The 57,671-nt window shown below is 47.1% G+C and carries 50 protein-coding genes and 1 pseudogene; 9 read left to right on the top strand and 42 right to left on the bottom strand.

Annotation, left to right across the window (positions count from 1 at the left end; translation table 11 throughout):
• Positions 1-22: 22 nt before the first annotated feature.
• The 4 genes from Q0218_RS11495 to nifJ all read right to left on the bottom strand — a co-directional run bounded on the left by Q0218_RS11495 (position 23) and on the right by nifJ (position 6,830).
• Positions 23-712, bottom strand: a complete 690-nt coding sequence (locus Q0218_RS11495) for an aspartate/glutamate racemase family protein (protein WP_297969723.1) — start codon at positions 710-712, stop codon at positions 23-25.
• Between the two features lie 694 nt (positions 713-1,406).
• A complete protein-coding gene (locus Q0218_RS11490) occupies positions 1,407-2,480 on the bottom strand; it encodes a toxin-antitoxin system YwqK family antitoxin (protein ID WP_297969721.1) in 1,074 nt (357 codons plus the stop codon).
• A 107-nt stretch (positions 2,481-2,587) separates the two neighbouring features.
• On the bottom strand, positions 2,588-3,094 hold the full coding sequence (locus Q0218_RS11485; protein WP_297969719.1) for a DNA-deoxyinosine glycosylase: 507 nt from the start codon (positions 3,092-3,094) through the stop codon (positions 2,588-2,590).
• 133 nt (positions 3,095-3,227) lie between these two features.
• Positions 3,228-6,830 (bottom strand): pyruvate:ferredoxin (flavodoxin) oxidoreductase, encoded by a 3,603-nt coding sequence (gene nifJ, locus Q0218_RS11480; RefSeq protein ID WP_297969717.1) that lies wholly within the window; start codon positions 6,828-6,830, stop codon positions 3,228-3,230.
• A gap of 235 nt (positions 6,831-7,065) precedes the next feature.
• On the opposite strand from nifJ, the gene Q0218_RS11475 reads away from it, so the two are divergent.
• Positions 7,066-7,191 (top strand): hypothetical protein, encoded by a 126-nt coding sequence (locus Q0218_RS11475; protein WP_297969716.1) that lies wholly within the window; start codon positions 7,066-7,068, stop codon positions 7,189-7,191.
• 343 nt (positions 7,192-7,534) lie between these two features.
• Here Q0218_RS11475 and Q0218_RS11470 read toward each other — a convergent pair whose 3' ends face one another.
• The 25 genes from Q0218_RS11470 to Q0218_RS11350 all read right to left on the bottom strand — a co-directional run bounded on the left by Q0218_RS11470 (position 7,535) and on the right by Q0218_RS11350 (position 31,779).
• On the bottom strand, positions 7,535-8,179 hold the full coding sequence (locus Q0218_RS11470) for an HAD family hydrolase (protein ID WP_297969714.1): 645 nt from the start codon (positions 8,177-8,179) through the stop codon (positions 7,535-7,537).
• 400 nt (positions 8,180-8,579) lie between these two features.
• The gene (locus Q0218_RS11465; protein ID WP_297969712.1) at positions 8,580-9,314 is read right to left on the bottom strand and encodes a mechanosensitive ion channel domain-containing protein; all 735 of its coding nucleotides are present in this window, start codon (positions 9,312-9,314) and stop codon (positions 8,580-8,582) included.
• A 98-nt stretch (positions 9,315-9,412) separates the two neighbouring features.
• A complete protein-coding gene (locus Q0218_RS11460; RefSeq protein ID WP_297969710.1) occupies positions 9,413-10,414 on the bottom strand; it encodes an OmpA family protein in 1,002 nt (333 codons plus the stop codon).
• Between the two features lie 164 nt (positions 10,415-10,578).
• Complete coding sequence (gene rpsI / locus Q0218_RS11455; protein ID WP_297969708.1) at positions 10,579-10,968, bottom strand: 30S ribosomal protein S9; 390 nt, start codon at positions 10,966-10,968, stop codon at positions 10,579-10,581.
• Positions 10,969-10,970: 2 nt separating this feature from the next.
• The gene (rplM, locus tag Q0218_RS11450; RefSeq protein ID WP_002949135.1) at positions 10,971-11,399 is read right to left on the bottom strand and encodes a 50S ribosomal protein L13; all 429 of its coding nucleotides are present in this window, start codon (positions 11,397-11,399) and stop codon (positions 10,971-10,973) included.
• A 75-nt stretch (positions 11,400-11,474) separates the two neighbouring features.
• Positions 11,475-14,270 (bottom strand): RecB-like helicase, encoded by a 2,796-nt coding sequence (locus tag Q0218_RS11445; RefSeq protein ID WP_297969706.1) that lies wholly within the window; start codon positions 14,268-14,270, stop codon positions 11,475-11,477.
• Entirely contained in the window at positions 14,267-16,840 is a 2,574-nt protein-coding gene (locus tag Q0218_RS11440; RefSeq protein WP_297969704.1) for a PD-(D/E)XK nuclease family protein, read from the bottom strand. The genes Q0218_RS11445 and Q0218_RS11440 overlap by 4 nt, the downstream gene beginning before the upstream one ends.
• A gap of 58 nt (positions 16,841-16,898) precedes the next feature.
• Positions 16,899-17,369 carry a FixH family protein gene (locus Q0218_RS11435; protein WP_297969702.1) on the bottom strand — a complete coding sequence of 157 codons (471 nt, stop codon included), beginning with the start codon at positions 17,367-17,369 and terminating at the stop codon, positions 16,899-16,901.
• Positions 17,362-18,036 carry a hypothetical protein gene (locus tag Q0218_RS11430; protein ID WP_297969700.1) on the bottom strand — a complete coding sequence of 225 codons (675 nt, stop codon included), beginning with the start codon at positions 18,034-18,036 and terminating at the stop codon, positions 17,362-17,364. The genes Q0218_RS11435 and Q0218_RS11430 overlap by 8 nt, the downstream gene beginning before the upstream one ends.
• A gap of 106 nt (positions 18,037-18,142) precedes the next feature.
• Positions 18,143-18,244, bottom strand: a complete 102-nt coding sequence (locus Q0218_RS11425; RefSeq protein WP_231679342.1) for a hypothetical protein — start codon at positions 18,242-18,244, stop codon at positions 18,143-18,145.
• Positions 18,245-18,246: 2 nt separating this feature from the next.
• Positions 18,247-18,456, bottom strand: coding sequence for a DUF4006 family protein (locus tag Q0218_RS11420; protein WP_295143959.1), 210 nt, complete (start codon positions 18,454-18,456; stop codon positions 18,247-18,249).
• Positions 18,457-19,317, bottom strand: a complete 861-nt coding sequence (locus Q0218_RS11415; protein ID WP_297969698.1) for a c-type cytochrome — start codon at positions 19,315-19,317, stop codon at positions 18,457-18,459.
• Positions 19,317-19,538: a cytochrome c oxidase, cbb3-type, CcoQ subunit gene (locus Q0218_RS11410; RefSeq protein ID WP_297969696.1), complete on the bottom strand. Its 222-nt coding sequence runs from the start codon at positions 19,536-19,538 to the stop codon at positions 19,317-19,319. The genes Q0218_RS11415 and Q0218_RS11410 overlap by 1 nt, the downstream gene beginning before the upstream one ends.
• An 8-nt stretch (positions 19,539-19,546) precedes the next feature.
• Entirely contained in the window at positions 19,547-20,212 is a 666-nt protein-coding gene (gene ccoO / locus Q0218_RS11405) for a cytochrome-c oxidase, cbb3-type subunit II (RefSeq protein WP_122873280.1), read from the bottom strand.
• Positions 20,205-21,686 carry a cytochrome-c oxidase, cbb3-type subunit I gene (ccoN, locus tag Q0218_RS11400; protein ID WP_297969694.1) on the bottom strand — a complete coding sequence of 494 codons (1,482 nt, stop codon included), beginning with the start codon at positions 21,684-21,686 and terminating at the stop codon, positions 20,205-20,207. Before ccoN ends, ccoO begins: the two co-directional genes overlap by 8 nt.
• Positions 21,687-21,781: 95 nt before the next feature.
• Positions 21,782-22,459 (bottom strand): response regulator transcription factor, encoded by a 678-nt coding sequence (locus Q0218_RS11395; RefSeq protein ID WP_297969692.1) that lies wholly within the window; start codon positions 22,457-22,459, stop codon positions 21,782-21,784.
• Positions 22,456-23,673 carry a PAS domain S-box protein gene (locus Q0218_RS11390; protein ID WP_297969690.1) on the bottom strand — a complete coding sequence of 406 codons (1,218 nt, stop codon included), beginning with the start codon at positions 23,671-23,673 and terminating at the stop codon, positions 22,456-22,458. The genes Q0218_RS11395 and Q0218_RS11390 overlap by 4 nt, the downstream gene beginning before the upstream one ends.
• Positions 23,666-24,337 (bottom strand): sulfite exporter TauE/SafE family protein, encoded by a 672-nt coding sequence (locus tag Q0218_RS11385; RefSeq protein ID WP_297969688.1) that lies wholly within the window; start codon positions 24,335-24,337, stop codon positions 23,666-23,668. The genes Q0218_RS11390 and Q0218_RS11385 overlap by 8 nt, the downstream gene beginning before the upstream one ends.
• Positions 24,338-24,443: 106 nt before the next feature.
• Positions 24,444-25,562 (bottom strand): glutamine-hydrolyzing carbamoyl-phosphate synthase small subunit, encoded by a 1,119-nt coding sequence (gene carA, locus Q0218_RS11380; protein ID WP_297969686.1) that lies wholly within the window; start codon positions 25,560-25,562, stop codon positions 24,444-24,446.
• Positions 25,559-26,110 (bottom strand): DUF507 family protein, encoded by a 552-nt coding sequence (locus Q0218_RS11375; RefSeq protein ID WP_297969684.1) that lies wholly within the window; start codon positions 26,108-26,110, stop codon positions 25,559-25,561. The genes carA and Q0218_RS11375 overlap by 4 nt, the downstream gene beginning before the upstream one ends.
• A 260-nt stretch (positions 26,111-26,370) precedes the next feature.
• Entirely contained in the window at positions 26,371-27,000 is a 630-nt protein-coding gene (locus tag Q0218_RS11370; RefSeq protein ID WP_297969682.1) for a MotE family protein, read from the bottom strand.
• Positions 26,997-27,425 (bottom strand): flagellar export protein FliJ, encoded by a 429-nt coding sequence (locus tag Q0218_RS11365; protein WP_297969680.1) that lies wholly within the window; start codon positions 27,423-27,425, stop codon positions 26,997-26,999. The genes Q0218_RS11370 and Q0218_RS11365 overlap by 4 nt, the downstream gene beginning before the upstream one ends.
• Before the next feature lies 1 nt (position 27,426).
• Positions 27,427-28,677, bottom strand: coding sequence for an adenylosuccinate synthase (locus Q0218_RS11360; protein WP_297969678.1), 1,251 nt, complete (start codon positions 28,675-28,677; stop codon positions 27,427-27,429).
• Entirely contained in the window at positions 28,674-29,543 is an 870-nt protein-coding gene (locus Q0218_RS11355; RefSeq protein WP_297969676.1) for an ATP phosphoribosyltransferase regulatory subunit, read from the bottom strand. The genes Q0218_RS11360 and Q0218_RS11355 overlap by 4 nt, the downstream gene beginning before the upstream one ends.
• Entirely contained in the window at positions 29,530-31,779 is a 2,250-nt protein-coding gene (locus Q0218_RS11350; RefSeq protein ID WP_297969674.1) for a PAS domain S-box protein, read from the bottom strand. Before Q0218_RS11350 ends, Q0218_RS11355 begins: the two co-directional genes overlap by 14 nt.
• Positions 31,780-32,051: 272 nt before the next feature.
• Here Q0218_RS11350 and Q0218_RS11345 point away from each other — a divergent pair, with 272 nt between their 5' ends.
• A complete protein-coding gene (locus Q0218_RS11345; protein ID WP_297969672.1) occupies positions 32,052-32,663 on the top strand; it encodes a BON domain-containing protein in 612 nt (203 codons plus the stop codon).
• A gap of 850 nt (positions 32,664-33,513) precedes the next feature.
• On the opposite strand, the gene Q0218_RS11340 is transcribed toward Q0218_RS11345, so the two are convergent.
• From Q0218_RS11340 to Q0218_RS11290, 11 genes are all read right to left on the bottom strand, one after another.
• Complete coding sequence (locus tag Q0218_RS11340) at positions 33,514-34,377, bottom strand: formate/nitrite transporter family protein (protein WP_297969670.1); 864 nt, start codon at positions 34,375-34,377, stop codon at positions 33,514-33,516.
• Between the two features lie 9 nt (positions 34,378-34,386).
• The gene (locus tag Q0218_RS11335) at positions 34,387-34,830 is read right to left on the bottom strand and encodes a hydrogenase 3 maturation endopeptidase HyCI (protein WP_297969668.1); all 444 of its coding nucleotides are present in this window, start codon (positions 34,828-34,830) and stop codon (positions 34,387-34,389) included.
• 111 nt (positions 34,831-34,941) lie between these two features.
• Positions 34,942-35,286 (bottom strand): formate hydrogenlyase maturation HycH family protein, encoded by a 345-nt coding sequence (locus Q0218_RS11330; RefSeq protein WP_297969666.1) that lies wholly within the window; start codon positions 35,284-35,286, stop codon positions 34,942-34,944.
• Positions 35,283-36,113 (bottom strand): NADH-quinone oxidoreductase subunit B family protein, encoded by an 831-nt coding sequence (locus tag Q0218_RS11325; RefSeq protein WP_297969664.1) that lies wholly within the window; start codon positions 36,111-36,113, stop codon positions 35,283-35,285. The genes Q0218_RS11330 and Q0218_RS11325 overlap by 4 nt, the downstream gene beginning before the upstream one ends.
• Positions 36,110-36,649 (bottom strand): formate hydrogenlyase complex iron-sulfur subunit, encoded by a 540-nt coding sequence (locus tag Q0218_RS11320; protein ID WP_295145296.1) that lies wholly within the window; start codon positions 36,647-36,649, stop codon positions 36,110-36,112. Before Q0218_RS11320 ends, Q0218_RS11325 begins: the two co-directional genes overlap by 4 nt.
• Positions 36,646-38,382, bottom strand: a complete 1,737-nt coding sequence (locus tag Q0218_RS11315) for an NADH-quinone oxidoreductase subunit C (protein ID WP_297969662.1) — start codon at positions 38,380-38,382, stop codon at positions 36,646-36,648. The genes Q0218_RS11320 and Q0218_RS11315 overlap by 4 nt, the downstream gene beginning before the upstream one ends.
• A complete protein-coding gene (locus tag Q0218_RS11310) occupies positions 38,379-39,860 on the bottom strand; it encodes a hydrogenase 4 subunit F (protein WP_295145300.1) in 1,482 nt (493 codons plus the stop codon). The genes Q0218_RS11315 and Q0218_RS11310 overlap by 4 nt, the downstream gene beginning before the upstream one ends.
• A 2-nt stretch (positions 39,861-39,862) precedes the next feature.
• Entirely contained in the window at positions 39,863-40,507 is a 645-nt protein-coding gene (gene hyfE / locus Q0218_RS11305; RefSeq protein WP_297969660.1) for a hydrogenase 4 membrane subunit, read from the bottom strand.
• 1 nt (position 40,508) lies between these two features.
• Positions 40,509-41,438, bottom strand: coding sequence for an NADH-quinone oxidoreductase subunit H (locus tag Q0218_RS11300; RefSeq protein WP_295145304.1), 930 nt, complete (start codon positions 41,436-41,438; stop codon positions 40,509-40,511).
• Positions 41,439-41,449: 11 nt separating this feature from the next.
• Positions 41,450-43,417 carry a proton-conducting transporter membrane subunit gene (locus tag Q0218_RS11295; RefSeq protein WP_297969659.1) on the bottom strand — a complete coding sequence of 656 codons (1,968 nt, stop codon included), beginning with the start codon at positions 43,415-43,417 and terminating at the stop codon, positions 41,450-41,452.
• Positions 43,411-44,157, bottom strand: a complete 747-nt coding sequence (locus tag Q0218_RS11290; protein WP_297969657.1) for a 4Fe-4S dicluster domain-containing protein — start codon at positions 44,155-44,157, stop codon at positions 43,411-43,413. Before Q0218_RS11290 ends, Q0218_RS11295 begins: the two co-directional genes overlap by 7 nt.
• A 501-nt stretch (positions 44,158-44,658) precedes the next feature.
• On the opposite strand from Q0218_RS11290, the gene mnmG reads away from it, so the two are divergent.
• On the top strand, positions 44,659-46,527 hold the full coding sequence (gene mnmG, locus Q0218_RS11285; protein WP_295144618.1) for a tRNA uridine-5-carboxymethylaminomethyl(34) synthesis enzyme MnmG: 1,869 nt from the start codon (positions 44,659-44,661) through the stop codon (positions 46,525-46,527).
• Positions 46,528-46,627: 100 nt separating this feature from the next.
• On the opposite strand, the gene Q0218_RS11280 is transcribed toward mnmG, so the two are convergent.
• Positions 46,628-47,008, bottom strand: coding sequence for a VOC family protein (locus Q0218_RS11280; protein ID WP_297969655.1), 381 nt, complete (start codon positions 47,006-47,008; stop codon positions 46,628-46,630).
• Between the two features lie 342 nt (positions 47,009-47,350).
• Between Q0218_RS11280 and Q0218_RS11275 the strand changes: the two genes are divergently transcribed.
• The 6 genes from Q0218_RS11275 (at position 47,351) to Q0218_RS11250 (ending at position 54,704) form a co-directional block, all read left to right on the top strand.
• Positions 47,351-47,854 (top strand): Rieske 2Fe-2S domain-containing protein, encoded by a 504-nt coding sequence (locus tag Q0218_RS11275; protein ID WP_295144623.1) that lies wholly within the window; start codon positions 47,351-47,353, stop codon positions 47,852-47,854.
• A 10-nt stretch (positions 47,855-47,864) separates the two neighbouring features.
• Complete coding sequence (locus Q0218_RS11270; RefSeq protein WP_297969653.1) at positions 47,865-49,127, top strand: cytochrome bc complex cytochrome b subunit; 1,263 nt, start codon at positions 47,865-47,867, stop codon at positions 49,125-49,127.
• Positions 49,124-50,152 (top strand): c-type cytochrome, encoded by a 1,029-nt coding sequence (locus Q0218_RS11265; protein ID WP_297969651.1) that lies wholly within the window; start codon positions 49,124-49,126, stop codon positions 50,150-50,152. Before Q0218_RS11270 ends, Q0218_RS11265 begins: the two co-directional genes overlap by 4 nt.
• 217 nt (positions 50,153-50,369) lie before the next feature.
• Entirely contained in the window at positions 50,370-51,332 is a 963-nt protein-coding gene (locus Q0218_RS11260) for a hypothetical protein (protein ID WP_297969649.1), read from the top strand.
• 340 nt (positions 51,333-51,672) lie between these two features.
• A complete protein-coding gene (locus Q0218_RS11255) occupies positions 51,673-53,130 on the top strand; it encodes a hypothetical protein (protein ID WP_297969647.1) in 1,458 nt (485 codons plus the stop codon).
• An 83-nt stretch (positions 53,131-53,213) separates the two neighbouring features.
• Positions 53,214-54,704 carry a hypothetical protein gene (locus Q0218_RS11250; protein ID WP_297969645.1) on the top strand — a complete coding sequence of 497 codons (1,491 nt, stop codon included), beginning with the start codon at positions 53,214-53,216 and terminating at the stop codon, positions 54,702-54,704.
• 2,569 nt (positions 54,705-57,273) lie between these two features.
• Here Q0218_RS11250 and Q0218_RS11245 read toward each other — a convergent pair.
• Positions 57,274-57,504: pseudogene (locus Q0218_RS11245) on the bottom strand (helix-hairpin-helix domain-containing protein); the annotation flags it as partial.
• Positions 57,505-57,671 lie beyond the last annotated feature (167 nt).

Raw genomic sequence — 57,671 nt, 5'->3', positions numbered from 1 at the left:
TTACGCCCTTTGCATCTAAAAACTACGACAGCGCCGCCTCAACCGCCGCGTCAATGTGTATCTGCGTCGTATCAAAAAGCCGCAAGTCCGTATCCGTCTGCGATACCAGCATGCCTATCTCGGTGCAGCCAAGTATCGCTCCTTGCGCGCCGCGCGACCTAAAATCCTCGATGATACGCAAGAAATTCGCCTTTGAGCTAGGCGCGATTTTGCCGTAGCAAAGCTCCTCAAAGATGACGCGATTTATTTCCGCCATATCCCCCGCGCTTGGCAAAAGCACCTCCGCGCCGCCCTCTATCAACCGACTCTTGTAAAAATCCTGCGTCATCGTATAAACGGTGCCGAGCAGCCCTACCTTGGCGACGCCTGCATTTTTTAGCGCTTTTAGCGTGGCATCCGCGATGTGCGCTACGGGCACGCTAACGGCGCCTTGCACGGCGTCAAAGCACCTGTGCATCGTGTTTGTACAGATGAGGATAAAATCCGCCCCACCGCCTTGTAAAATCCTCGCGTGCCGAGCCAAAATTTCGCCCGCGTCCTCCCATCTGTTTTCGCGCTGGCAGGCCTCGATCTCCTCGAAATTTACGCTACTTAGCAGTATCTCCGCGCTGCTTAGCCCGCCTAAGCGCTCGTTTATTTTGCGGTTTATTTGCTCGTAATACGTTATCGTAGACTCAAAACTCATCCCGCCGATTAGGCCGATTTTTTTCATTTTTTCTCCTTAAATTTCGGCGATTTTACGGTTTTAAATTAAATTTGCTCTAAATTTAAATTTGGCCCGCCGCGTTAAATTTGGCAGTAATCGCCTAAAATAACGAGCATAAATTAACCGCATAAATTTTTTAGCCTGCGACGAAAATGTGGTCAAATTTTAGCGCGCTAGCGACCTAAATTGCGTGTAAATTTTATCGGCTAAAAGCGGCATTTTAATTACTTCGCGCGGGCGGATTAAATTTACGGCTTTTCGGTTTGGCAAAGTTTTATTTTTTGCAAGGTAAAATTGCCTGCAAATTTTACCCGTTTGTGCCCGCGTTTTTGGTGAGCTTCGGCGTCTTTTAAATGCTAGCTTGACGCCCAAGCCGCCTCTATTTTACGCCAGCAAATGCCTAAAACCCGCGTTTTGGCGTCAAATTTCGCCTAGAATCCGCTCCTTGCCGCGCAGACATCGCCGCTTTACGTTTTAGCGCTTTAATCTCGCGCCGTGAAATTTAAGCACCGTTTGCGCGTAGCCGTTTTGCGCGGCAAAATTTCTAAATTTTCGCAGATTTTGTTTGACTTTTTATCGCTTCGCCGCTTTTTTGAGCTTTGTGCACTAGATTTTCCCGCCGAAGCGGTATAAATACCGAAAATTAAGGCTTTAACGCTAAATTAAGCGGCGCAAATTAGCCCCGCGAATTTAGCTAAATTTACTCCCTCGGCAGTCCGTTTTTATCAGACTTATCGCTGATTAGCTTGCCCGCTTCGTCGTATTTTTTGGCGCGGATGAGCCTGCCGCGCTCAAACTCGCCCTGGGCTTCGAGTTTACCATTTGCGTAGTAGTGGCGCGCCTCGCCGACCTCCAGCCCGTCCTCAAACATCACTCTGGCTTTTAGCTTGCCGTTTTCGTGATACTCCTCGTACAGTCCGTGATAGCGCCCGTTTTTAAACATCACTTTCGCCGCTAGCGCCCCGCTCTCGTAGTAGTCCAACCCCGCGCCCGTTTGGCGGCCATCTTTGTACTCGTATTCGCCTCGTAGCTTACCGCTCGGGTAATATTCGCGCGCGACGCCGTCCTTCTCGCCGTCTTTGTAATTTTCTACCACGCGCGTTTCGCCGCTTTCGTAGTACCACGTCTCCGCGCCTTCTCGCTTGTCATTTTTGTAGGTTCGCTTGCCGCGGATTTTGCCGCTTTTGTAGTAGTCGACGTCCTCGCCGTTTCGAAGCCCGCCGACGTACGGACTGCGTGCGCTAACCTCGCCGCTAATGTAATAGTCCGTGAAAATGCCCTCTCGCTTGTCCGCCTTGAAAAAGCCCTCCTGCTTTAACGCGCCGCCTTCGTCAAAGTAGTAGCGGCGGTAGCGCCCGTCGCGGACGTCATTTTTGTATTCGCTCTCGCCCATCAGAGCGCCGCTATCTGCGTGGTAGTGCTTAGCCGTGCCCTCGCGAACGCCGTTTTTTAGGGGATATTCGTTTGAGGGTTTGTCCCTGCCGTCAAAATAGTCCCTGTATCGCACCGCCGTGCCGCCCTGCACGTCTATCTCGCGTATGAGCGTGGGCGGCAGAGGCTTTAGCCTCGGATAGACAATGCCCATCGCATTTACGTCATATAGGTCCTCGACGCTGTATCGAAGCATCTTTAGCGTGCCGTCGTAGAGCTTGCCTTTTACGTAGTAAAGGCCGTTTTTTAGGCTCGCTTCGGGCTTCATTACGATTTTTGGCTCTAGAGCTTGCGCACCGATGACTAGAAACGGAAGCAAAAATAGAAATTTTAGGATTTTCACGGTTTTTCCTGCTTTATTTGGTTTTGGTAATTTTAAAATTTGAAATTAAATTTAAGGTGAAGGCGCGATTATTTCGGATGAGTTAAATTTTAGAATTCGCGTCAAATTTAGCCGTCTTTTAGCGCCTCTGCGACGACTGCCCAATCTTGCACGAGCCTTTCAAAGCTAAAATTTGCGTTTGCGGAGCTAGTCGAGGGTAGTTTGACGGGCGGTTTGCCAGTTGCGTTTAAAATTTGATTTTTTAGGTATTTTTCGCAGATTTCATGCGCCTTACCGCCGTTTGCGAATACCTGCGCTATGTACGTGCCGCTAAAGATCGGCTCTAAATTTGCAGGCGCGACGGCGGTCATTTTAGCATCGCTCGAGCCCTTTATCTCGCACGAGATCGCAGCGTCGTAGATAGCGATGCGGTAAGCGAGCAGGAAATTTATCTTTTCATCCGTGCTTGTAGGCAGCGGAGCGTTTAAAATCCCGGCCAGCACCCGCCAAAAGCGATTTTGCGGATTTGCGTAGTAAAAGCCCAGCTTGCGAGAAACGACGGAAGGGAAGGAGCCGAGGATTAAAATTTTAGAATTTTTATTAAAAATTGGTTTAAAAGGATGGGTTTGGCTCATTTTGCGCCTTTTAAATTTGCCGCGTTAAATTTAAAATTTCAAATTTGAAAGCAAATTTAACCGCCCGAACGAGCGGCTAAATTTACAGATATTTTCCATCGCCCGTCAAATTTAGGCGAGAGAAATTTGCGCCCTACTCAGCTGCGGTATCGGCAGAGGCATCCTCGGCGCTTTCAGGCGCGCTAGACTCGACCTCATCGCTAAAATCAGCCAAGCTTAGCCGTTTTAGCTGGCGGTAGCGTCTTTGCGCGTCGGCCTTGTTTTTAGCCAGCAGCTCGTCGGCGTGCTCAGGGTTGGTTTTCTTAAGCGAATTGTAGCGAACCTCGTTTAGCAAAAACTCCTCGTAAAGCGACCAGTCGGGCTCTTTTGAGGTCATTTTTAGCGGATTTTTGCCCTCTTTGATTAGGCGCGGATCGTAGATGTAGGTCGGCCAGTAGCCGCATTTGGTCGCTAGCTCGCCTTGACCTCCGGAGTAGGCCATGCCGCCTTTTATACCGTGCGCGATGCACGGCGAATACGCGATCACGAGGCTAGGTCCGTCGTAGGCTTCGGCTGCAGCGATGGCTTTTATCGTGTTTGCTTGGCTCGCGTTTGAGTTGATTTGAGCTACGAAGATATTTCCGTATGTCATCGCGATGTAGCCCAGATCTTTTTTTTGCATCGGCTTGCCGCTAGCGGTAAACTGCGCTATCGAGCCCGCGCGGCTTGATTTTGAGCTTTGACCGCCGGTGTTTGAGTAGACCTCGGTGTCAAGCACGAGCACGTTTACGTTCTCGCCGCTAGCTAGTACGTGGTCAAGCCCGCCAAAGCCGATATCGTAGGCCCAGCCGTCGCCGCCGATGATCCACTGGGATTTTTTGACGAGATATCTTTTTAGCTCTAAAATTTCTTTCACGCCCTCTACGTCTAAATTTTGCTCCAAAATCGGCGTTAAAATTTTAGCGATTTGCGTCGTTTTCTCGCCGTCGTTTTTATGCGCGATCCAGTCGGAGTATAGCGCGGCTAGGGCATTTGGCGCGTCGTCTTTGGTGCGTAGCATTACGTCTTCGATGCGGTGGCGCAGCGTCTCTACCGCGACGTTCATGCCCATGCCAAACTCCGCGTTATCCTCGAACAGCGAATTCGCCCACGCTACGCCCTTGCCCTCTTTGTTCGTCGTATAAGGCGTCGAAGGCGCGCTGCCGCCGTAGATCGAGCTACAACCGGTGGCGTTTGCCACGATCATGCGGTCGCCGAATAGTCTCGTGACAAGCCCGATATAAGGCGTCTCGCCGCATCCGGGGCATGCGCCGTGAAACTCAAATAGCGGTTGCGCAAAACCCACGCCCTTGACGCTATCTTTGCTCATTAGATCGTCTTTGTAGGTTACCTTTTTAAACAAATAATCGGCGTTTTCCTGCTCGTTTTTCTCCATCTCCTCGCCCAAAGGCACCATGACGAGCGATTTTTCCTTGCTCGGGCAAATTTGAGCGCACAGCTCGCAGCCCGTGCAGTCAAGCGGGCTAACTTGGATTTTGTATTTTAGCCCTTTTACCTCTTTGCCTTTGGCGTCTAGGACGTGATCTTGCACCGTTTGCGGCGCGGCGGCGAGCTCGTTTTCGTCGATGAGGAACGGCCTGATGACCGCGTGCGGGCAGACGAAGGCGCACTGGTTGCACTGGATGCAGTTGCCCTCGATCCACTTCGGCACCATCACGCCGATGCCGCGTTTTTCGTAGGCCGTGGTGCCTGATTTAAAGTGTCCGTCCTCAAAGCCAACAAAGGCCGAAACTGGCAAGCTATCGCCCCTGGCGGCGTTGATAGGCTTGACGATTTTTTCTATAAATTCGTCGCCGACGTATTTTTCCTCCGCGCTCGCGTCATCCGTCAAATTTGCCCAAGACGGATCAACCGCGACCTTAACCAGCCCGTCCGCTCCCATGTCGATGGCCTTGTAGTTCATCTCCACGATCGCTTCGCCCTTTTTGGCGTAGGCTTTGTGCGCGTACTCTTTCATGTATTTTTGCGCGTCGGCAAACGGGATGATGTCGGCTAGCTTAAAAAACGCCGACTGCATGATGGTATTCGTGCGGTTTTTTAGCCCGATCTCGCGAGCTAGCTTGGTGGCGTTGATGATGTAGAAATTTACCTTTTTAGCGGCCAAAATTTTCTTTACTTTATTCGGCAGTTTAGCAACCGTCTGCTCGGCGTCCCAGATCGAGTTTAGCAGGAACGTCCCGCCCTCGCGGATACCGTCTATGACATCGTAAATTTCAAGATACGCCGCGACCGAGCAGGCTACGAAGTGCGGATTTGAGACAAGGTAAGTCGAGCGGATCGGGTTTTTACCGAAACGCAGGTGCGAGCGCGTGTAGCCGCCGGATTTTTTGCTGTCGTATGCAAAATACGCCTGCGCGTAAAGCTCGGTTTTGTCGCCGATGATTTTGATGGAGTTTTTATTCGCCCCAACGGTACCATCCGCGCCAAGTCCGTAAAATAGGCACTCTTTCACGCTTGCGTCGCTTAGCGAAATTTTATCGCCGACTTTTAGCGAGGTGAAGGTCACGTCGTCTTCGATACCGACGGTAAAGCCGTTTTTTGGCTCACTTAAATTTAGATTTTCAAAGACGGCTAGCATTTGCGCAGGATCGACGTCCTTTGAGCTTAGACCGTAGCGGCCGCCCACGATCACGGGCTGATTTTTTCGTCCGTAAAACGCCGTCTTGACGTCCAGATATAGTGGCTCGCCGAGGCTTCCGGGCTCTTTGGTGCGGTCTAACACGGCGATCTTTTCTACCGTTTCAGGCATCACGTCAAAGAGGTATTTTAGGCTAAACGGACGATATAGATGCACCTTTAGCACGCCTACTTTTTCGCCCTTTGCGCGTAGGTGATCGACGACTTCTTCTAGAGTTTGCGTGACAGAGCCCATCGCGACCACAACGCGCGTAGCGTGCGGATCGCCGTAATAATTAAACGGACGATAATCGCGTCCCGTGATATTTGAAATTTCTTTTAGATACTCGGCCACGATATCAGGCACGGCGTCGTAGTAGCGGTTAGCTAGCTCACGCGTTTGGAAGTAGATGTCGTCGTTTTGCGCCGTACCGCGAGTTTTCGGGTTTTCGGGGCTTAGCGCCTCGTCTCTAAATTTTTGTAGCGCTTCGCGGTCAAGAAGCCTATCAAAGTGCGCGTAGTCAAGCACCTCGACCTTTTGTATCTCGTGGCTCGTGCGAAATCCGTCGAAAAAGTGCAAAAACGGCACGCGACCCTTGATCGCCGCTAGATGCGCGACGCCCGCGATATCCATGACTTCCTGCACGGAGCAGCTTGCCAGCATCGCAAAGCCCGTTTGGCGACAGGCATAAATGTCCTGATGGTCGCCAAAGATAGAAAGCGCCTGAGCCGCGATAGAGCGCGCGCTCACGTGGATGACGCCTGGTAGTAGCTGGCCTGCGATTTTGTACATATTCGGGATTTTTAGCAAAAGTCCTTGCGAAGCCGTGTACGTCGTAGTTAGCGCGCCTACTTGCAGCGAGCCGTGTACGGTGCCCGCAGCCCCGCCCTCGCTTTGCATTTCGACTACCTTAACCGGCATGCCGAATAAATTTTTCTTGCCCTGAGCCGCCCACATATCGGTGTAGTCTGCCATCGGCGAGCTAGGAGTGATCGGGTAGATGCCCGCAACCTCCGTAAATGCGTAAGCCGCGTGCGCCGCAGCCTCGTTTCCGTCCATGGTTTTCATTATTTTAGCCATTTTTCCGCCTTCAATTTTCTTACGATTTTTAAAAATCTTTTATTATAGAGCTAGTTTCCAAAATATCTAATTAATCAGCTAAGTTACATTTTCAAAAAAGCCTAAATTTAATAATCTAAAGCCCTAAATTTGACCTGGTGGCCGATTTTAAAAGCCGTTCGAATTTAAAAAAACTATGCGTAAATTTTATCTGCGTTAGCCGTGATTTTCGTCTTATGCCTTTACGCCGCAGCGAATGAAAATCGTAAACAAAGCAAAATTTGAGATAGCTAGCGCAAGAGGGCGGCCGCCTATCATCGCCGTCTCGCGACGCGGTTTCATAGTCATCGCCCGAAACAGACTTAAACTCGGCAGAAAATGAGCCACCGTACATACGGGTAATCTTGGTCACGGACGCCAAGTTGCTGTTTTACGGCTACCTGAGCGATGAGTCGCATAAAAAGATCTTGGGTATGGATTTTGACGGCGTTTATCTTAATGCAAACAATGCACTTGAGTCCTAGAAGAAAAGGGAAGCGCATCGGTAAGTCAAATTTGCCTCTTTGCCCTGGCTCTTGCAACAAATTTGATTTAAATTTGGCTTGTCGTACTTATCGCTACGCTTTATAGACGGTTAAATTTGCCAACTCAATCAAACGCTAAAAATAGCCGTTTATCAAGCTAACTACAAGTTTTTGATCGCTGCTAAAATCTAAATTTATTCTCTACGCTATAAATTTAACCGCCTCAAATGCGTTTTTAAAGATCAAATTTGAATGCTCGCGCAAATCAGCCTCCTTGCCGTAGCCGCAAGCCAGCCCGACGCCGGCGATGCCCGCACGCTTCGCCGCCTCCAGATCCATCGTCGTATCGCCGATCATGAAGGCGCTCGCCCTATCTTGCGCGCTTGTCTTGCCTAGGCGCTCAAGAGCCCTGTTTATGGGCTCAGGGTCAGGCTTTGGATTTACGACGTCGTCTCTGCCGATCACGGTTTTGATAAATTTCATAACGCCCAAGTGCTCAAGCAAGATGACCGAAAATTTCGATGTTTTCGTCGTCACGACACCCACGTCCGCAACCTCGCTAGCAAGCGCCAACGCGCCCGCCGCACCCTCAAGCAGCGATGTTTGCTCCAAAAAAATCTGCTCATAACGCGCCTTATACGCGGCGATATAGTCAGGCACGAGCTGCATCGACGCGCCAAGTCCGGCAAACATGACGTCAAGCGGATGGCCGACTAGAGCCTTGATTGCCTCTGGCTTTGGAGCAGGCTCGCCGTGAGCGCGAAACGCCGCGCCAAATCCATCAAGGATCGCGGGCGTCGAGTCGATAAGTGTACCGTCTAGGTCAAAAAGTATGGTTTTTTTCATTTTGCTTCTTTCTTTTTTGATTGCGCTGCCGCAAATTTGATGACATTTTCGCGTCAAATTTACGTTTTAATAGATTTTGATTTTACTTTTTGTATTTTAAAATTTGCCTTAAGTCGGCTTTTTAAAATTTCAAATTTTCATCGTTTTGGGTTTTGATTTAAATTTTATGCTATCGCGGTATAGGCATTAAAATTACGGTTTTCTTAAAATACCATTACGTCAAATTTTACTTTCAAATTAGAATTAAAATTTAAAATATTGCAGGCAAAATTTCTCGCGCTTGCGCATTTTTATGCAAATTTAGTAAGGTCAGCTTGCGGATCAAATTTAACCCATCATAACCATACAAGCAAATAAGTATAAAATATGCAAGAAAACCGAGTGATTAAATTTGCTCGTCTTATCTTTTGTCTTGATATCGGATGCTAAGCTGCGGCGACGGTATAGAGATACCTTTGGCGTCAAATGCGAGCTTGACGCTCTCTAACATAGCAAACTGCACATCCGAAAAATCATCGCTCGCACACCAAAATCTAGCGGTCAAATTTACGCTATTTTCACCCAAACTTCCGACGCCGACGAATGGCTTTGGCTCTTTTAGTATCTTTTTATTTTCGGCAGCTAGGTTTAAAATAATCTCTTTTGCAAGCTTTAAATCGTCTTTATAATCTATGGAAAATATGAGCTCGACGCGCCTGGTGCCTTCTTTTGAGAAGTTTATTATATTGCTACTTATGATACGTCCGTTTGGGATAATGATAGTTTTGTGATCGGTCGTTCGCAAAACGGTACTAAACATATTGATCTCTTTGACCGCGCCTTGCACGCCTGCGACTTCTATGTGGTCTTTGAGTTTAAACGGTCTAAAAAATATTATCAAAAACCCTGCGCCGATGTTTGAAAAAGTATCCTTAAATGCCATACCGATAGCAAGACCGATAGCGCCTAGCGCAGCAACAAACATAGACGTCTCTACGCCCAAATTTGCGATCGCAGCTATAATCACAAAAGCCATAAGAAGCGTTTTTATGATATTTAGTAAAAAATTTGAAAGGGTTTCGTCAAGTCTAGAGGAAGTGACTAATTTTGATATAAAATTTGAGACTTTAGCTACTAGCCATTTGCCTATAAACAAGATGGCGATAGAGCCTAAGATTTTTAAGGAATAGGACGAGATTAATGACCAAATAAGTTCAAATTTAATCTCATCCATGCATTATTAAGCTAGGCTAATTATTTGTTAAATCTAGCTTCAACGCGTCTATTCTCAGCGCGTCCTTCTTTTGTTTTATTTGAAGCGACAGGTTTAAGCTCGCCGTATCCTACGGTAGTGATCTTATCTGCGCTTACGCCAAGTTCTTCAAGAGCTTTAGCAACTGCATTTGCTCTTTTTTCAGATAGTTTTTGGTTATAAGCTTCAGCGCCAATGCTGTCTGTATGTCCGCTTAGAACTACACGGTAGCCTGGATTTTCACCCATGAAGTTAGCTACTTTTTTGATCTCTTCAAGATATTTTGGAGTTATTTTGTAGCTATCAAATGCGAAGTTTACGCCAATATCTCTAAGAACGATAACCTTCTCGCATCCAGTCTCGTCAACTACTACGCCTGCCGGTGTATTTGGGCATTGATCGACATCGTTTAAAACACCGTCGTTATCATCATCAAGGCTTACAGGAGCTGAAACAGGCTCAGCTTTTGGCGCCTCTGCAACTACAGGAGCATTTTTAGCACCGAAGCCAACTGCAAAACCTAGCGTATAGAATAGGTTGTGATCTGCATGCTCAAATTTAATAGCATCTACCGCTTCAGCGCGTAGAGCAAAGTTATCGGTAATTTGATATCTCAAACCAAGGCCGTATTGACCAAAGCCGCCGTCATCGTTTTTGACGAATTTTTTTGAGACATCCTCATATCCAGCGCCAAGCAAGCCGTAAAGAGATAGTTTTTCAGTTAGACCAAAATCTTTAATAGCATTAACGAAATATCTAGTAGCCTTTCCGTCCACGCCATACTCTCTTATCTTGTTAGTGTGGCTAAGACCGAGTTCTACGTGGTCTATAAAGAAATTCTCAAGGTTTCTTCCGATTCTTAAACCTATAGCCGATTGTTCATTTGTTCCCAAATTTCCTTCAGGATGAACGCCGCCTATTGTCGGAGTTAGTTCGTAATTGTAAGCTGAATCAGCGGCAAAAAGCGCAGTAGCAGCAACTAAAGCAAGAGCAATCTTTTTCATAAGTTATCCTTTCTTTTGTCCCGTTTTTTCACAAGACTATTTTTTGATTTTATCACTAATTTATAAATCTAAATTTAACATACAACTTGAGGCATATCAGTCTTTCCAAACTATATACCTCATCTCCAAAATCTAAAAGCCGACGAAACGGCTTTAACAAACTATTAGCGTTTAGAGAATTGCGGGCTTCTTCTAGCTTTTCTTCTACCGAATTTCTTACGCTCGACGACGCGTGAGTCGCGAGTTAGTAGGCCTTTTGGTTTTAGAGTCGCTCTAAAGTCGGCGTCAAATAGAGCCAATGCTCTTGATATACCGTGTCTTAGCGCCTCAGCCTGAGCAGAGTATCCGCCGCCTAGAGTCGTTGCAGTTACGTCTACAGAGCTCTCTTGTTTTGTTAAAAGCAGAGGTTGAACCACTTTTAGTTTGATAGCCTCGTGTCCGCCGAGCCAAGTGTTTAGATCAAGTCCGTTTACTAAAATTTTACCGCTGCCAGATTTTATCCAGACTTTTGCTACGGCAGTTTTTCTTTTACCGGTTGCATAAACTTTCGCCATGATTATTTTCCTTCTTTTTTAGCTATTTGAGCCGTGTGCGGATGCTCGCTGCCGGCGTAAACTTTTAGTTTTTTTATCATCTCTCTACCGAGTTTTGTTTTTGGAAGCATTCCGCGAACGGCTAGCTTGAACAGTTTTTCAGGTTTGTCAGCTAAAAGCTCGCCGAATTTCTCGCTCTTCGTGCTACCAAAATATCCCGAATGGCGGTGATAAAGCTTTTGCTCGGCTTTATTGTTGCCTGTAAATTCGGCTTTAGAAGCGTTGATTATGATAACGTAATCGCCGCAATCGACATTCGGAGTGAAATTTGGTTTATGCTTACCGCGAAGCAGCGTAGCTACCTCGGTTAGCAATCTACCAAAACGCTTGCCTGCCGCGTCAAGCACGATCCACTCGCGCTCCACCTCGTTTGGTTTTGTTATTTTAGTCATTTCTTACCCTTTAGATAATTTTAAGTCGTGATTGTATTCAAATGCACCTTATAAATAGCTTAATTTAAGCTATATTTAAATATCAATGCTTCGAATTTCGTCCCGCAAAGCGTAAAATATCGCCGCCCTCACGCTCAAATTCGGATAAATTTGAGCTAGTATTTTTTTGTACTCCTCAACCTGCGCGATATTTTCATCTATACTTTTATCGCTCGTTTTATAGTCGATCACGCAGATTTCATTTTCGTCCAAGCAGAGCAGATCAAGCTGCTTTAGTGCGCCCTCAAAGCGCAACGGCTGTTCTTTCAATATCCTTTTTGCTTGCGTCATTTGCTTAAATTTAGGCTCGTTTATCAAATTTAGCCCGCGTGCGTAAATTTCATCCAGCTCGCCCTCGTCCAAAAATTTATGAAAAGCGTTTCGCATCGAAATTTGCGCCGTTTTTAGCGAGCTCTCGTCGAATTTTTCTGCCATTTCAAGCAGATAGTGCAGCGCCAAACCAAAATAAATCGCCTTTTGATTTTTGCCCTCGGTTTTTGGCGTTTCATCTACGATTTGCTTTGAAATTTGAACTAGCTCTATAGGCTCAAATTTGCCCGGCGCCGTCAAATTTCGCGCCTTGCTAGGCGTAGGCTCGCCGAAGCTAAAATCAACCAAATCAAGATACTCTATAACCTCGCCGCTACTCTCGTACGCCCCAAAAAAGCTCGGGTTTCTGCCGTTTACGCCCGTTTTTTTAACGATGATTAGCCCCCCAATCGCCCGAGTTAGCGCGACGTAGAGCTTGTTCATATCCTCTTCGCGCTCGAGCCGCGCCGCCTTTTCTTTTAGTTTTGCAAAATCCTCGTCGATGCACTGTTTTTTGACGTTGTGTCGCACCTGCCAGGAGCCCGTACCCGCGTCATATTCCGCGATGAAATTTGACCCGTCGTGCCGTCCGGCGCCCATTTTATCGCACACGATCACGTTTTCAAACTCCAGCCCCTTTGACTTGTGCACGGTCATTATTTTCACGCCCTCGCCGCTTTTTGCGCTCGCTTTAGCTTCAAATCTATCAAGATTATAGACAAACTCGGTCAAATTTGAATACGGCTGCGCTAGCTCAAGTAGTCGCAAAACGTCCGCATCGCTCATATCTACGCCGAGCCTGACCGCTAGATAGTGCAAGCTTTCAAGCGCCGATTTTTGCGGATTTATGCTTAGTTTTACGGCGTTTACGTCCAGGATCGCTTCGGTATTTAGCTTGTAAATTCGCTCGCCGAATAGACAAAATTTAGCGTATTCCGCTACCGCGCGCGCGTTTTTGCTCGCCAATAGCGCCGTCACGCCCTCGCTCACGCTTTTTACGCCCGCCTCGCTCAGCAAATTTGAGATTTTATTTATATCGTCGTTTTTCCAGCAAAGCACGGTGATATCGTCCTCGCAGACCCCTTTTTCAAGCAGAAATTTAACCTGTTGCGCCGCTTCTGCCGCTACGTCATCGCCGCTGCTTACCCGCACGAATCCAACATCGTCCGCCTCCGCCTCAAAATACGGCATCTGCCCTACCAAATTTACCCGTTCGCCCTCTTTTTGTGGCGTTCTTTGCGGTTTAAAATTTTCGATCTTGCCCGCAAATACGGCGTTCGTAAATCTAACCAGCGCCTTTTTACTACGGTAATTTACCTCCAAATTTTGCGCTTTGATCTGCGGGAAATCTCGCATCAGCTTGGCGAAAAGCTCCTTTTTGCCGCCGCGAAAACGGTAAATGCTCTGCTTTACGTCGCCGACGTAAAAAAAGCTGCCAAGCCCGTTTTGTCCGTATCCGGCGACGATTTCTTCGATGAGCGGACGCATGATCTCGTACTGCGCGACGTTGGTGTCTTGAAACTCGTCTATTAACAGGTGATTTATACGTCCGTCGAGCCTAAAATAAAGCATCTGCGCGTCCGTTTCGCCGCCCCTTAAAAGCTCGTAAACCAGGCGCGTCACGTCGCTAAAAGCGAGCGAATTTAGCCTTTTGTTTAGAGAGATTTTGCACTCTTTGTAGATTTTTAAAAATCTAGCCAGCTCGGCGATTTTATACTCCTCCAGCGCGTCAAAATAGCGTTTTAACCGCGCTTTTAACTCAAAAAACATCTCGTCAAGCTCCGGCGTATAAATTTTAGAAAACGTACGATAATCAAGGCTCGCGCGCGACATAAAAGAGCGAGACAAAATTTCGCCGGGGCTGCCCTCTTTTACGGCGCTTTGCGCGTCTTTGCCGCCGCCTCTAGCTAGGACGTATTCGCGCATATTTTTTAGCGCTTCCGCAACGCCGCTTTCGTTTGGAAACGCCGCATTTTCGCTGCTTTTTAGCTCGCCGAAATTTTCGTAAAACATCTCCAAACTCTCAAAAAAGCTACTCTGGCTGCGCTCAGCCGTCGCTATCAAATTCGCAAGCGATTTTAATAGCCGAATATCCTTGCTTACGCTCGCGACGAACTCGCCCCGCTGCAGCTCGTTTAAATTTTCGCTCACTTCAAAATCCGCGCTTAGTCCCAAATTTAAGCAAAAGCTGCGCAAGATGCCGACGAAAAACGAGTCAAACGTGCCGATTTTTAGATCGCTTTCTAAAAAATGCGTCGCCCGAGCGTCGCGCATAGCTAAAATTTCATCCCTGCCCGCGCCCAAAATTTGTTCCAGCTCGGCTAGTTCGGCACCCTTTTCCTCGAGCTGCAAAAAGGTCTGCACGATGCGCTCTTTCATCTCATTAGCGGCCTTTTTAGTAAAGGTCAGCGCCGTGATCTCGCGCGCGTCGGCGCCCGATAGCAAAATCGCGATAAAACGCACGCTAAGCGCAAAAGTCTTGCCGCTGCCCGCACTCGCCTCGAGGGCCAAAAACGGCTTCATAGCTCGCCTTTCACTAAAATTTTATAGTCTTCGTATTCGCTCATCGCGCCCTTCGCCTCCCCGAAATTTATCGGCGTATTATTGATGGATTTTAGCTGCTCGATCGCCTCTGCAAGCGCGTCCGTGCTAGCCTCTCCGGCTACCAAATTCATATTATCTTTTAGATCGTAAAAATACCCCTCGCAAGGCCTACCCACTAGCGCCTCGTAAAAGGGCAGTTGCAAGGATTTGGCGTCAAATTTTCCGCTTTTATAGTCAATCACCGCCAGCTCGCCGCCGCGCCAGTCTATGCGGTCGATTTTACCCGTTATGCGTACGCCTGCAAACACGCTATCAAGCTCTTTTTCAAGTCCCTGCACGCGCCATCCCGCCTCATATCTCGCGTCCTCTACGGCCTTAAATTTTTCCATCTTTATCATCGTTATCTCGCGCTCTAGCGGCGGCGTGTTTAGCTCTCTTAACACCGTTTCAAATTTAGCGAGGTCAAACCTCTCAAATTTAGAATAATACTCAAAAAGCGCCCTGTGCAGCGAGTTGCCAAAGTCCGCCGCGGACGCCGTTTGCGGCATAACGGGCGGCTTTACGTTCAAAATATATCTGTAATAATACCGCCGCGGGCACTGCAAATAGGTGTTTAGCCTGCTAAAAGAGAGCGGGATAGCGAAAAAATCGTGCTTGACGATGATGTCTTGCTCGAAAATTTTAGGCTTTGCAGGCGTTTTTCGCGTAAATTTTATAAAATTTAGCGCTTGCGGATTTTGGCTCGACGTTTCGTTTTGCGCGGCGTTTTCGTCAAATTTACCGACTAAATTTGCGTCCGAATCTAGCTCGCTCTCCGCGCCAAATTCAAACAAACTCCGCTCCTTGGCGGTTTTTGTTTGCTTAGGCTTAGCCTCGTTCTTTTCGTCAAGATGCGGGTTGATCTCGGCCTCAAATTTCTGCTCGTCCGCAAATTCGCCGTTAAACAGCGCCGCATAGCTCTCGTCGCTAAATCTCGCGTCCTCCACGGCGTTAAATTCGCCGAGAAATCTCGACGCGATTTTCTCCTCGTTTGCCGCGTAGCATATCGCCGCTTTTTTCGCGCCGCCGATTAGGCTCTCGTAGTAAAATCTCTGCAAATTTTCGCGGTCTACGTAACCGATGAGGCCCGCTTTTTGACGCACGCGCGAGCTTAAAAACATCTCGTTTACGCTGCGCTTTGGCACCAAATCGTCGTTAAAATCAAGCACTATGACGCCCTCAAATTTAAGTCCGCGACTCTCCAAAACGCCCATGACACCAATCTTGCCGCCGCCTACGTGGTCAAGCCTAAGCCTGGCTAGCTTTATCAAAAATATCTCGCAAATTTGACGCAGCGTAAAGCTAAAATACCTAGCCAAACTTTGCGCGTAAAATAGCTCCTCGCGCGCTTTTTGCGCGGCGGCCGGGTCGCTCTCAAGCGCCAAAATCTCCTCCATAAGCGCCCTAAAATCCTCAAACGAGCAAGGCGCCTCAAAGCTGTTTTTAAATTTAGCAAACAGCTCGGAGCCGGCGCCAAGCTCGTGCAGATTAAACTCGAATTCGTTAAAACTCGCGTAGTTATCCTCGCTCAAATTTATGCGGATTTTGTCGTTTATCGCGGTTACTATGCACTTTAAAATTTGAAAAAACCGAGTTCGCGTGAAGCTCTCACCCATCGCAAAGTTAAACATCTTGCCGCGGTCGTGCAAGCGCAAGATCTCGGCAAAGCTCTCATCGGGCAGGATAACGGCGATATTTTCGGGCTTGATGCCCCCTGCGACGAACTCGCTAGCCTTTGCCATCGCGTAGGCCGCTTGCAAGCTTCTAGCGCTAAAGCTTCTTTTTAAAACGAGCGGATTTTTGCGCACGGCGCCCGTTTTTTTTAGCTCGCGCGAGCTCAAATTTAGCTCAAATTCGCCGTATAGGCTAAACTCGCTAGCGTCAATGCCCGAAATTTCGGCTAGTTTTAGGATCAGTTTTTTGTTAAATTTACTGGTTTGAAAGATAATTTTTAGCGTCGTTAGCTTTGCGATCTCGCTAAACAGCTCCCACTCAAATTCGCTCAAAAAGCCGTCCACCTCAAGATAAATCTCGCGAAATTCTCTGACGAACCCGCCGTTTAGCCGGCAAATTTCAGGTAGCGCGATGCCGTCGTATAGATTTTCGGCCGCGAGCAGCTCCTTATATCGCGCAAGCACCGCCTCAAGGATACCCAGATGCTCCTCGTAATCGGCGTAAATATCGCTAAATTTCAGATCCGCCACGCTCTTTTTACTGATGGCGAGCTCCTTAAAAAAGCTAAAAAGATAGTCGTTGTTTTTCAAAAACGCAAAAAACTCGGACGGGATACGCAGCCGCTCGGAGGCCTCTCTCACGCTCGCGCAGGCTCGCTGCATCAGCACCAGCGCGTACGCCTCGTCTGCCTCAAAGCGCCCCGGCATCAGCACGGCCTTTTGCTCAAACTGCGCTATCGTCATGGCCTTTGGCACGAGTTCGTTTTGAAATTTCGCGTTAAATTCGCGGATCTTTCGCGAGTTGGTAAAGATATAAAGTTTGTCTAAATTTTGCATAGAGGCTCTTTGTTTTTTGGCGAAATGATAGCCCAGAGCGGCTGAAAATCAAAGAAAACTAGTGCGCTTCGAAGCTAAATTTATAAAAGCCCGTGTCGTTTGCGTCGGAGATTTTTAGCAAAATTTGCCATTTGCCTTTTTTGGGGAGCGTTACGGGCTGCGTTTTTAAAATTTGCCCGTCAAATTTGGCGTTTAAATTTTGATTTTGCTCGTTCGTCGCGGGTCTGGTTAGTAAAATCTCATGCGTAAAATTCGGCACTACCGAGCCGTTTTTTGGCTCGACGGCAATCTTAAAGTATCCGTTTACCCCGTCAAATTCGGGCTCAAATTTAAGAGCGTATTTGGCGTCAAATCTGCGCTGGCTAGCCTCGATCTCGTTTATATTTTCATCGACGTTTTGGTAGCGCTCGAAGTAAAACTCGTCCATCTCCACGGGGTTTTTGACGGCCAGAATGATGGTCGCTACGCAGGAGGCGACTATCAAAATAAGCGAGATAACGATAGCGTGAGGCCAGTAGTTTTTAGCCATTTTTCCTCCTAAATTTTCTAAACGCGGCGACGCAAACGACAAGCGCGATAGAGCCGTAGATAAAAATCCTAAACGCATCAAGCGTCAGGCGGTTTTGGCTACCGATAGCGTTTTGCAAGCTCACGCCTTTACTAGCGGCGATCTGTTCGGCAAGATCCGCGTAGCCGTTTAAAAGGGCGGCATTAAAGATATCTTTGCCGTTTTTGGACGCTAGTATCGGCAAAATAGAGCCCGAGCTTGGATACGGGCTTAAAATTTTCTCTTTATCAAAAAGCTTTAGCGTCTGGGCGTCGGCGAAAATTTCCACCTTATGCTCCGTTTTAGCAAGCATCAAAAGCGCGTAAGGCGGGGTCAAATTTAGCTGCGCGGCCGCTTCTTTTAGCGTTTTGCCCTCCAAGCTCTCATAAACCGCAACCCCCGCAAATACGCCGCTTTTGCCAGCTAACTCCTCGCCTAAAACCGCGATTTTCTCGCTCACAGCGGGGCTTAAGATGTTTTGATTTACCAAGACTATCTCGCGAGGTAAATTTGAACCCTGCAAAATCGCCGCGCCGTAAAAAACAAAAAGCAAAAAGATAAAAAAGACGCGGATCAAATTCGCAAATTTGAGCGCGAGAAAGCAAAAAAGGATAGTTAAATTTGAGCGAGTAAAATTTATAAATCTCATCGGCCAAGTCGCGTATTTTCGCGCAAAAAGTAAAGCGAGCCGCTAGGATTTAAGCGTAAAATTTGAAAAAGAGCGGCAGAGTCTGCGCTCTTTGATTTATCAAATTTCATCCGACGAAAAGGTGATTTGGCGTTAGCACCGCCCACGCCGTAAATGCCGCCGCCGCGATGAGTCCCGCGACGATAAATTTCTCCAAAATCGCTTGCATATTTACTCCTTTACGCGCACTTGTTTGGCGTTATCCGCGCTTTTCATCTTTAGCTCGGAGGCGTTTAGCGAGTAGGGTTTTTGTGCGACTTCTTGCTGCAGCTTGATCGCGTAGTACGTGAGCGCCGCTAGGATCGCTAGCAGCAGCCCGGTCGCAATGAGCAGCCCGGTCACTCCGTGGAGGCCGAAAACGTTTCGATTCGTGTTTTCCATTTATTCTCCTTTAGAAAGCGAGATAACGTACTCGCCGACGGCTTTTTGCTGCAAGGCGTTTAGTCTGCCGTCGCTAAATTTAGGCATCGTACCGATAGCACCTTTTTTACCGTGTTGTAATACGTCCTCGATAAATGACGCCGTGCCGTATTTAGATAGATCAGGAGAGTTGCCCTCCATGCCTTTGCCGTCCTCGCCGTGGCACGCCGCGCAGGTCGCAAAAAGTTCCTTGCCGCTAGCTACCAAATTTTCGTTTTTGGTCTTTTTTATACCGGAAATTTCTTTAGCGATGTAGGCCGCGATCGCCTTTGCGCCCTCCTCGTCCGCCATACCCGCAGGCATCTCTCCCATCGGATACTCAAGGCCTTTTGAGCCGTTTATTATCGTATCATATATCCCCTCTTCGCTGCCCCATTTGGAAAGGTCTGCGGCCTTGCCGTTTATACCGTCGCCGGTTATACCGTGGCAGGAGGAACACTGCACTAAAAAAAGGCTTTCGCCCATGGCGTGAAGCGTCTTGGCGTCCACGTTTGCGAAGCGTTTTTCAAATTTAGCGTTTGCGGCGGCAACTTCTTCGTTGTATTCGCCGATTTGCGAGTAGGAGTTTACCGGATAGCCGGCGATCATATACCACAAGGCCCAGACGATACATATCGCATAAACTATCGCCCAGCCCAGCGGTACGGGATTTTTGTACTCGCCTATGCCGTCCCAGCTATGCTCGCTAAGCTCGGCCTTAGGTTTTGCTACCTTCATCTGCCCGACCAAGCGACTTACGACGAAAGCCGTGGCCAAAACGATAGCAATAGCTCCGATAAGCCCCAGTAAATTTACGTTATCTTCTAAATTAAACCATTGCATTATTTTTCCTTTTTAGTGTTTTGCTCTATAGACGTAGACTCTAAAATTTCCTCGTCGATACCGTCTTTTAGGGCGAGGTCGGAGTATCTTTCGTAGTTTCGCCTGCCGCTCTTTTCGGATCTATAAAGATGAAAATAGTATCCGTAAAGAAGCGCGGCGCACACGGCTAGAAAGATAAAAGCTCCGTATCCTTGGATATCTCTTAGAGTCTGCGCGTCCATAAATTCGCCTATTTTAAGCTATTTAGATAGGCGATGAGCGCCACTATCTCGCGGATCTCTCCGCGCTCAAAGGCCTTTTTGACCTCTTCGTCCTTCATCTCTTCAACTATAGCGGCGGCTTCTTCTTTGGCGGCTGCCTGCGCCTCCTCGTAGGTGCCTAGTCTTGGCATACCCTCTACGTCGTACGGTACGCCAAATACCTTTTTCGTCGTTACCGCCTCGCCGTATGCCGTCTCGATATCGGCGTTGTTGCTAAAGTGATGCTTGTAAGCAGGCATTATAGAACCGGGCACCACGGAGGTCGGCTCTTTCATGTGATTTTCGTGCCAGTCGGTGGTACGGTAGTTACCCACGCGCCAAAGGTCGGGGCCGGTCCTCTTTGAACCCCAAAGATGCGGGCGGTCAAACGCATACTCGCCGCTAAGCGAATACATGCCGTATCTATCGGTCTCGGCCTTAAAAGGGCGAATTTGCTGCGTATGGCAGGCGTTACAGCTATCTTTCATATATACGTGTTTGCCAGCAAGCTGTAAAACAGTCGGCGGCTTGGTTCCCTCAAGCGGCCTAGCCCTGTTGGCAAAATCAGGCAAGATCTCGATCACGCCCGCATAGGCGATAAATATAAAAACCATAACCGCGAAAAAGAAGGGATTTTTCTCTAACCAACTAAACATTAGCAACCTCCTTTACGCCCGCAGGACTCGCGCTTAACGGCTCTTTTTCGAGCGATTTGGCGCCAAAACTCTTGTAGATATTATAAACAAAGATAAAAAATCCAAGCAGATAAAGCAGTCCGCCCACGGCTCTGATCCAGTAGTACGGCACGATATTTATCACCGTATCGATAAACGAGTAGGCTAAATTTCCGTATTCGTCCGTCGCGCGCCACATCATACCCTGAGTGATGCCCGCGATCCACATCGACGAAAAGTAAAGCACTATGCCGATAGTCTGTATCCAAAACTGAGTTTCCATCAAGGATTTCGAGTAAATTTCGCGTTTAAACACGCGCGGCGTCATGTGATAAAGCGCCGCCATCGTCATAAATCCGACCCAGCCTAGCGTACCGTCGTGCACGTGGCCTGGCACCCAGTCGGTAAAGTGCGCGAGGGCATTTACGGACTTGATCGCTAAAATCGGCCCCTCAAGAGTCGAAAACATATAAAACGTCGAGCCCAAAATCATAAATTTGATAAGAGGATTTTCTCTAAGTTGCTGCCACTCGCCGCGCATCGTTAGAAGCATATTTATAGCCGAACCCCAAGACGGCAGTATCAAAACGACAGAAAACACCGAGCCCATCGTCTGCATCCAGTCAGGCACTGCAGAGTAGATCAGATGGTGTCCGCCAGCCCAAAGATAAAGGAACATCAGGCTCCAAAACGAGAAAATCGAAAGTTTGTAAGAAAATATCGGCTGACCGCTCTCTTTAGGAAGAAAGTAGTAAATTTGAGCGATTATCGGCACAGTAAACACAAACGCCACGGCGTTGTGCCCGTACCACCACTGCACTAGCGCGTCGTTGGCTCCGGCGTACATCGAGACCGAGTGCCACCAGTTGCCATATCCCGAAACCAGCTTGGTCGGTACGGCCATATTGTTAAACAAATAAAGCATCGCGATACCTAAAAACGTCGCGATAAAATACCAAACCGAGATATAAAGCGTCCTCTCACGGCGGATACCGATGAGGCCGAATATACTAACGCCCCAAAGCACCCAAAGCACGACCACGCCGATATCTAACGGCCACTCTAGCTCGGCGTACTCTTTTGACGTACTAACGCCGGCAAGTAGGCTAAACACGCCGCCGGCCATCACCAGCATATATATCCAAAAGTGCAGCTTGCCCACCGTCATCAAAAACGGCGACTCGCTCATCGAGACCTTTAAAACCCTCTGTCCGATATAGTACCATGTCGCAAATACGCCCGAAAGCATAAATCCAAATATCACGCCTGCCGTGTGTAGCGGTCTTAGGCGGCTAAAGGTGCCGTATTCGCCCGCGAGATAGTTTAGATCGGGATACGCCATCTGAAACGCTATAAAAACGCCGACGCTCATACCGACTATCCCAAACAGTATCGTCGCGAACATAAAATACTTGGCGACCGTGTAGTCGTAGCTTAGCGCCCTGTCTAGTCGCATCGATATCCTCCTTTGTTTATTTTGTTATTAGATTGTTATTTTATTAGATTTTTAGTGTAAAATCGCTTAACCGACCTAAATTTGCGTTTCAAATTTTACTTTTTCAGCTCGATTTTATAGCCAAGACCCGGCGAGTTTTTGATGAGACCGGCGCCTACTTTATCGCGTATTCGCTTGATAAAGGTTCTAACGGCGGGATCGTTTACCTTTTCGCCAAACCACACCACGTTTCTAATCTCCTCGGTTAAAACGAGCGTACCTATGCGTTTAACTAAAAGCGAGATAAAGGCCAGTTCTTTTTTGGTTAGCGCGATCTCGACGCCGTTTTTTACGAGCACTTTTTTGGTTTGATTAAACGAATATCCGCCCGAAATCTCGATGATATCGGCGCCTATGATTTTGGTTTTTACGATCTGTTCTAGCAGGGCGAAAAGCTCGTCCATATCGATAGGCTTGATCACGTATTTATCGATGCCCACATCGATAGCTTTTAGCAGTTTTTCCTTTTCGCTATACGCGCTTAGGATTACTACGGGCGTGTTTTTTGAGAACTCTTTTATCTGCCTTGACATCTCAAGTCCGTCCATGATAGGCATCATGATATCGGCTATCACGATATCGGGGCTAAATTTTTTAAATTTCTTAAGACCTTCGTCGCCGTTTGAGGCCGAGATAACCTTTTGAAATACGCCTGCGAAAACCTCTTGCATAGACTCCCTTATGCTATCCTCGTCCTCGACTAGCAGTAGCGTTAGCTCTTTAAAATTTTTCATTTTTCATCCTTTAGCGGCAGTTTTATCTCAAATTCCGCTCCAAATTTTACGTTTTTAGCGCCGGCGCTTCCGCCGTGATTTTTGACTATGCTTTTTAGCATATATAGGCCGATACCGGTGCCTAAGCTTGGGTGCTTGGTGGTAAAATAAGGCTCAAAAATCTTGTCCATTATCTCCTCTTTTATGCCGCCTGCATTATCCGTTACTCTTATGATAACGAATTTATCCTTTGTTTCTAAGCTTAGCGTTACTTTTTTATCGTTTTTTTTATTTGCCAGTGCATCTTTGGCGTTAGAAAGCAGGATAATCACGGCCTGACAAAGCTGCGACTCAAATCCGTAAATTTGACCCTCGCTTTTTAGCTCCAAATTTACGTCTATACCCTCTTTTTCGTAGGTTCCTTGCACCATCTTTAGCGCGTTTTCTACCGCAGCCGATGGCAAAAAAACCTCCTTCTCGCGCTCGACGCTAAAAAAGTTTCTAAAATCCTCGATCGTCTGCGACATACCCTTTATCACGCGCTTTGCGTGTTCGTAGCCGGCCTCGAATTTCTCGTTTGCTTTAACGCCCTCTTTTAGCTTAAAAAGCGTGATGCTAAGCTCGTTTAAAGGCTGTCGCCACTGGTGAGCGATGTTTGCGATCATCTCGCCCATCGAGGCTAGACGCAACTGTAAAAAGAGCATTTTGGTCTTTTCCTCGTTTTTCTTAATCTCGGCTTTTACCAAATTTTCTAGATTTTGGTTTAAATTTACGAGCTTGACCGTCTGCTCGGCGACTCTGTTTTCGAGATTTTCGTTTAAATTTAGCAGCTCTTTTTTCGTCTTTTCAAGCTCGTTGTTTAAATTTATCACGTCCGTCACGTCGTATCTGATCGCAAGAAACTCCTCGATCTGCCCGCTTAAATTTAAAATCGGTATAATGGTCGTGTTTAGATAGACGTCACGGCCGTCTTTGGTGCGGTTTCTTATCGTGCCTTTGTGCACTTTTTTGGCCAAAATCGTCTCCCAAAGCCGCGCGTAAACATCCTTTGGCACCTCGGGATGGCGCACGATGTTGTGATTTGCGCCGATTAGCTCCTCGCGCGTAAAGCCCGACATCTTACAAAACTCGTCGTTTACGAAGGTGATAGTGCCGTTGGTGTCGGTCTTTGAAACGATGTTACTAGCCTCGATAGCCTCTTGATACTGTCTAAATCGCTCTTTGATGTTATCCATTGCTCGCCGTAAATCCTATAAAAGCCAGGTAAATTCCGTAAATTATTATCGCCGCGCCGCTTAAATTTAGCGCGTATTTTTTAAATTTTTCGCTCAAAGCCTTTAAGACCAGCGCGTAAAAGCTCATCGCAAAAAAGCTAACCGCGCCGAAAGTCGCTGCGATGGCTGCGCCATTTGCCCCGCTGCCGCTAGCTACGGCCAAAGCTAAAAAATAATAAACCACCCCGCACGGCAGCAGTCCGTTTAAAAACCCGAGCGCTAAAAACCCAAGCACGCTATTTTTCGCGATCGCGGCTTTCATTTTTTCGTTTAAAATTTTGGATAAAAATGCGTTTTTCTCGATAAAATTAAGTAGCGCTCCGCGCCTAATGAGCGCCACGCCCAAAACCGCCATAAAAACGCCGACGGCAAAAAACAAGTAGCCTCGCGCCGCAAGAGATAGCGTAAATACGCCGCCAAACGACCCGAAAATAAAGCCAAGTAGCATATAAGCGCAAATTCTAGCTAGATTATATCCCGCTATCATCGCCGCGCTAAAAATTTTACCTTTACCGCTCAAAAACCGCGCGAGCAAGATAGCAAAACCGCCGCACATACCCGCGCAGTGGCCCACCGAGCTAAGCGCCGCGACGCTCAAAATCGAAACAAACTCCGCACCGCTCATCAAATTTGACCGTAAAATTTCATTTGCGAATTTTAGCCGCGCTGGGGCTAAATTCGGCTCGCAAATTTAACCCTAAATTTTGCTCAAATTTGACCGCGACTAGCAACTATAAAATTTCTAAAAATTGTTTAAAGATATATTTGCTCTCGCTCGGCCCGCCGCTAGCCTCAGGGTGATGCTGCACCGAAAATACCGGATAATCCTTGTATTTTACGCCCTCGATCGTGCCGTCAAAAAGATTTCTGTGCGTGATCTCGGCGACCTGTGAGATCTGCTCGGGAACGTTGTAGTTGTGGTTTTGCGCCGTTATCTCGACTGCTTTGGTTTGTAAATTTAAAACCGGGTGATTTGCGCCGTGCTGACCGAATTTTAGCTTGTATGTCTCAAAGCCGAATGCATTGCTAAGCAGCTGATGTCCGAGGCAAATACCGAAAATCGGCACCCTAGCCTCGATCAGCTTTTTTATCTGCGCGATCTCGTTTTTTAGGGCTTTTGGTTCGCCGGGACCGTTTGAGAGAAACACGCCGTTTATCTCGCCTTTGTTAAATTTAGCGATGAGCTCGTCTGCTTGTACGTCGTGCGGATAAATTTGCGTCTCAAGGCCGGTTTCGCAAAGCTCGTTTAGGATGTTTCGCTTCACGCCGTAGTCGATGACGGCGATCTTTTTGCCGTTTGGTTTTAGCGCGGAGTAGGCTTTGCTCGCGTGATCCCAGGCGCCCTTTTCGTGAGCGTAAATTTGCTCGGTGCTTACCTTTGCGACGTAGTTTATTTCTGAGATTCTAGGCGAGTTTTCGAGTAGTTTTTTTAGCTCTTTTTCGTCTGAAATTTCAGTTGAGATCACAGCGTGAAGCGCACCGTTATCGCGTAGCATCTTGGTTAAAAATCTCGTGTCGATATCGTAAACGCCGAATTTGCCTTGCTCTTTGAAAAATTCTTCCAAGCTTTTTTGCGAGCGGAAATTTGACGGCGTAGAGTTAAAATCCCTCATCAAAACGCCGCTAGCGTGGATTTTGGCGCTCTCCATATCGTCTTCGTTTACGCCTACTATGCCGATTTCGGGCATCGTAAAGACGATAAACTGACCCGCGTAGCTAGGATCGCTCATGATCTCCTGATAGCCGGTTAGACTCGTGTTAAAGACCATTTCGCCACTAGCCGTACCGCCCGCGCCAAAGACCTTCGCCTGCAAAAAAACGCCGTTTTCAAGGTAGATATAAGCTCTCACAGCATGCCTCGTTTTCTTAGCTCGTCCTCGTAGAGCCGCTCAAATACGATATCGTACTCCTCGGTGCCGGGGATCAGTTTGCGCTTGTAGCCGTCGATCTTGTCGATAACTACGTCTTGTAAAATTTCATACGTTTTTAGATACTCTTCGATCGAGCCGTAGATGATGTTTTTGATACGGTTTTCGGAGACCGAGTAGTCGATGAGTCCCTTTTTCCAAGCGTTTTGTAGCACGAGATGAGCGACGTTGCTAAAGCGGTCTTCGTAAGAAAGGATGACGCCGTACTCTTTGGCGAGCTTCTTTTTCACGAGCCAAAACATATTTTTTCTATCGACTTGCATGCTCTCCATATCGTCTTCGTTTTGGGCTAGTACCTCGTTTACGCGCTCTTCAAGCGCTTTTTCTTTTTGCAAATCTTCATCTAAAACTTCTTTCGCGCATGCCGCTACCGGCTCCACTCCGCGCGTTAAATTTACGAATCCGGACTTTAATAAATCAATAGCGATTTTGTGCGCGATGTAGGGTGTGTGTGGGAGTTTTATACGCATTTTTACCTCTCTTTTTGGGCTTGATTTTAACCAAAATTTGGTAAGAAATACCTAAAATCTCACGGCGTTTTTGTTTTGGCGGGCGTTTGTTTTTAGTAAAATTCAAATCTAAATTTGACGTGCGGATAAAAGTATTTTTGGCGTTTTTAAGACTGGATATTAGTTAAATTTAGGCTTTAGCGTTAAATTTGACCGCGGCGAATTTGAGGTCAAATTTAGACGCAAACCGAGATAAATTTAGAGCGGCCGTGGCTCTAAATTTACAAATTTAGCAGATTTCCAGCAGGGCCGTCGGGCGAGGTCGGAGAGACTTCTTGCGTTACGTTTTTTTCAGCCTTTATAAACGGCGGGCCTTGCTTGATTAAAAGCGTGATTTCAGACGCCGCGACAGGCTCCATTTTAGCCATTATCGCAGAGATTTTTTTAGGGCTTAGCGAGTACATGATGCTAGCCGCGTCCGCCCTATCCATCGCGCTTAGTACGTCGGCGGCGGCTTGGTCTTTCATCTTGCCGTAGGTCTCGCCGACCTTGTCGCTAGTCATCGCTTTTAGCTCTTTTAGGATTTCGTCGTTTTTCTTTAGCAGCTGCTCGGTCTGCTTTTTTTCCTCTTGCGCACGGGTTAGAGTCGCGTTTATCTCGGCCTCTTTGGCGGCTAGTTTGGCATTTCTCTCCTCAAAAAGCGCCGCCGAACTCGCACGAAAAGCCTCCAAAGCCTGCCTTGCTTCGTCTATTTTAGCTAGCTCTCTTTTTAGTTCGTCTTTTCTGGTTTCAAAGATCGAAACGCAGTCCACCGGGATCTTAAAGCCGCTTTGTGCCGGGTTTTGAACATTTGCGCCGTTTGCGCCCCAAACGCATAAATTTAAAGTTAGTAAAATCGAAAATTTTTTCAAGCCTTCGCCTCTTTTTGCCTAGTAAAATTCATCGTCGCAAACTCGTCCAGAGCCGCCGCTTCGGCCTTTTTTATCTTTTCTATTTGCGCGCTAAAGTCCTGCGTTTGCAGGTATTTCATCTTTTCGTACTCCAAATTTGCCGCCTTGTACTGCCGCTCGAGGTGCGCGATGTTTTTTTTCATTAGCTCTAGCCGCTCGGTTAGCAGATTTTTCTCTTGCCGCATAGCGCCCAGAAGCTCCAGCGAACCGCGCAGATCGGCCGCAGAGCCGCTTGATGGCATTTCAAATTTTGAAATTTGCTCGGCAGCCTGCGCTATGAAGCCCTCTATCATCGCCGCTTCGTTTCTGGTTCTTGCTAAATTTAGCTCGATTTTGTCTAAATTTCGCTTTTTTATATTTACGATTTGCGTAAATTTGCTTTTCATTTTATCGAACTATCGTGTCTTCGCGCTCCGGGCTAGTAGATACGATGCCGACCTTTACGCCCGTGATCTCCTCGATGCGTTTGATAAAGGCCTTTGCATTTGCGGGTAGATCGTCAAATTTACGCGCTCCAGCTACTTTATCCCAGCCCTCAAGCTCCTCGTAGACCGGTTTTACGCCCTCTAGGTCGCTTGGGAAATACTCGATTATCTTGCCGTTTTTCTCGTAGGCTTTGCAGATTTTTACCTTTTTAAAGCCGTCTAAAACGTCAAGTTTCATCAACGCAAATTTATCCACGCCGTCAAGCCTAGCGGCATATCTCACGCCGACCGCGTCAAACCAACCAGTGCGGCGCGGTCTGCCAGTCGTAGCGCCGTATTCGCGGCCGATATCGCGTATCTTTTCGCCGTCTTCGCCCATGTCCTCGGTCGGGAAGGCGCCGTTGCCGACTCTAGTCGTATAGGCTTTGATGATGCCGATTACCTCGCCGACGTTTTTAGGGCTTAGTCCGATACCGCTGCAGCTACCTGCTGTTACGGTGTTTGAGCTAGTTACGAAAGGATACGTGCCGTGATCGATGTCTAGCAGCGTGCCTTGCGCTCCTTCGAGTAAGATTTTCTTATCCGCGTCTATAGCTTCCCACACCATGTGCGTGGTATCTACGATAAATTTACCCAGCGCAGCCTCGTAGCTCTTTAGCTCGCCCAAAAGCTCCTCGCGCGCGGGCGCTTTTACGCCTAAAACGTCTAAGAACGCTTTATTTGCCGCAAAATCGGCCAAAATCGCGTCGCAAAGCTTTTCGGGATTTTTTAGCTCCCCTACGCGGTGCCCGCTACGGCTGATTTTGTCGCTATACGCAGGCCCTATGCCCTTGCCCGTCGTGCCGATAGCGTGTGCGCCTTTGGCCTTTTCTTTGGCTTGGTCTATTTGCGCGTGATAGGGCAAATTTAAATGCGCCTTGTCGCTGATAAATAGCCGCCCCGAGACGTCTCCAAACTGCTTTAGCTCTTCGATTATCTCGGCCGGGCAGAGCACGACGCCGTTGCCGATGATGTTGATTATATTTTTATGAAGTATGCCTGAGGGAACCTGATGCAGCGCGATTTTCTTGCCCTCTACGACGATCGTGTGGCCCGCGTTGTGCCCGCCTTGACACCTGCACACCATATCGTAGCCGCCGCTTAGCAGATCTACGATCTTGCCCTTGCCTTCGTCTCCCCACTGCACGCCCACTATCACGTCAGCCTTGCTCATACTCTCTCCTTTTGATCTAAATTTTCGATTAACGCGTCGGTATATACGCCAAATCCACTGCTTTTGATGCCCTCTATCTCGTAGTTGCCACCGCCGCTTAGCACGGCGTTGCCGCCTAAAAATCTAAAAAACAGCTTATCGTAATACCTCATCTTTGAATAATATAACGGAACAATTCTTAAATTTTCATATTTTACCGCTTGGGCTAGCTCTTTTATCTCAAGCAGCGCGGTTTTTATCTCGTTCGGTACTATCGGCAAAATCTCGTCAATGTCACCCACCGTATTTACGAAGGCTAGCCTTTTTAGCCACTCCTCGTTTTGATTTAGGATTTTTTCGATCTCGCCGTGCTCAAATATCGAAATAGGCAAATTTAGCAGCCTGCACACGATCTGCGGGATCGCGATGTGGCTGATTTGCAGCACGGGTGCTAGATCAAACGACTCAAAAAGCTCCTTTGCGATCTTGACGCTAGTAGCCAGATCGCTCTCGCCGATTAGCTCGGCGCCGATTTGATAAATTTCGGCGCTGGGGTACTTAAAAACGGGCTGGATGTAAAACCAGCGTTTAGGCTCGGTGTCTTTTAGACGTCTAAGTACGATTCGCACGACGTCCACGGTGCTATCGGCGCGCAGGCTGATTTGGTGATTTTCGTGATCGCTAAAGCGCACCAGAGCCGTTGGCTGCACGCTTAGATGCTGATGATACGAGAAAAAAGGCGTCACGATCTCGTGAAATCCGTTTTTTTCCAAAATTTCGCTCGCCGCGCGCTCGATCTTTCTTTTTAGTTTCGCGCTTTGCCCGAAATACAGCCTCGTGCCGCTTGGTATCTCGTGCTCGTAAACGTTTGCGTCAAATTCGCTCACTCTTGCTCCTTTGCTTTTGATTCGTTTCGGTCGCTCCAGGCTCTCTCCACGGCAGCTCGTGAAACGCCGCGACGAAATACGCGGGCTTGCCGCTCTCAAAAATCGTAACGATACTAAGCTGCTCTAAATAAATTTCGCCGTTTTTGCGCTTGTTATAAACTTCGCCGCTATAAAAGCCGTTTTTTAGCAGACTTTGCCACATATTTTCATAAAATTTAGCGTCGTGTACGCCGGATTTTAATAAATTCGACGGCTTGCCGACGGCCTCGCTCTTCTCGTATCCGGATACTTTGCAAAAAGCGTCGTTTACGCCGGCAAAAGTCCCGTCTAGCAAGACCGTAGCAACGCCCTCGCTAGAGTTTGCCAAAAGGCGCAAAATCGCCTCGCCGCGCAAGCCTTGTCCGCTTGATAAACTAGACGCCGCGCCTTGTAGCGAGATTAGATTTCGCGACAAATCGCATTCGATAAAATATCCGATCGCCTCGTCGATATTTTTGCCGTCTTGAGAGATAAATTTAACGAAAATATCGCATTTTACGCTCTCTAAATTTTTCCTCATCAGCCTGCAAGGCTGCAAGCTCTCAAACTCCTTTTTACGCAAATTTGCGCCGTAGAGTCTAAATTTGATATTAAATTCGTTTAAAAATTTATCCAAATCATCCGGATGAATAATGTTTTTAAAGTCAAAATCCGCAGCAAGCATCTCTGCGGGTTTATAGCCCAAAACGCGTTTGACGCTATGCGAGACGCCCGATACCGCGCCTACTAGCCCGCCTTTCCACGCGACGCTAAATGCCGGCGAATGCTCGCTCATCAAATCTTCCTTCGCCGCGTTTTTCTTTAAAGCATCGCTTTGCGTGATATCTTCTATCACGCAAAAGCCGATCTTTTCGCCACAGCTAAGCTCGTAGTTTTGTTTGCGGATGCGTATTTGTCTAGTTTGGCCGTCCGCCGCGATACGGCTCGTTTCGTAAATCTGCGCGCCGTCCTCTTGCAAAATTTTGATTTGAGCTAAATCCGGCGCGTTTAGCAGGGTTAAATTTTTGCCCTTTATCTCCTCCGCGCTAAGTCCGTAAAATTCGCAAGCCTTCGCGCTAGCCTCCAGTATCTCGCCGCTTTTTGCGTCGATTAAAAGCAAGATAAAAGGCCCTTTTTCAAACAAAAATCCAAATTTACTCGAGTATCTCTCAAGAGCCGTTTTGCTCGCCTCGCGCTCGTCAAAAAGGCTCTTTACGTCGCTTGCTATTTGCTCAAAATCGTCTATCTCGCCGAATTTTAAATACCCGTTTATCTCCTCGCCGCGCCTTGCTTTTCGCGTTAAATTTTTGATAACGTAGATGGGCTTTACGACGTTTTGTTTCATAAATTTAGCGTAAAATAGCGTAAAGAGCGAACCCGCGCCCAAAAACACGCCGCAAACTAGCAGAAAAATTAAATTTTCGCGCACGAGCTTGCTTAACGGATAATAAGACACGGCCGCAACGCCTTCGTTAGGCACTTTTGCCGCGAGATAAACGTCTTTTTGCGGCGAATTTAGCGCAAATTTTATCCCTCCGTCCAGGTAATCAGCAGGCGCGCCATATACGTCAAATATCTTTTTACGCTCCAAAACCAGCTCAGTATCACCGTGAAAAAGTATCTCGCCGTCGTCTGAGACGACGAAGGATTTCGCGCCGCCAAAGCCGCGGTTGTTGGTTAATTCATCATAAATGAAAGAATAATTTATCAGTACTGCTAAAATCTCTCCGCCACTCATCTTTATCGCGGTAAATCTCGATGCGGAGTCGCTTTTATCAAGGGCGAATTTAGAGCGAAGCGTCTCGCCAGCTTCCGCGTCGGCCCAAGGCTTAGATGCGAAAAAACCTTTATATTTCGCGCCTAGTTTCTCATCGGTCGTAAATTTTATCTCGCCGTTTTTATCGGCTATAAAAAACGCGACGTATTCCGGGCTATTATTTAAAGAAAATTCAAATACCGTCTTAACGTCGGCGGCGTTTGCGGCAAGGTATTTTTCTATCAGCCTTAGCTCCGAATCGGCAGCCGCGAAACGCTCGGACAAAAAGTTGCTAAAATAAGCATTCTGGGCGTAAATTTCGCCTTTTACGTCTTCAAATTTCAAATTTACGCCAAAGCCGGCCACGCAAATCAAAGCGGCGATAACGATAAAATTTACCATATATATCTTGCTTAAAACGGCGTAAGAAAGGGCGTTTTTATCGAGATTAGACTTAGCCAAAAGAAAAACCTTAAATTAATTTTACATAAACGGCTTATTGTAGCTGAATTTTGCTTGTTTTAAGATAATAAACGTAGAAGTTCGGCGAGAGGATGAGAGAATCGAACTCCCCGCGAAGCGGTCAACCGCCCCGCCATCGGATTTGAAGTCCGCGGACGCCACCAGATCGCCTTATCCTCCGCATTTTTAGATGATGAACGCGATTATAGCCAAATTTATATAAATTTTAGTTTGATTTTTATAGTATTTAGGCAAAATTTTATAGGCTCGCGATGGATTTTCGGCTCTTTTTACGGCAAATTTTACGCGCTCTCGCGTTTTTGGCTACCGCTATTTTTTTGGGCGGATGCTTAGAGTACTTCACCACCGTGACGCCGCTAACTGGCATAAACGTATACGACGCCTATCAAGTAAGCCAAGACGAGCGGGGCATCTACTCCATAGCCAAAGATAAAATCGTAAAAACTAAAATTCAGACTAAAATTTTGGGCACGAGCGGCCTTAGCAACCTAAACGTGGACGTGGAGAGCTTTTACGGCGACGTCTACCTCATCGGCGTCGTACCGGATGCCGAGCACAAAGAAAAGCTCGTGGAATTAGCCAAAAATACAAGCGGCGTAAATAAAATCTACACGTATATACGCTTCCCCAAAGACGGCGGCGAATGCGAAGGCAACCTCGCAATAATGCTAAATTTAAAAAATAATCTTTTTAAAGACAGCATAATAAGCGGTACGAGCGTGAGAGTGAGCGTGGTGCAATGTAACGTCGTATTTACGGGCATCATAACCGACATCGAGCAGGAAAAACACGCGATATGGTACGCCAAGCACATTAACGGCGTGCGCGACGTTTACTCATTTTTAAAGATTTTTAAGGATTAAATTCGTCGCTTTAAGGCGCTAAATTTCGCACCGGCTAGCGCAGGCGAAGTTTGCGGGCAGGTACACGCTAAGGCTTAGCAAGCCGGCAAAGCCGCAAAAAGCGTTGTAAGCGGTAGATACGCAGTAAGGCTCTAGCAAATACTGCACACTCTTGACACCCGGCAAATTTTGCGCGCTAATTCGCCCGTTTTAACCGCGGTTTTTGGCTGCGGCAGCTAAATTTAGATCGCCATTTAGTTATCAAACCAAGCTAGACTAAATTTGCTTTTAAATTTAAAGGTTTTAACTCGCGCGCCGTAAGCGTAAAATTTGACGTTTAAATTTAAGTTTTAAACAGCCAAAATAAGCAACCGACTCGCGCGTACGTTTAGTAAAATTTAGCCGAATTTGCCTAGCTAAACTAGGCCAGAGGCAAACGAATAAGCCGGGCAAAAACGCTGCGGCGCGGTTGATGAGCGGCCGAAAAAACGCAGAGTCGCAAGCACCACGTTTAACGAACTAATCAGAGACGACATCATCAGGCGCATAACCCCGCATGAAATTTTATAGCGGATTACGAAAAGCTGCAAAGCTATACGGACTAAATTTAAATTTTACGCGCCTAAACCCGTATCTTTAAGGCGCTAAATTCTGTTTTTAAATTTGATGTAGTTAAATTTGTAAATTTAGTAAGATGCGAGATAGGTATTCCAGACGCAATAGGCGTAGTTTAACTTTAAAATTTTAACCCGTGAGGGCGCGGACTGGTCGTCCGTAACCGAAACGGGTTTAAAATTTTAAAGCTTCCTCGTAGCGAAGTCTCGTAACGAGCGCCTCGCGCGAAGTTAAAAATCCGTTCATTTATGGGGAATTACTTCTTTTTCATGTCGAATTTATTCGCCATAAATCCAACTAGTCCCACAAAGAAAAGCCCGCCGCAGATATTGCCTAGCGTAACGGGAATTAGGTTTTTACCGATGAAATTTCCCCAGTTTAGCACTTCTAACTTTTCAGCCGTGATGCCGTGTCCTAGAGCCGTAGCCGCAGCGGCTATATCTCCGCCGTTTGCCGCGATGTAGTGAGCTTTAGCGATGATGGCTTCTGTTATGATAAACATATTTGCCACGCAGTGCTCCATAGAGCATGCGACAAACGCGCCGATCATCCACATAATGGCAAAAAATTTGCCCGCTAAGTTGCTCTCGCTAGTCGCAGTCCAAATAGACATGCAAACAAACACGTTACAAAAGATTCCGCGGATAAATAGCTCGTGAAACGGCGCGGTGACCTTGCCTATGCCTGAGGGTATAAAGTGTTGCAAGATATAGCCGTCGTATTTTAGCGGTAAGCCAGAGTAGTAGTACATATACGCAATTAGCGCGCCGCCTACGAAGTTAAAAACCCAAACGATCGCCCAGTAGCTAAAGGTCTTTCCTAAATTTAGTTTGCCTTCATACGCGCTAACGCCGCTTAAAACCGAGCTAGTAAATAGATGTCCGCCGTAAAAAACGACCATCATAAGTCCGCAACTAAAGGTGATGCCGCCGATGAAATTTGCCAGTCCTATAGACTGCTTTTCAGCCATGCCCACGGTCGAGTGCGCCCAGAAAATATCGCCCATAGCAATCGCCGCGCCCGCCATGATAGCTAGAAAAATAATGCTCACTAACGGAGTATGCGCCTTGTGCTCCATCGAATTCGACACCGCTTGCGCGGTTTCTGCAGGATTTAACATATTCTCCTCCTAATTTAAATTTTTATCTATTTCCAAGATACGTTCAAAGGCTTTTTGCGCGCTTTTTTTCGCATTTTCGCTTAAGCCCTCTTTAAAATCAAGCACGTTTTCAAGCAAAACGCTAATGCCTAAAAACAGCGTTTTGGGGCAAATTTTGCGCAGGTAGCTTAAAAGTACGGGCGTAGGCAAGTTGTGCGTCGAGTAGATATAGTCGCGCTCGTTGCTTAGATCAAAAAACTCGATCGCGCCGTCTTTAAACCCACTCATCGCGTCTACCACGACGATGATACCAGGCGCAAATTCGCGAAGCGCGCCAAACTCGTTTTCAGGCACGTCCTGTCCGTAAAATACCCGCCAATCTTTCAAATTTGCCTCGACGATTCGCCCCGTTTCGTTGCCTACGTCGTCGTCGCCGCGCATGGGATTGCCGATGCAAAGTAAAGCCTTTTTCATCTCTTTTCCTTTCTTTTTTGAGCGCCTTTAAATGAGCTTGAAAATTTTAGCCTGCGATGGACTACATGTCCTATCTCGGCTAAAATTTTCTGCGCAACATTTAAATCCATCTCAAAAATCCTTCCTAAGCACCAGATATCCCTCGCACAGATTTTCAAGCTCTTTTTTTAGCTCGCATTCGCAAAGCTCGGGGATGAGCTTTGCCGCATGCTCCCTAAATATCTCCACTTCAAAATACTTGCTTAAATTTCCCAGCTTAAATTTGACGTATTCGCCGCCGCTAGCTACGATACGCTCAAACTCCTCGTCGGGTATTTCGAGCGTTTTTTCGCTAAAGTCCACCGTCCCCACGCCGTGTCCGACGCAGACGGAAAATAGCTTGATATCTTTTAGCTCTTTTGGCATCTTTTCGTTTTCGTCCATGTGACGGCGGGCGAGTTTATAGACTCTTATCATCGTTTATCCCAAATTTCTTTTTTAACGTCGATGGCGTTTTGTGTATCGCGTTTTGCTTTGGCGTATTTTAGATAGACGTCGTTGTAAAGCAGCCCCATACACTCGGCGTATCTAGGGTCTTCTTCTTTATGGATAGCCTCTAGCATTACTTTTTTAGTAGCCGCTACGTCGTGGATATCAGGAGAAGTTTTGGCCGCGTCCATATATTTAGCAAACAGCGTCCTGCCGAAGATATAACTCATTAGCCTCTTTGCCTCGGCTTCCAAATCGCGCTCGAAAAGTATATCGCCTATGATAGACTCTTTTACGGCGGGGGCTTTGCAGTCGTCTTGCTCGAAGCTTCTTTTTTGCAGCTTTTGATCTATGATGCCAAGAGCCATACCAAGGCCGTATATGACGCTAGCCGGATGCGGAGGACAGCCCGGGATATAGACGTCTACGGGGATAATCTTATCTATGCCGCCCCAAACGCTATAAGCGTCGTAAAAGATACCGCCCGTGCTGCCGCATGCACCAAAGGCCACCACGATCTTTGGATCGGGCGCGGCCTCGTAAGCGCGAAGCAGCGGATAATACATCTGGCGCGTAACCGGGCCGGTGCAGAGCAAAATGTCCGCATGGCGCGGGTTTGCTACTAGCTTAAATCCGAAGCGCTCCGGATCCCACATCGGCGTGATAGCGGCGAAAATTTCTATCTCGCAGCCGTTGCAGCTGCCGCAGTCGATGCGGTAGACGCTAAAGCTTCGTTTGATATTTTTTAGATGTTCTAACTTTGCGGTTAGGTCGTTTGCCGTTTTTATATTTTCGGGAACTTGATAAAGGCTCATTTTATCCCCTCCTCTACGTCTTTAGTTATGCGCTCTACGGCTTGGGCTTTTTTGCACTCCGGGCAGATATATAGATAGTCTTTAGCCTCTTCTAGTCTGCCCGGGAGCAAATTTGCCGTGCTAAGCTTTGAAAAAGTATAGTTGATGAGGCGAACCGGCGTATACGGCTTGCCGCAGCATTTGCACTTTTGCATCTCTAGCTCGCCGCGCTGTATTAGTGCGCTTTTGTCAAATTTAACCGCTAGCTCGAAACCCTGGCTTAGGCGCACGCCGCCGGTTGGACAAACCTCGTCGCAGCGTCCGCAAAATATACATCGTCCGCAGTCAAACTGCCAAACAAGCTTGTCTTGCTTTTCGTTCATCTTTAGCTCTATGGCGTTGCTAGGGCACGCTACGCCGCACGCCGCGCAACCTATACAAAGCTCGTAGGTGTAAAACGGCTGCCCGCGGAAATTTTCGGGTACCTTATAAGGCTCAAACGGATAGGCGTAGGTCGCCTTTCCATATTTTTCGGTTACGTCAAATAACTTCATCATCTTAAATCCTTTTTGCTAATTTTGCCCGTTTGGCAAAATTTCTTAAGGTCTTTTTCGGTTAAAATTTTGCTCTTTTTGGTATTTACGTCCACTACGGTAACGCGGTCGGTGCAGGAGTAGCACGGATCTAGCGAGCAAACGATGAGCGCCGCGTCGGAAATGTTGTTTCCGCGGAACTGATAGCGAAGGCTAGGCCAGTTGTTATAAGTAGCCGCGCGGCATCTCCAGCGGAAAACCTTTTGCGCGCTGCCTTGCATGATCCAGTGGACGTTTTCGCCGCGAGGAGCTTCTACGTGTCCGAGGGCGAAATTTTCAGGCTTTATCATCGTTTTTGGATCGATTGATATCGGCGTTTGAGGCATTAGCTCCAAACACTGCCTGATGATATGTATGGACTCTTTTAGCTCGTTATATCTCACGACTTCGCGGCTAAATACGTCTCCGCCGTGCTCTACGTAGACTTTAAATTCGATATTTTTAAAGAAATCGTAAGGGTGGTCGTAGCGGTTGTCGCGCTTTAGACCAGAGCCTCGCATATTAGGCCCCACGGGGCTAAAGTCTCTTGCTACTTGCTTATCTAGCACGCCTACGCCTTTCCAGCGCGCGATTTGGCGCTTATCGTCCATAACCGCGTCCCAAATTTCAGAAATTTGAACGTCGAGCTTATTTATCATCTCGATGCCCTTTTTTATCTCGTTATCGGTCATATCGCGGCGAAGTCCGCCCATGATGACGTTGCCGTAGGTTTTACGGCCGCCCGTTACTAGCTGGGCTAACTCCATAGAGTACTCGCGCACTCTAAAGATATGCATAAAAGCGTTATAGTTGCCCGTTACCTCGCAAGCTAGACCGATATTTAAAAGATGGCTGTGAAGGCGCTCGATCTCAAGACAAATCACGCGGATAGCCTGCGCTCTTAGCGGGATTTCTAGCTTTATAGCTTTTTCGGCCGCTTCTATACATGCAATCGCGTGGGCGTAGCCGCAAATTCCGCAGACGCGCTCCGCAAGATAGCCCATCTGATCGTAGTTCATTCTGTTTTCGGCTAGCTTTTCCATACCGCGGTGCTGATAAAAGAGGCGGTAGTCCGCGTCTATGATCTCGTCGCCGTCGCAAAATAACCTAAAGTGTCCCGGCTCGTCGCTAGTTACGTGCAAAGGCCCAAGCGGCACGTCGATGACGCTATCGCCTTTTGGAAATAAAAACTCGGTGTCGGGCTCATCTTGGTGAGCGACGGGATCTGGGCGGTAGCGGTAGTCCATCGCGTCTTTTCTAAGCGGATAAAGGCCGTCCGGCCAATCGTCGCTTAGCACCAATCTACGCTTATCGGGCAAGCCCTCGGCTACTAGGCCGAACATATCGTAGGCTTCTCTTTCGTACCAAACGCAAGCAGGCACTAGCGGCGTAACGGACGGAAAAGTTGGATCGACGCCGGGAATTAGTGTTTTAACGGTGATAAAGCACTTATCCTCGGCGGCGAAGTCGTCCTCTTCCGTCATCTTGCCGCCCTCCATAGACAAAGCGTAGTAAAGCGCAAAACAGCCGTTTATAGTCCTCTCGTCGCTAGGTATCATCGTGGAGATGAAACCGCCGATATCGTAGTAAAGGGTCTTGACCGCAAGCGGAAGGTCGTTTCTGTCCACCAGGACGGTGATTTGATCGTCGGCTTGGCGGGTTACTTCTAAAACCTTTACCTTTGTTTTTAAAATTTCAACGAATTTATCGCCTCTCATAATAGTTCTCCAGTTATTATCTTCACGCCGTTTTCAACCAGCGTATAAAAGTTATCCACGTGCCAAACGCCAAAGATTATAATCAAAGCGCAAAGCAGGATAAGCGGTAAATTTTCTAATATACTCATCTCTTTATTGTGAACGACCGCGGCTTTAGGTTCGCCAAAGCTTGCTAAGTTAAAGTGCGAGAAGTCCGCGATAAAGATGATCGCAAGAGCTATCGCAAATAAAGCGACGCTAAAGTATTGGCCGCTATTTACGGCACCGACGAAAACATTAAATTCGCTAACGAATATCGCAAACGCGGGCACGCCTACCAGCGAGCAAACCGCTGCGCCAAACATCATCGTAGTTACGGGAGCTATCTTTATCATACCGCCCATTTTGCTCATATCTTTGTGTCCGTAAATTCTAGCGATATTGCCCGTTGAGCAAAACGCGAGAGCCTTGGTAAAGCTGTGAGCTAGGCAGTGGAAAATCGCCGCAAATAGCCCGAAAGGTCCGCCCACGCCAAGAGCAAAGGCTATAACGCCCATATGCACGATAGAGTGGTAGGCAAACATCCTTTTTACGTCGTGTTGCCTGATTAAGAAAATTCCGCCCACAAATAGCGTAATAAGACCGGAAACTATCATCACGCTTTGGACGAACTCCATACCCGTAGCTTGAGCCGCGATAGCGTAGTATCTAAATAAAGCTAACATCGCGCACTTTAGCAAAACGCCAGAAAGCAGAGCCGAAATCGGCGCCGGGCCTTGGGCGTGAACGTCGGGAAGCCAGGTGTGCGTAGGAGCAAGGCCGGCTTTCGTGCCAAATCCGATAAGCGCAAAGACGAAGATTAGCTTAGCGACGTCGGGGCTTAAATTTTTAGCGTTTGCCATTATGCCCGTCCATAGCATCGCAGCCTCGCCGTCTTTTATCTCTGCAAAAGTCGCAGAGTAAAGAAGCACGGTCGCATAAAGCGCGAACGCTAGGCCGATAGAGCAAAGGACTATGTATTTATAGCCGCTCTCGGTCGATTTTTGATCTTTTAGGATCGCGACTAGAAACACCGATGAAAGCGTAGTAGCCTCGATCGCAGCCCACATAAACGCGACGTTGTTACAGATGACGCTTAAGCTCATCGTAAAGATAAACACGTGGCTAAGCGCGTAGTATTTCTTAAGCGCGCTTAAATTTATATGTCCCTCTTCAAGCTCCCATCTCATATAGTGGGTCGCGTATAAATTTACTAGTAGGCCCGTAACCGCGATAAGTATCAAAAATACGCAGCCAAGGCTGTCTAAAAACAAAAATTTATCGTGCGCGTAAAACGTACCGCCCGTTAAAACTTTGCTTACGTTAAATAGCAAGGCTAAAGACGTAACTGCGCTAACTGCTACGTGAAGCAAACTCAAAAAAGCGTAATTTTTCGGAGAGAAAAATAGCAGTATCGCTCCAAGAAGCGGTAAAATTAATATCAAAGTTAAACTATCCATCTCTATCCCCTTAAATTCGTAGCCTTAGACGTATCAAGGCTGCCGTATGCTTTATAAAATCTAATCGCTAAAACGCTCATAATGATAACCGCAAAAATCGCGTCGGTTAAAATTCCAAGCTCGACGAGCTCGTTTGAGTTGTAAGCCATGAGCGCTAGGCTTAGATGTATGCCGTTTTCAAAAAGGCAATAAGCTAAAATTTGCTTGATAAACGAGTTTCTAAGCATAAAGCCGAAAACCCCCATCATAAACACGCAAACCGCGGCTAGTAGCATTATCTTTTCTTTAATAAGCGAAAACTCCAAAAATATCGGATTAATACTCATCGCCAAAGCCAAGCTAAAACCCATCGCTATAACGGGGCTCACGAAAAAGCCGCCTACAGGCTCGTCTTCGTGTACGACGCCAAGATTTTTAATAAGCCAAAGCAAGATCGCAGGCACGAATAAAACCTTCGTAAAAAACGCCACGACCGCCCACGTAGATAGTTGCTCGGCATTAAATTTAGACGACAACGCAAAAAATATCCCGACTAATAGTAGCGTCTGAACTCCGTAAACGATGACGGATAGCTTTAGGCTTCTTAGCCCGAAAACCGCCAAAGACGTTACCATCATACAGATAGCCAAAGTATCTAAAATATTCATCTCACACCCCCACGACGTAAAGCGTCAAAGCCGCAAAAGATATAGCTAGAGCAGCTAGAGCGTTTTTACGTAAGCTCGAAGTCATCTGGAATCTAGGTCCGAAGTTATCTATAAACACGGCCGCTACGTAAAACACTCCCGTTTTTAAGACGAAGATTATCACCGCTAAAAACGGATTGCTAAAATTCCACGGCTCGAAAATCGAAAGGAAAAGTCCGATCATCGCAAATTGTTTTAAGATAAGCGAAGCTTGAACTAGGCCTAAATCAGAGCCCGCGTATTCGCCTAGCAAGCCTTCTTGCAACTCTTGCTCGGCTTCTGCCAGGTCAAAAGGCTTTCTGCCAGTTTCAACGTATATGCACCACAAAAACGCTATCGAAGCAACCGCAAAGCTTGGGATCTGATATCCGATCTGGCCGCTTTTTACCATTGATTGGATTTCTACTAAATTTGACGTTCCGGCCGCAAGCATAACGACGATTAGGCACATTATCATCACCGGCTCTACGTAGACGGCTAGCATCTGCTCTCTACCGCCGCCCGTTGCCGCAAACGGGTTGCCGCTATCCATAGAAGCAGCGCCAAAAACAAAGCGAAGTAGCGCGCCTAGGTAAAGAATCACGAATATGTCGGAATATGCTCCAAAAATCGTGCTTTTACTATAAGTAATAGGAATAGCCGCTAGTATCGCCGCCGAAGTAGCAAACAAGAAAAACGGAGCCTGCCTAAATACCCAGTGAGAGCATGCAGGCACGGTTCTACCGCGTCTAAAAAGCTTTATGATGTCGCGATACGTCTGGAAAAAATCGCTACCTTGTTTTGATTGCAGTTTGGCTCTTAGTTTCCTAGCCATACCGTCAAACAAGGGCGCAACCAAGACGATGACGACTACTTGAAATATCATCAAAAGTATAGTCTGTAAAATTTCCATCTCACGCCCCCCTATATCAAAAAGTAGCTAACCGCTAGTATCGCGCAAAGATATATGAGGATATATAGCGCGTAAACGTTGGTGTAGCCGCTTTGCATTATGCCTATTTTTTCAGCGACCTTTTCGGTAAATTTAATCACCGGCTCGTAAAATAGCCCCCACCAGATATCTTTTGGATGGTTGTGATACTCGACCGGGTTAAAATAGCCTTTAGTCACGACTTTTCTCTCGCCTTTAAACAGCCAGTTCATTATGCGTCTTAGATCGCCCGTGAAAGGACCGCCCGTCATTTGCATACGAGAGCTATACTTAAATCCGCAAGCCCAAGGATCGGTCTCGCGAGGTTTCTCGCGGTTTGCTTTCATCACGGCTAAAATCGCAAAAGGCAAAACCATAGTAGAACACAAGATGATGGCTATAAGCGGAGTTGAAACCACGCTGCCTAAATTTGATGTCAAATTTATACCGTGGCTAGCTACGTAACCGCCTGCGCCGCCTATGGAATTTACGGCCGTTTGGATGTAACCGACGACTACGTTAGCTCCGATACCAAAGCCTATACAGCCGATCATTAGCACTATCATGCCAAGCACCATAAATATCGGGCTTTCTTTGGCGTTTTCCCAAATTTTCTGATCTCTTGGAGTTCCCGCAAAGATTACGGCATAAAGCTTAAGGTGCATGCCGACTAACACGCCCGTAAGCGCTAGAGCGACGACTGAAAGCGTAAAGGCGTATCTAGTAAAGATGCCCTGCTCTAGCGCGCCTTGAAGCATACCTTGATAGGTAAACCACTCGGATACGAAGCCGTTAACGGGAGGAAGCGCCGCGATACCCATGATACCGATAAACATACCAACAGACGTCCAAGGCATCTTTTTAGCTAGGCCGCCTAGCACGTCCATATCGCGAGTGTGCGTAGCGTGCAAAACCGAACCCGCGCAAAGGAACAATAGTCCTTTAAAGATCGCGTGGTTAACCACGTGATAGCATCCGGCTAAAAATCCGATCGCAGCAAGCGTCATATTTCCCGCAGCTAGACCGTACAAACCTGTGCCAAGACCGAGCAAGATGATGCCGATGTTTTCGACAGAGTGATAGGCAAGAAGCGCTTTGTAGTCGTGCTGGCAAAGAGCGTAAAGAACGCCAAACAGCGAGCTAGCGGCACCCAAAATCAAAACCGTCAAGCCAAAGTAAATGCTTAAAGGCAAGAAAAGCGTAAATTTAACTAGAGTAAATAGCGCGACCTTGATCATAACGCCGCTCATTAAAGCAGAGACGTTTGAAGGAGCGGCCGGGTGAGCCATCGGTAGCCATACGTGAAACGGCCACATACCCGCCTTGCTGCCAAAACCGACCAAAAATAGTATAAACACCACGACGCTAGCCGCAGTCGGCATATTTAGGTGGGCAAATTTGCTAAATTCGGTGCTGCCGGCGTAGTGAGCCATTATTAGCAGCCCGCAAGTGATGCAAAACGCGCCGACTTGAGCGATACCAAGATACACCATCACCGCTTTTAGCGTGCCTTTGCCGTCGTTTACGAGGATGAGGAAAGACGAGATAAGCGTCATAAGCTCCCACAAAACGATGAAGCAAAATACGTTATTTGCACTGATAACTAGAAGCATCGAAAGGATGAAAAGGTTAAACAAACAGGCAAAAACGCCTACGCTTGCTTTTTTTATGTATTCCTCCGCGTAGCTCATACCGTAGACGCTGCTGGCAAAGCCGATAAAGACGACTACGAAGCTAAAGAAATTTCCAAGCGGAGTTAGCTCGAATTTTGGCGCGTATAAAAAATCGCCGCCAAGAGCGAAGCCCTGTATCGTCCCCATATGCGCCACAAAGTAGCAAAGCGCGTAAAAACAGCTGATCGCGCTTAGTCCAAAGCCGATTTTTACGGCTGATTTTTGAGCGCCGTAGAGCAGGATGCTAACGGCGGCGCTAACTAAGAAAAGCAGATACACGCCTACCATCTCGCACCCCCTTTTGCGCCGCTATTTTCGTCGTTCATAGCGCGCGAATTTGACGCCGCTTGCTCTCTTGCCTGCTCGCTAGGAGTTTTGTCAAGCTCCTTGATGACGATGACATCGCCCTCGCCGTCCACGTCCTGAGCGCCGATATCGGCTAAAACGTGAGGCTCTTTTAAATTTCCGCTTCCGCGTAAAATTTTATCGACGAAAGCCTGAGCCGCCTCTTGCTCGATCTTGTTGCCGAGCTTGTGATGGCTGTGCAAAGGATCGACCATGATGATAGCGCTGGTCGGACAAACCTCGACGCACGCAGGGCCGTTTTCGCGTCCAAAGCACATATCGCACTTTATCGCGGTGTTTTTCGCGCCGGCCTGGCTCTCGATCTCGAGGTAGTATTTGGGCTCTACCGCGTAATTAACCGACGGCATGAGCTCGGCGCTCGAGCTTATCGCGCCGTAAGGGCAAGCGATAGTGCAGAGTTTACAGCCTATACAAATCTCTTCGTGAAGCTCGATGTAGTTGTCGTCAAACCTTAGCGCCCCGGTAGGGCACACGTTCGCGCAAGGACCGTCATCGCACTGGCGACACTGCGTCGGCATGACGCCCTTTGCCTGGCGCAATACAGTTAGCCTAGCCTTTGAGAGCTTGCCGCGCTCGTAGGCGCTACGGAAACATGCCGCCATGCAAGTAGCGCAACCGATACAACGTTTGTAATCGGCGATCACAAATTTATGTCGTTTCATAAATTCTCCCTTCTACTTGTTTTTTGATTCTTGATTACTCTTAAATCTTGAAGCAATTTTATTACTTTTAAAAATTTATTTCCGTCATCTATCTGACGAATTTTGTATTTTTTATATTAATTTTTATGAATTATTTATTTTTAAGTTTATTTTTAAATTTACGGTAATATAGGCTTTCTTTTAAACTTATGCGAATATAAAAATATTACGCACGAACTATCAGGTACTAAAAGAGAGCATTTTAGTCCTAAAATATTTTAAAAAGCTTAAGCAAAAATTTAAGTGTAAATTTTAAAAGTTTGGCTCTTACGAATTTAAACTCGTAATAACTAATACTAAATTTACGCCTCTTAGGCTTGCGGTCCGCATCGACTAAATTTACGTTCGCCCAAGCCGCCCCAAAATGCACAGCCTAAGATAAATTCGCTATTTAATCGGTAAATTTGCGTGATTTTTATCTGTTTTTAGATAAAATCCGCCAAAAATTTAAAGGTAAATTTAATGCAAGAATATGACATCATCGTCGTCGGAGGCGGTCACGCGGGTATCGAAGCTAGCCTAGCTCCCGCAAGAATGGGCAAAAAAACGCTGCTAATCACCATCCTAGCCGAGCAAATCGGGGCGACTAGCTGTAATCCAGCAGTGGGCGGACTAGCCAAAGGCCATCTGGTAAAAGAACTCGACGCGCTGGGCGGGCAGATGGGGCTAACGACCGATGTCGTGGGCATACAGTTTCGCGTGCTAAACGAGAGTAAAGGCCCCGCCGTTCGCGGCAGCCGCGCTCAAATCGACATGGATAGATACCGCGTCTATATGCGAAATTTACTGCTAAATACGCCAAATCTCGACGTCACGCAAGAAATCGCGACGCAAATTTTAACGCAAAACGGGCAGATATCGGGCGTAAAAACCCACCTCGGCAACGAGTATAAAACTAGTAAGCTCATCATCACGACGGGCACTTTTTTAAACGGACTGATTCACGTCGGATTTAACAAGCTGCAAGCCGGCCGCGTGGGCGAGTTTAGCTCGGTAAATTTAAGCCAAAGCCTAAGAGATCACGGCTTTACGCTAGGACGGCTAAAAACGGGAACCTGCCCCCGCGTGGATGCTAAAAGCATAGATTTTAGCGCGCTTGAAGTCCAAGAGGGCGACGCAAATCCCGTCCCGTTTAGCTTCCGCACGCGGGACTTCGCGCCTACGCAGCTGCCCTGCTACATCGCCTACACGAACGAGACTACGCACGAGATTATCCGCTCGAATTTCGACAAAGCGCCTCTTTTTACGGGGCAGATAGAGGGCGTAGGCCCGCGCTACTGCCCGAGCATCGAGGATAAGATAAATAGATTCGGCGACCGCGACAGGCATCATCTTTTTATCGAGCCGCAGACGGCTAGCGCGACGGAGTACTATATCAACGGCTTTTCTACGAGCCTGCCTTACGACGTGCAAGTTAAAATGCTGCGCTCGGTAAAGGGCTTTGAAAACGCGCGCATCGTTCGCCACGGCTACGCGATCGAGTACGACTATGCGCCGCCAACGCAGCTAAAACACAGCCTGGAAACCAAGCTCGTCGGCGGGCTGTATTTCGCTGGCCAGATCAACGGTACCACGGGCTACGAAGAGGCCGCCGCGCAGGGACTGATGGCGGGCATAAACGCAGCTCTCGCGCTTGAGGGCAAAGAGCCGCTCGTACTGCGCCGCGACGAGGCGTATATCGGCGTTTTGATCGACGATCTAGTCACCAAAGGCACGAAAGAGCCCTACCGCATGTTTACCTCGCGCGCCGAGTACAGGCTACTGCTGCGCGAAGATAACGCCGTGCTGCGCCTTAGCGGCTATGGGCGGCAGCTTAGGCTAATAGACGCTAAAACATACAAGAGAGTAGAAGAAATCCGCGAAAATTTAGCGCGCGGGCTAGCGTATCTAAACCAGACCGTAATCACGCCCTCAAAGCAAAATTTAGCCCTTTTAGAAAGCCTAGACGAGGATATAATCAGCCAAAACGTAAGCCTGCAAAAAATCGTAGCGCGCAAGAGCTTCACGCGCGAAAAACTGCAAAATTTAGACGAAATTTTCGCCTGCATGGACGAGGCGAGCTTGGAGCAAATTTTAGTCGAAGCCAAATACCAGCACTACATCGCCGAGCAAAAAAGCCAAATAGAGCGCATGAAAGATATGCTGCAAGTGCGTATCCCAGAGGGCTTTAGCTTCCGCGGTATCAGCGGGCTAAGCAACGAAGTAGTCGAAAAACTAGAAACCTTTAATCCGCCGACTCTTTTTGCCGCCAGCGAGATTAGCGGTATTACGCCCGCGGCGATAGATATTTTGCACATCTATATAAAGATGAACGCTAAGGAGCCGCGGTAAGCCGCGATAAAATGCTATTTAATTAAGGATGAGCGTTAAATTTGGGGCTAAATTTAACGCTTCGCCTTTTTTGCGTTTTAATTTTACGAACCCGTCAAATTTAATCGTATCTGCTAATCTCGATCAAATTTCCGTCCGGGTCGCGCACGTAGATAGAATTTATCGCTCCAATCGCGCCCGTTCGCGGCACCACCCCCTGCTCTACGGCGATGCCCGCAGCCTCTAGCTCCCCCAAAACTGACTCAAGCGGCGTATCCGTAAGCAAGCAAATATCGGCCGTTCCGACGTTTGCATTTAAAGCGTTTGGCAAAATCTCCTCGCCTTTTATGTGCAAATTTATCTTTTGCGAGCCAAAGGCCAGAGCTTTGCGTCCGTTTGCAAAATCAACCTCGCGCATACCCAGTACTCGCACGTAAAAATCAAGCGTCCGTTGTAAATCAGTAACCGTTAAAACGATATGATCGATCGAAGCGATACGCATATATTCTCCTTTTAAATCAAATTTAACCAATCATCGTCCGCTAAAAACGGCAAATTTGACGGCGCAAATTTAAAGCCGCTCGGAGTTAAATTTTGCGGCGCGGGTAAATCAAGCAGAATAAAACCAAATTTAAATTTAGCTGGCCCGCGAAGCGTCAAAATTTAATCGTCCAAACCCGATTACTCCCGAATTTTATCCGCAAAAGCCTCAAAAAGACAAAATAGTAAATGATTTTTTAAAAAATAATTTAAATATCTAAACTATTTACAGGAAAAATAAAATTTTAATTTTCATAAGAGTATAATGGCGAGTATTTTTTAAAAAACTGCTGAAAGGAAGGTAATGTCCGTAAAACAAGAAAGACGAGATTTTATCGGTTTGGCGTTCGGGGCGGTGGCCGCAGTCGGCGGCGCGGCGACCCTCGTAGCCGTCAAAAAGACCTGGGATCCGCTTCCTAGCGTTAAGGCGGCGGGATTTACGACCGTAGATCTCAGCCCGATGAAAGAGGGCGAGATGCGCCAAATAGAGTGGCGTAAAAAGCCGATATTTATCCTAAAAAAAGACGCTTCGATGGCGCCTAACGACAAGCGCGACGTCGTGGTAGACGGCGCTAGATATATGGTGGCGATCGGGCTTTGCACGCATCTTGGCTGCATCCCGGAGTGGAAACCGGGCAAGCAGCTTTTCGTTTGCGCCTGTCACGGAGGCGAATTTAACGCAGACGGCGTAAACACCTTCGGCCCTCCTCCGCGCCCGCTAGACATACCGCCGTTTAAGATAGACGGCACGAAACTCGTTTTGGGCGAGACCAGCCCCGAATACGAAAAACTAACGGCTCAAGCGTAAGGAGGGGAAGATGCACATCAGAAAATCAACGGGCGTTTTAGACTGGCTGGATCAAAGGATCGCCCTAAATAAGCTAATGAAAGTCCTCGTCAGCGAATACTGGATACCGAAAAATATAAATTTCCTCTGGGCGATGGGCGTTATACTCACGACGCTTTTTGCGTTGCTTATTTTTACCGGATTTATGCTAGTTATGTACTATAAACCGGATATAAATTTAGCCTTTGACAGCGTAAATTTGACCATAATGAAAGAGGTCGAGTACGGCTGGCTATGGCGCCATATCCACGCGGTTGCGGCTTCGGTCGTATTTCTCATAATCTACATCCACACCTTTACGGCGATTTACTACGGCTCTTACAAAAAAGGCCGCGAGATGATTTGGGTCAGCGGCATGCTGCTTTTCATTTTGTTCTCCGCCGAGGCGTTTAGCGGATATATGCTACCTTGGGGACAAATGAGCTACTGGGCGGCGATGGTTATTACGAATTTATTCGGCGGCATCCCGGTTATCGGCGACGCGGTAGTCGAGTGGATCAGAGGCGACTACGCAGTTAGCGATCCGACTTTGACGAGATTTTTTATGCTTCACGTCTGCTTGCTGCCGATCGTGCTTATAGCAGTCGTCGCGATACACTTTTATACGCTTCGCGTTCCGCACGTAAATAACGAAACGGGCGAAGAGATAGACTTTGAAGTAGAAGCCGAAAAATACCTAAGCGGCGATACGAAAAACGCGAAAGTCATTCCGTTTTGGCCGGGCTTTTTGTCTAAAGACTTCATGTATATCGGCTTTTTCATGATTTTCTTTTTCTATCTCGTGTGCTTTCATTTCGACTTTGCGATGGATCCGATAAATTTCGAGCCGGGCAACCCGCTAAAAACGCCTCCGCACATCTACCCTGAGTGGTACTTCTTGTGGCAGTACGAGATTTTACGCGGATTTTTCTTCGATATTCTCGGATTTAAAGCCTACAATATCGGCCTTATCGCATTTGCGATCGCGGGCGTGGCGCTATTTTTCATGCCTCTTTACGACAGAAGCGACGTCGTGGCTCCGGCTCACGAGAGAAAGGGCTTTTTCGTATGGTTTTGGCTATTAATCGTCGATATGATTATCCTCACGATTTTTGGCAAATTGCCTGCCGACGGCGTAACGCTAGGCATTTCAAACGCTTGGATAGGCTTTTTCTCGACGATAGCGTTTTTTATCCTACTTTTCGTAGTCTTGCCTATCATAACGACGCTTGAGAAAAAAGGAGCGATGAAATGAAAGAACTAAAAATTTTTATAATCGTAGTCGCGCTTGCCGGCGTAGCGTACTGGGGCATAGAGCCCTATGCGCATAGCGTCATGCATCCGCACGTAGCCGCAGCTGACTACGACCTAGGCGCAGAGGACGTAGCTCAAGCTAAATCCGTAGTAGAAGCCAGACAAAAAGCTCTCGAAGCCGCGCAAGCTCTAAATGACGAAAAGAAAATCGCCGGAGCGAAAAAAGATCTAGAAGAGGCGAAAAAATCCCTTGAGGATTACACGGCGTTTTGGAACGAAGTAAAAACTATAAATTTAGCCAAAGGAGACGCCGCTAAAGGCGCGGAAACTTTTGCTAACGCGGGCTGCACGGGCTGTCACGGCGTAGAGGCCGCAGGTATGCCAAACGCTCTAAGCGCCGCCGAGCTTAGCGAAGCTCACGGCGTCGTACCGCCCGATCTTAGCACCGCAGGAGCGATATACGACGAGCATTTCCTAGCAGCTCTTATAAAAGACCCGACCAAGGCGCTAAAGCTAACGCATAAATTTAACGACGAAAAGCCTTATCCTATGCCGGCCTTTTTCGGAGCGGGCGGAGAAGATCCAAATGCCGAGATCGCCGATATAGTCGCGTATCTAAAGTCTATCGCGCCTAAAGAAGTCAGCGACGAGCAGGTATTTCGCGACGCATGCCAAAGATGCCACGACATGAAATACGAAAACAAATACGCGCTAAGCAACCGCGTAAATTTAGCCGCGTATATGGGCTCAAACCCGCCTGATTTATCGATGATGATTCGCTCAAAGGGCGATGATTATCTGCATAAATTTATAAACGATACGCAAAAAATGCTACCCGGCACTGCGATGCCTCGCGTAGGACTAAGCAAGGCTAGCGAGGATCAAATCGTAGCCTACATGCAAAAAGCCGGCGACGCTAAAAAGGCCGAGCGCGAAAGTCTAGGCATAAATGCGATGATCTACTTCCTGATTTTTGGCATCTTCGGATGGCTTTGGAAACGCAAGGTTTGGTCTAAACTGCATTAAAATAGGAGCCCGCCTTTCGGGCTCTTTTTAAATTTATCGCTTCGATTCCTTCTTTTTAGTCTTTAAATTTGCCCCGTTTTTAACTCGCAAATAGTTTTTAACCTATTTTATCGCTTGCCGCCTAACTCAAAGCCGAGTTTAGCCGCGCGGCGCGTCCAAATTTAAACGTTTTTTAGATTCGTCCGCTAAAATGCGTTAAATTTTGAAAGGACAAAAGATGAACAGGGCAGAATTTCAAAAGCTAAATTCCAACGAAAAACAAGACGCAATGCTAAAAATATCCGCCGCATATCCGCAATTTAAATTTCTAAATTTAAGCAAATTTGCGTGCGGCGAGCATAGCTTTGAGACGGGCATTTTTGATTTTGAGGGGAGCGAGTTCGTTTTTATTCCGGGGGACGAGCCGGAGCTTGGCTGGGATGATTTTGCCGTTTTAGATGAAATTTCGGCAAAAGAGATTAAAGAGCAATGCGACTCTTGCCCCGAGGATCAAAGCCTGCGCGAATTCGTAGCAGAACAAACCTCTCCGCTTCGCCGCACCAAAATCCCAGCTATGCTAGCCGAAAGAAAACCCGCCGAGCTTAGCTGGTACGAGGTGGATTTAAGCGACAAAAGACTTAAAATTTACGCAAACGAGATAGAGAATTTTTCGCATGGTAAAGACAAAGATATTTCTGAAATGACGGTTTGGAGCGCGATAAAATTAGTCCGCGAAGGCGGCAAAATTCGCGCGTTTTTGTTTGACGACGTCACGCACGAGGAGCTTGAAGCAAATTTACGCAAAAACGGCTTTAGCCTACCAAGCCAGGACGAGTGGGAATATCTAGCCGGATGCGGGGCGCGCACGCTTTGGCGTTTCGGCGACGAGCCTGATCCCGACAAGGTAGCGTTACCGCACGTTAATCAGCCCAAAAATCCGGAATTTTCGCTATTTGAGCCGAATTTATTCGGGCTATTCATCGCCTTTGATCCTTACCCAGTCGAGCTTGTAAGCGCGCCGATATACTTTAAAGGCGGCGATGGCGGCAGCGCGTTTTGCGGCGGTGCGTCGCTATTTGAGTGCCTGCTGCCCGTCTCGCCTTTTTACGCTATGAGCGAGGAGATGCGAAATGATTATTTGGAGTTTTTGAACGACGGCGATATCGACAACGCGATTTATAGGCGTATTTTTAGACTTTGAAAAAGACGCTTTAGCCGCTGGCGCACGCAATTTTAGCACCGATTAAAGATATCTCGCCGTGCGTTTTAGCTTAAACTTAAGTCGCTACTCAAAGGTTTAAGTTAGCCTAGGTACCGAGATTTTGCGAAATATAAATTAAACTCGCATGCTACACCCGCTTTGCAAAACGTTTTTGCGCCGATTTACGACAACCGCGGAATTAAAATAGGCGCAAAGCGATAAATTCGCCGCAAAAAGCCAAGCTTGCTTTCGTTTTTCATTGCTTAAATTCTCGTAGATTTATCCTTAGATGCTAAAATCAGCCACCGTTTTTTCATAAAATTTACCGAAAAGGAAAAATATGGCCAAATTTAAATTTTTTGCAATCCTCGCGGCGCTTTGCCTCGGGTTAAATTTAAGCGCTAGCGAACTGGAGGGCAGATGGAGCATCGTCTCGGCAAACATAGACGGGCAGGAGGTGCAAACGGCGGGGCAGAAGTGCTTTGAGGATTCGTTTTTCGAGGTTAGCGGCCGGGAGGCAAAGCTAGGCCTTAGCTCCGTAGGCGAGGATGGCGCGTGCAAAAGCGGCGCGGCAAGCTACGCCTTTAAAAGCATAGGTGCTGGCAAATACGCGCTGGGTCCTATCGGCGAGTTTTGGCTAGATAAAGACGCGCTAAAGGTAAAACAGTCCTTAGACGGCGGCAAATTTATCGTTTTTTCTTTCAAAAAAGACGCGGCCGCAAACAAGGCCGTGGCAACGGCAACTGGCTCAAATTTGAGCACAGATGAGCTAGAGGGCAGATGGGAGATCGACTCGGTCACAGCACAAGGGCAGACATTTAAAACGGCAGGCCAAAAGTGCTTTGAGGATTCGTTTTTCCAGATCTCGGGCGGCAAAGCCATAGTCAGTATCGTAGCGGCAAATCCGGACGGCACGTGCAAAACAGGCGCAGGAGAAAGTGGCTACAAAAGCCTTGGCGCAGGCAGGTACGCGCTAGATAACGATGCGGGCGAATTTAGATTAAAGGTTGACACGCTCGAATACGAACAAAGCGCGGGTAGCATCTTGTTTACCTTTAAAAAAAGCCGCGCGGCGCAGGCTAGCTCAAATCAGGCGCAAGCCAAATCAAGCTCAAATTTAGAGCCCCAAAAAGACCCTAGCGTCAAGCATAGCGACGCAAAAGCTACCAAAAAAGGCACGGGCGTGTTTGCGGGCAAGTGGTTCTTCATAAACACCAATACCGACATATCCTTTTATCTGCGCGACGACGGCACTTACGCGAGCCGTTTAGAAAAGCCCGACTGGCGCACGCGCATCGACGGCACTTATAAAAAAGACGGCAAAAAAATCGTACGAACCGCCAACGACGGCGAGCAAAGCACATATAGCTGCGAGGATGCGGATTGCACGTTTTTGTGGAGCGACGGCGGATACCATCTCTTTAACGCTCAAATCTTAAATGAGGTGCCAAAGGGCAGCTACTCGTTTACCTCCGTTGGCTCCATGTCCGTTTACAACGCCTCGGGCGGCACAGATATCGTGGGTGGCGGCGTGAGCGGGTACTATGACTTCGACGGCAAAGGCCGCTTCAAGGACGGCAGTTCGTCCTACTCCTCCGCCGCCATGAGCAATGTGGGCGGCGGCGGAACAAGATCTAGCAGTAGCGCGGGCTCATATACGCTGGATAGCGGTGAACTCACGCTCAGATACGACGACGGACGGACGCAGCGACATAGCTTTTTTTACATCCCACCCACTAGCGAAGGCAAGGCAGGCGGAGTGGTCGTCGACGGCGCGATATATTTTTTGGACGAATAGCAAAACCCGAGCAAATTCGCCGCATTCGGTAAATTTGCGGACGGGTTCGCGCAAACCAAGCCTAAATTTATGAAAGGAAAAATATGGCTAAATTTAAATTTTTTGCGATCCTCGTGGCGCTTTGCCTCGGATTAAATTTAAGCGCTAGCGAGCTGGAGGGCAGATGGAGCATCGTCTCGGTTACGGCGCAGGGACAGACGTTTAAAACGGCCGGACAAAAATGCCTCGAAGATTCTTTTATCGAGGCTAGCGGCGATAGCGCGCGCCTAAGCCTAAGCAGCGCGGGCGACAAATCCTGCGAAAAAGCCGAACAAAACTTCGCTCTAAAAAGCCTAGGCGGCGGCAGATACTCGCTTGGCGGCGGCGAGCTACGGCTAAATAACGGCTCGCTCGAATACAAACAAGGCGCGGACGGCGGCGAGATCGTATTTACCTTTAAAAAAGACGAGGTAAATTTAGCCGGCATCGTAAACGGCGCCGTAAATCAAACCGGCCTTGGCGGGTCAAATTTAAGCGAGTTAGAGGGCAGATGGGAGCTAGTCTCGCTAAAGGCGCAGGGGCAGAGCTTTAAAGTCGCGGGGCAAAAGTGCTTCGGCGACTCATTTTTTGAGATCGGCGGCGATGAAGCGACGGTAGGCATCGTGGGCGTAAACCAGGACGGTTCGTGCAACAAAAGTGCTGGCAAAAGCGGCTACGAAAGTCTGGGCGGCGGCAAATACGCGCTTAGCGCTAAAGGGCTGGGCGAGTTTTGGCTAAAAGACGGCATGCTCGAATACAAACAAGTCGCGGACGGGCAAGAGGTCTTGTTCGTCTTTAAAAAAAGCGCAAGTAGCGCGCAAGCAAAAGCAAGCAAATCAAGCTCAAATTCGGGTGAACCCGCAAAACCAGCAAAAGATCCGGGCGTCAAACATAGTAGTGCCGGAGCGAGCAAAAAAGGTTCGGGGGTATTTGGCGGTACGAAATTTAATATGCTTTTAAACACGAGCGAGGATTATTCTTTTTACCTACGCGACGACGGCACCTACGCGAGCCGACTAGAAAAGCCCGACTGGCGCACGCGCATCGACGGCACGTATAAGGTCAAAGACGGCATCCTAACGATAACAAGCAACGACGACTACGACACGAGCTACTACTGCGAGAACGACGACTGCACCTTTTTGTGGAACTCCATCGGCACGGGGTATTATATGTTTCAGGCGCAAATCTCAAGCCAAATGCCAAAAGAGTGCTTCTCGTTTCGCAAGGATAGCTCGTCGTCCCTGTACGGCTGGTCGGGCGGCAGCGATACGGTAAGCGTAGGCGTGAGCGGATACTACTGCTTTGACGGCAAAGGGCGCTTTAGCTCGGGCGGATCGTCGTATGCTACGGCAACCTCGGGTACCGCCGGCGGCGGCATAGGCGGGGGTAGCTCAAAATCGCACAGCGACGAGGGCTCATATACGCTCGATCAAGGCGAGCTAACGCTAAAATACGACGACGGTACGGTCGTTCGCCACAGCTTTTTCTACACTCCGCCGCTAGTCAAAGATAACAAAGCCATGGCGATCATCGACGGCGAGGTTTATCGGTAGTTTCGTTTTTAGTCCGCCTTTACGCTTGGCGGACTGCTTTTTAGCTCGCTATTTTGCATTTTAGCTTTTTAGCGCATTTTGATCAAAGGGCTTTTTGGAAGCAAGAAAATTTACCCTAGGATTCACGCGCAGGCCTTTGCTTTTTAGCCTACTTCTTAGCTAGCCGAATTCGTCTTTAGTTTTTGCTCATTAGACGGAGTTTTGTCTTAAGCTAAGAGTTGCTTTTATGACCTTAGGTAAAATTTTAAGCCCGGGGCTTAATTTTTTAAGCCGCCGCCGTTTTATCCGTTATATCGCTAAGCCGCATAAACGGTATCTACTTTTAGCTTGCCCAACCAAGATCTTAAGATAATACGCCTCATCTACTATGAGAAACTGTCAAATCGACACCCCTCGCGCTCCAACCGCGATAATCCAGAAATTTTATTTGCATCCTAAGCTAAATTTAGCAAATACTCGGCAAGGCAAATATAGTGCAACCACCTAATCTAAAGCTGGAAATATTGCTGCATTCCTAAAAGTCGCAAACCCGATACAAAAATAAGACCGCGCCAATGATGGTTTATCTACAAACCCGACATACTGCTAATAAAGCGCGGTTAAGCGGCTTTACTATGAAAGCGGGCGGCGGGCGGTTGTGCTTGTATTCTACGCTTTGTATCCAACTCTTACTCTTGCGCAAACAAAGTTGATATGTAGCTATTTGCGCCGGTAACCGCACGAAGAGCGTTAGGCTTTTTTAGACGACGGCGATAATCTTGCCTAAAGCAAATTTAAATGGCGGCTTTAGCGCATTCCGTACCTACGTATCTAGTCCCACGCTCTAGCCAAAAGAGTATCCAAACCTTGCCGGCCGAAAGATAAATTTAATGCTCTAAGCAGACATATGATAACCCTTAAATTTTAAAATATTTCTGCTTTTAATTCTCTCTTGCATTTGGCGAGCGTTTTATAAAACACTGGCTAAGATTTTAATCGAATTTTAGCTCGTAAAGCCCTTAAATCTTAAAGACGAGGTCAAAGTTCTTAAATTAGACACTAGAAACTTTACGGAAAAACATTTTAACGAAACCGCCCGAGGTTTTAAGGATGATTTGGGTTAAAAACTTAAGAAAGCCGCTTTTGCTCTAGGATGGTTTCTGGGGCGTATCATACAAATTTAGCTGATCTATATGTCTGCTCCGCTTCGTTCGTAGCCTTTCAGGAATTGGCGGCAAAGCAAGTCGAGGCTCTTGTGATTAGCTTTAATGTTTGCTAATGATAAAAACATGCTACACTTGAGACAAAGTTTTTATATTGTTTATATGATTTTACTATTAGCTTTTTATAAAGCAGAAAGCCGTTTGCTCCTTGTAAAATAGCAAATAAAAATTTATTCTTAGAATGCTTTACTCTAATAAACTAAAGTTACATAATCTACTAATCCGTCATAAGCACTTAGCAGTAATAAATACTTAGCGCTATCATCCATACCGCTTATACCTAACTTCGCTTTGTCTGCTATCAATAAGACGTACTCTGTTTGAGAAATCTTGGCAATATCGGCATTAGTTCATTTGCAGAACAGTTTTTAGCTACCCGGATATAGACCTTACAGTCAGCTTTAACATATCACCTGTTTACAACTACGAGCAAGATAAAGCAGAAATACCGGAGTTTTATTTACCGTGCATTCTACCTATTTTCTTAAAGATAGCGTGAGTGCAAGATCTCTTACTCTCTTAGCCTAGCTTTGCTCTACTCCACTTCGCTGCGCTTTTCGCTTTTTAAGAAACAGTAACGAGCAAAGAGGTTAAGCACCGGCTACTTTTACTTACCCCTGTAACCCTTTTCTCAAATAGAGCGTTAGCGCAACACATCTTACTCGTTTAGATCCGTTCTACCTCACTACGCTTATAGCTTTTCAAGACGCAGTTGCGAGCGAGGCGAAGTAAAAATATCTTTGATCTAATTTAAAGCTAAGCTTCTAGGTGAGGCTAAAACCTCGCCGCCTAGAAGCTTAGGTATTTTTAACTTTGCCACGCTCGTTACTTGTAAGAATATAGCTCTTATCATAACTTACTGCAATTTTGTGTAAGTTTAAGTTAAAGAGAGCTTTAATAAATTATGGGGCAATATAATCAGCAAGAGATATCGCATAAATCTTTTCTGATTATTTACCAAAAAGATTTACGCGATTTAATTTATAAGCTCAAATTTGAGCTGAAACGACATAGGATTATTCTGATTTTTTCTTTGTAGGTTTTTTAGCTTCAACTTCCTTGCCTAGACTTTCTTCACCCTTCTTTTTTAAAGACTTTGCCTTAGTTTTAGCCTCGTCAATACCTTTTTCGCTTTTATCTTCGCCTGATTTTACTTTGTTTTTGATACTTTTAGAAGCCTTTTCCTCTATATCGGTTTTAGATTTGTCTATATCTTTTGCAGGTGTAGATATTTTATCTTCTACATCTTTTGTTTTTTTGGCGACCTCTTTTTTACTCTGCTTTGCTTTGTCAAACATATCGCTTTTAGCTTCTTGCGCCTTCTTAGTTGCTTTATTGCTTAAAGGCATTACGCTTTCGCCGCTCGTAGAGATATCGCCTTTTAAATTTTCAAACGTCTTATCGCCGATACCGTTTACGTTTTTAATATCCTCTATGCTTTCAAACTTATTTGTTTTTCTGTATTCAATAATAGCATCGGCTTTTGCTGAACCGATACCATTTAAACTCATAAGCTCTTCTTTGGTAGCGGTATTTAAATTTATAGCAGCAAACACCATTGAGGCGCATGCAAGCATAGATAATATAAATTTGTTCATTGTTTTTCCTTTTTTAGAAATTTAAGTCCACATTCTACCAAAAAATAATTATAGAATTATTAAAAAATATAATTAATATAAAATAAGCTTTAATTAACTAAGGTTTTTACCAATTTACTTCTATATTAAAAAATACAAACTTCGCCCGATATAACAACTCAACCTAT

The organism is uncultured Campylobacter sp., assembly GCF_938039245.1.
Lineage (GTDB): Bacteria > Campylobacterota > Campylobacteria > Campylobacterales > Campylobacteraceae > Campylobacter_A.
Note: the sequence above shows the minus strand (reverse complement) of the source record. Positions and strands in the feature narration are given on the sequence as shown.

What these genes read in the sequence shown, in the direction of transcription:
- rplM (WP_002949135.1), bottom strand. Translation starts at nt 11,399, where the DNA reads ATGACTAAAATAACAAAACCAAACGAGGTGGAGCGCGAGTGGATCGTG.
- ccoN (WP_297969694.1), bottom strand. Translation starts at nt 21,686, where the DNA reads ATGCGACTAGACAGGGCGCTAAGCTACGACTACACGGTCGCCAAGTAT.
- Q0218_RS11470 (WP_297969714.1), bottom strand. Translation starts at nt 8,179, where the DNA reads ATGAAAAAAACCATACTTTTTGACCTAGACGGTACACTTATCGACTCG.
- Q0218_RS11340 (WP_297969670.1), bottom strand. Translation starts at nt 34,377, where the DNA reads ATGTTAAATCCTGCAGAAACCGCGCAAGCGGTGTCGAATTCGATGGAG.
- Q0218_RS11250 (WP_297969645.1), top strand. Translation starts at nt 53,214, where the DNA reads ATGGCTAAATTTAAATTTTTTGCGATCCTCGTGGCGCTTTGCCTCGGA.
- Q0218_RS11335 (WP_297969668.1), bottom strand. Translation starts at nt 34,830, where the DNA reads ATGAAAAAGGCTTTACTTTGCATCGGCAATCCCATGCGCGGCGACGAC.
- Q0218_RS11300 (WP_295145304.1), bottom strand. Translation starts at nt 41,438, where the DNA reads ATGGAAATTTTACAGACTATACTTTTGATGATATTTCAAGTAGTCGTC.
- Q0218_RS11435 (WP_297969702.1), bottom strand. Translation starts at nt 17,369, where the DNA reads ATGGCTAAAAACTACTGGCCTCACGCTATCGTTATCTCGCTTATTTTG.
- Q0218_RS11445 (WP_297969706.1), bottom strand. Translation starts at nt 14,270, where the DNA reads ATGAAGCCGTTTTTGGCCCTCGAGGCGAGTGCGGGCAGCGGCAAGACT.
- Q0218_RS11260 (WP_297969649.1), top strand. Translation starts at nt 50,370, where the DNA reads ATGAACAGGGCAGAATTTCAAAAGCTAAATTCCAACGAAAAACAAGAC.
- Q0218_RS11360 (WP_297969678.1), bottom strand. Translation starts at nt 28,677, where the DNA reads ATGAGCAAGGCTGACGTGATAGTGGGCGTGCAGTGGGGAGACGAAGGC.
- Q0218_RS11280 (WP_297969655.1), bottom strand. Translation starts at nt 47,008, where the DNA reads ATGCGTATCGCTTCGATCGATCATATCGTTTTAACGGTTACTGATTTA.
- Q0218_RS11330 (WP_297969666.1), bottom strand. Translation starts at nt 35,286, where the DNA reads ATGATAAGAGTCTATAAACTCGCCCGCCGTCACATGGACGAAAACGAA.
- Q0218_RS11430 (WP_297969700.1), bottom strand. Translation starts at nt 18,036, where the DNA reads ATGAGATTTATAAATTTTACTCGCTCAAATTTAACTATCCTTTTTTGC.
- Q0218_RS11475 (WP_297969716.1), top strand. Translation starts at nt 7,066, where the DNA reads ATGAAAATCGTAAACAAAGCAAAATTTGAGATAGCTAGCGCAAGAGGG.
- Q0218_RS11385 (WP_297969688.1), bottom strand. Translation starts at nt 24,337, where the DNA reads ATGAGCGGTGCGGAGTTTGTTTCGATTTTGAGCGTCGCGGCGCTTAGC.
- Q0218_RS11265 (WP_297969651.1), top strand. Translation starts at nt 49,124, where the DNA reads ATGAAAGAACTAAAAATTTTTATAATCGTAGTCGCGCTTGCCGGCGTA.
- Q0218_RS11320 (WP_295145296.1), bottom strand. Translation starts at nt 36,649, where the DNA reads ATGATGAAGTTATTTGACGTAACCGAAAAATATGGAAAGGCGACCTAC.
- ccoO (WP_122873280.1), bottom strand. Translation starts at nt 20,212, where the DNA reads ATGTTTAGTTGGTTAGAGAAAAATCCCTTCTTTTTCGCGGTTATGGTT.
- Q0218_RS11315 (WP_297969662.1), bottom strand. Translation starts at nt 38,382, where the DNA reads ATGAGAGGCGATAAATTCGTTGAAATTTTAAAAACAAAGGTAAAGGTT.
- Q0218_RS11295 (WP_297969659.1), bottom strand. Translation starts at nt 43,417, where the DNA reads ATGGTAGGCGTGTATCTGCTTTTCTTAGTTAGCGCCGCCGTTAGCATC.
- Q0218_RS11290 (WP_297969657.1), bottom strand. Translation starts at nt 44,157, where the DNA reads ATGAAACGACATAAATTTGTGATCGCCGATTACAAACGTTGTATCGGT.
- Q0218_RS11420 (WP_295143959.1), bottom strand. Translation starts at nt 18,456, where the DNA reads ATGGAAAACACGAATCGAAACGTTTTCGGCCTCCACGGAGTGACCGGG.
- Q0218_RS11415 (WP_297969698.1), bottom strand. Translation starts at nt 19,317, where the DNA reads ATGCAATGGTTTAATTTAGAAGATAACGTAAATTTACTGGGGCTTATC.
- hyfE (WP_297969660.1), bottom strand. Translation starts at nt 40,507, where the DNA reads ATGAATATTTTAGATACTTTGGCTATCTGTATGATGGTAACGTCTTTG.
- Q0218_RS11395 (WP_297969692.1), bottom strand. Translation starts at nt 22,459, where the DNA reads ATGAAAAATTTTAAAGAGCTAACGCTACTGCTAGTCGAGGACGAGGAT.
- Q0218_RS11440 (WP_297969704.1), bottom strand. Translation starts at nt 16,840, where the DNA reads ATGCAAAATTTAGACAAACTTTATATCTTTACCAACTCGCGAAAGATC.
- Q0218_RS11495 (WP_297969723.1), bottom strand. Translation starts at nt 712, where the DNA reads ATGAAAAAAATCGGCCTAATCGGCGGGATGAGTTTTGAGTCTACGATA.
- Q0218_RS11345 (WP_297969672.1), top strand. Translation starts at nt 32,052, where the DNA reads ATGGATTTTCGGCTCTTTTTACGGCAAATTTTACGCGCTCTCGCGTTT.
- Q0218_RS11410 (WP_297969696.1), bottom strand. Translation starts at nt 19,538, where the DNA reads ATGGACGCGCAGACTCTAAGAGATATCCAAGGATACGGAGCTTTTATC.
- Q0218_RS11485 (WP_297969719.1), bottom strand. Translation starts at nt 3,094, where the DNA reads ATGAGCCAAACCCATCCTTTTAAACCAATTTTTAATAAAAATTCTAAA.
- nifJ (WP_297969717.1), bottom strand. Translation starts at nt 6,830, where the DNA reads ATGGCTAAAATAATGAAAACCATGGACGGAAACGAGGCTGCGGCGCAC.
- Q0218_RS11460 (WP_297969710.1), bottom strand. Translation starts at nt 10,414, where the DNA reads ATGAAAAAGATTGCTCTTGCTTTAGTTGCTGCTACTGCGCTTTTTGCC.
- Q0218_RS11255 (WP_297969647.1), top strand. Translation starts at nt 51,673, where the DNA reads ATGGCCAAATTTAAATTTTTTGCAATCCTCGCGGCGCTTTGCCTCGGG.
- Q0218_RS11425 (WP_231679342.1), bottom strand. Translation starts at nt 18,244, where the DNA reads ATGCAAGCGATTTTGGAGAAATTTATCGTCGCGGGACTCATCGCGGCG.
- rpsI (WP_297969708.1), bottom strand. Translation starts at nt 10,968, where the DNA reads ATGGCGAAAGTTTATGCAACCGGTAAAAGAAAAACTGCCGTAGCAAAA.
- Q0218_RS11325 (WP_297969664.1), bottom strand. Translation starts at nt 36,113, where the DNA reads ATGAGCCTTTATCAAGTTCCCGAAAATATAAAAACGGCAAACGACCTA.
- Q0218_RS11365 (WP_297969680.1), bottom strand. Translation starts at nt 27,425, where the DNA reads ATGAAAAGCAAATTTACGCAAATCGTAAATATAAAAAAGCGAAATTTA.
- Q0218_RS11375 (WP_297969684.1), bottom strand. Translation starts at nt 26,110, where the DNA reads ATGCGTATAAAACTCCCACACACACCCTACATCGCGCACAAAATCGCT.
- Q0218_RS11390 (WP_297969690.1), bottom strand. Translation starts at nt 23,673, where the DNA reads ATGGATAACATCAAAGAGCGATTTAGACAGTATCAAGAGGCTATCGAG.
- Q0218_RS11310 (WP_295145300.1), bottom strand. Translation starts at nt 39,860, where the DNA reads ATGGATAGTTTAACTTTGATATTAATTTTACCGCTTCTTGGAGCGATA.
- Q0218_RS11275 (WP_295144623.1), top strand. Translation starts at nt 47,351, where the DNA reads ATGTCCGTAAAACAAGAAAGACGAGATTTTATCGGTTTGGCGTTCGGG.
- Q0218_RS11270 (WP_297969653.1), top strand. Translation starts at nt 47,865, where the DNA reads ATGCACATCAGAAAATCAACGGGCGTTTTAGACTGGCTGGATCAAAGG.
- mnmG (WP_295144618.1), top strand. Translation starts at nt 44,659, where the DNA reads ATGCAAGAATATGACATCATCGTCGTCGGAGGCGGTCACGCGGGTATC.